Here is a 57,671-nt window from a genome sequence, read left to right on the forward strand (position 1 = left end):
TACTTCTAATCTTTTTCAGACAGAGTTCAGTTTACAGTCTCTCATAAGTCGCAACCTACTTCTTGGATTTCAGTAGCCCATGTCCTCACCTGCACCTCTGGCCTTATCAATGCCCCTTCCAAGGGCTTTGATGATCTTGGCTGCCATTTGCACTTTATTGGTCGGTATACTGGGTGCCTTTAAACCCATCGTTTTTAGCAGTTTGAAGGCCATTTCCTTTTCCTTGGTGGGCAATCCCATGACCTTGGCAAAGAACTTCCCCGGTTCCTTGGCATGAGCCTTTCTCCCAACATAGGATTCCACATAGTTCCTCTTGAACCCCGTCGTCCTGTCAAAGGTCTTTTCTGCTGCTTGGTAAAAGCTGTCCCTATCAAATCCCCTCTTGATGGTTTTTCCATTCAGTTCCACTTCGGATGCCTTGTGCTTGGCCATAGGGGAAAGTGTATAGGTGTTCGTCATGTCCCTTCTACTGACTATGATATGGATATGGGTCTGTGGCCCTTCTTTTTGCATCCCTGCGGCCACTAGCTGTCCGTTCTGTTTGTGCGGGGCCAATCTTTCTTGCTCTTTGATTCTTTTTTCAAGCTCATTGACATTCCCAATGGATTCGCCCCGTTCCACCTTCCGTATCTCGTTCCTGAGCCGTGCTATCCTCCTTCGATAAGGAGCATTCTCCTGCACCTGTTTGTCAAAGCCCCGATAGGTGCGTTCATGTTCTATCTTGGCATAATATTTCAGGTTCTCGGCCTTGACCTCTTGGTTGCGATGGAAACTCTTGGCATAATCCTCCATAAGTTTCCTTGTGTATTCCCTTAACAGGTTTGGGTCCTTTCCGATGGCATTCAATTCCCTTTTATTTGGACTGACCACTATGGAATAGAACTTTGGGTCTTTCTGCCTTAGTTTTGCCGTATTGGCATCTATTTCATCAATGACCGTTTGAGGGCTTACGCTGTCGTTTTCTTGGTCAAAGAATGCCTGCCTGTGTTCAGGCAATCTATCTTGGTTCTCCTTTTCCAGGTAGTCCACATAATTCCCCACACTGGAGTTATAGGTACTGCCCGTTTTCTGTGCTGAGATGGTAAGGTACATGGCTGTTATCTTAAATGGTGCTTTAATTTCTCAAACTCCTCGATGTCCACATTAATCTTGAGATAGGGTTTGCCCATAATAGGCTGCACCTTTTCAACGCTGTTGAGGATTTCATTGCAACGCTTTTTATAGCCTTCAAATTCACGGAGTATTCTCTCGTGCTCCACTTTTGGAACGGTGTTCCTAGGCTCCAAAAAGTCCATTCGCTCTTCCTGAATCTTGACGGGTTCACGTTTAGGCTTCCTCCCATCCTTTACATAGGCCTCATAAAGTATCAACATCATTTCATAGGTGGGCCGGATACTGGTCTTTTCCATATTCTTGATAATGGCGATGAGCCTATCAAATTTTTTCATCATCTGACGCTCCAATTTTTTGATACCATCAAGGATGATCTTTGTTCCCTCCCCAAAAGGGTCAAGGTTGTTCTCCTTAAAGTATTGTATCATTCCATCCAACACCTCACTATGCGATTTGCCGAACCTTTTGGAATAGCTCCGAAAACGAGTGGCCGTTTCCTTCTTTACGGTAATATTGGAATAACCACCGGTTCCTTTTTTTGTTCTACCGTTTGTAGATTGCTTTTCCATAGGTGCGATTTTGTTTTTTAGTGAATTTGCGTCAATTTTTTCGTCAAAAATTTCCAGTGTTTACAGGGCTTCCCAAAGGGTTTACTGTAGATTTTGGAAAAGTCTACTGTAGCCCCTGTTTTTGCACAATGTTCCAAAATCCATTCAATCAACTGGTTTTCAACTTGTTGAAGACCCGAAAACAACCGTGATGGCGCAATCTGCGCATCACCCTCTTGCTATTCCCTACGTCCCGCAAGCGGGACCGAATGAATACAGCCTTATCATCCTTCGGCTGCTTTTTTGGTCTGCATATGTTCTATCAGATTTTGCATGTCCTCCCCTATCTTATGTTCCAGAACCCTGGCATAGATTTGGGTAGTGGACAGTTTGGTATGACCGAGCATTTTTGAAACGGTTTCTATAGGGACTCCATTGGACAAGGTTACCGTTGTTGCAAAAGTGTGCCTGGCCGAATGAAAGGTTATGGTTTTGTAAATACCACAGGCCTTGGCAATTTCCTTTAAATATTTGTTTGTCTTCTGGTTGGAGAGTACAGGGAGCACTTTGGTATCAGTCTCTGGACTGTCCCAATACTTTTCAATGATTTCCTTTGCTTTGGGCAATAGGGGCAGTTTTACACTTTCCGATGTCTTTTCCCTTTTTGTATAAATCCATTGGTTTCCATCAATACCAAGTACCAGTTGGTTCTTTTCAAGTTCCCGGACATCGATATAGGATAGGCCGGTATAACAGGCGAAAAGAAAACTATCCTTGACCTTTTCATAGCCTGCCCCAGTGAAGTCCGTTTCTTCAATGAGCCTAAGTTCCCTTTCCGTAAGGTAACTTCGTTCGGTTTTATGAAACCTGAGCTTATAGTTAATGAAAGGGTCTTTGTCCAACCATTCCAACTTAACGCCCAGCTTGATCATTTTCATCAAACGCTCTAAGTGTTTCATAGCCCCATTATTGGTACATTTCTTTCCCTTTTGGAGTTGTGGGCCGTTCAATAGATAGTGTTCAAAATCGGTAATGAACTTATAGTTCAATTGTTTCAATCGGATGTCGGGGAGTTTGTATTTGGTTTCCAAAAAACGAAGGAGATACTTTTTGGTCCCATAATAGTTCTTCATCGTTCCGGGGCGAAGCACACTCTTTTGTGTCTTGTTATGATACTCGATAAGTTCAAGCAAGGTATTATGTTGCTCGTCCTGTCCCAAATAACGGGCCTTAATGGCCTGTGCCGTGATTACCTTTTCTTCCCGCAACAATACCTTGTGGGTGTCCATAATTGCAGCATAGACCTCATCAAGGTAGCTGTTCAATAAACGGGCCTTGTGGGTCAGACCATGGAGCCTTCCCTTGTTTTCGTCCCATTCATTCACCGAAACATAGCGTTTCAGACTGATTTCTGCCCTCTTCCCATTGACGGTGATACGGGCATAAATGGTCAACTTTTGGGGATTATTTGAAATGTCCCGCGTGAAGAGAAGTACTTTTAAAGTGTTGGAATTGCGCATAATACATAACTTTTGGGTTTGACAAAACAGGTTTGCAAAACACCCATGAACAGCGTCAAACGCTATCTAAATTATGCACAATGAACGTACCGAACCATTCACCGAACTCTACACCTTTTATATGGTTTTAAATGAATTCAATTGAATGCAATAAAAACAAAAAGCACTGTCAATCAGTCAGTTGACAGTGCTTTGATACCACCTATTTAGTGGTTCGTCGGGATGACTGGATTCGAACCAGCGACCACACGCACCCCATGCGTGTACGCTACCAGACTGCGCCACATCCCGAAAAGGGATTGCAAAAATATAAATTTTGGTGATACTATCACCCAGCACAACTAAAACTTTTTTGGTGCTAAGTTAGTCCTTGTTGAAGTCATTTTTCAAGAACAGGACCTCCACTTACTCCCTATATAGTGTAAAGTGGCCTACAAAGCGTTGTTTTTCAGTGTCGTTTGCATTTACCACGTACCAGTAGTCTCCTGTTGGAAGAGGTTTTCCATCATAGTTTCCGTCCCATTTTTTCACCTGGTCCAAATGTGCAACCACTCTACCATAGCGGTCATAGATAATCACATCTATATGTGGGAAGTATTCACGGTTCCCGGGATACCAATAGTCGTTCATGTTATCACCGTCAGGAGTAAAGAAATTGGGCATTTCCGGCATTCCTTCAAAATTAAATGGCATTACAAGAGTGGCCTCACAACCATTTTGGTCACGCACCATAATGGTGATATTAGAATCTTGTATGATATTAAAGACATTCTCTTCACCAAAAGATTCTCCTTGGAAGAAGTACTCATAACCTCCAAAACCCCCAGTTGCAATAGCCGTGACTTCATCAGGACCTGTTTTGGTCGCTTCCAAAGTCAGTGGCTCATAAGCTTCAACTTCAAACTCAACAAAGGTTACACATCCGTTAGCATGATAAATGTAAACGGTGTGCCCTCCCGCTGGTAAATCACCAAAAATCCGCTGATTGGTAGCCATCTGTATGTCATCCACATCCAAAGAGAACAATAGATTTGACAATTGGGAACCATCCGCAATATTTATGGTGACCGTACTATTTGGGAATATACCCTCACAACCATACTCCACAACCGGTTCGGCAACAATATCCACACCTATTCCAATTTCAGCAATCACATTGGTCTGGCAACCATTGGCGTCACGAACAAAAACCACATAGGATTCACCCCCTTGAAGGTTATCGAAGAACAGACTATCATTTTGTACAAAGTCTGCATCGTCCGCAGAATTTACACTTGTATAATAGGGTCCCGTTCCTCCGGTAACTTCAAGAATCATGCTACCGTCTCCATCTCCCATACAGGTTTCCGGGGTAGTTTCCACAACTCCAGCCAAAAGTTCCATAGGCTGTGTAATCTCTACCGTTCTGGTAATGGTACAACCTAAATCATCCTGAATAATGATGTCATAGGTTCTCGGAGCCAAATCATTGAAGGTTTTCCTATTTGGATTGGCTGGGTCATCACCTTCGAAGAATTCACTTAACGTATCGGAGATGGAATATCTTATCTGACCTGTTCCCCCACTTGCTTCAATAATAATCTGTCCGTTCATATCCCCTGCACACAATACAGGCACAGCTTCCAAATAATCCAACACCAATGGGTCTTTTGGTTCAATATCAATCGGGGTCGACATCACTTCACATCCACCACTCTGAGCATATACAAAGTATGTTCCGGGGTTAAGTTCCCTGAATATCCCTGAATCCTGGGTCGGGCGTACAATAGATGAAGCCGTCACAGGCAGCGTGTTGGAGTTGACCAAGGTATAGGTATAATTTCCAATCCCACCAAAAGCTTCGGAACGAATGATTCCCGTGGCTTCACCTGCACAGTTGATGGTTGCATTGGTCAAATCTAGGTTGATGACCAATGGTGCAGCAGGGTCCAAAGAAACTAAGTTGGATGTTTCATAAGGACACCCATTGTCGTTTTGTACTTCGTATTGGAATGGACCTGCATCAGTACTAATATCCGCAGAAATTTGAACACTTGTCACACCTGCTCCGAAATCAACAAATACATCACTTGTTCCCGCTCTTCGGTAAGAATAATTGACTCCCGGTTCTGGATTGGTCACTCTAAGTTCCATTAAACCTAGATTCCCACAACCAGGCGGTTGAAGCTCCCTCAATTCAGCAACCACTATTTCCGGATCTAAAATGGTTATCTCATCTGTTTGGGCGCTACAGTTCCAGCCATCAAAAATGGTAATCCTGTAGACCCCTTCGGACAAATTACCAAAACGAGGGGTAGTCTGTAAACCACTATTGGTACCGTCCGTAATTCTGTTTAATTGATATAGATAGTTTCCGGGTCCTTGACCACCTGCTTCGTTATAAGCCTCAATTATGGCATCGTTATCATTGTTACAGGCCAACGGACTCACAATACGAATATCCGCTGTAATATCTATTGGAGGTGGCAAGAATAAGTTTCCGCTAGATTCACAGCCTTCTATGTCTCTGACATTTACCGTATAGGTGTCGGTTGATAGATTTTCGAATACTGGATTGGTGTTTGGATAATCTACCACAATGGTTCCATCGGAAGCAACCAATTGGTATTCGTAGGTTCCCCATCCTCCATCTCCTGAAGCTGTGATCTCTCCCAAACCAGGCACATTACAGGTAACCGGGGAAGTTTGCAATAAGTCAACGGTGAGCCCCCTATCCGGAGATCGTACCGTGGTAACATTGCTGACGGTATCACAATATGGTGAATCCAAAGCTTCTATACGCACTACCAAGTTGCCTGCAGGAACATTTTCAATACGCTCTGGAGTGTTGATAGGTGAATTGGTATCGAAAGTACCGGTTATGCCCGTAGAAGTCTCTACCCCAGAATTATCTCGGGTGAACACTTCATAATTATATTGACCATTATAATTATTGATATCCAAACTGATGACGCCATCCGAACCATTGAAACACATTACCGGTTCCACTTCGGCGATAACAGCTTCAATAGTATTATACTCTGGCATATTGACGGTAGCCGTCAAATAAGTACATCCGCCACTTCCCACATCGGTAACCGCAAAAATGTAGTTGCCGGGCGTAGCAATATCCCAAGTGACCCTATCACTTCCTCCTGAACTACGGGCAGGTTCGGAGCCCAAGGGCAGTATCTGCACTTCATAATCTCCAGGACCCTCGTTTACTATGATATCAATGGAACCTGCGCTTACGCCACTTCCTGATGCATCACAGGTAATCGGATTCACATTGTAGCTGAAAGTAATATCTGTAGGAGTGTTGATGTTTACCGTATCGGTAATTTCACATCCGTTTTGATCCCTTGCGGCAAGGACAATGGTCTGATTGGTTCCATTATCGATTACTTCAAAAGTGTTGCTTGTTTGAAAATTGGTTCCATCAAATTGTGGGGTTCCATCATTCATACTGTACGTGAACGACCCCGACCCGGTAGCCGCTCCTGTTCCGTCACCATTGGTATCGGTGTATATTGTGATGGTTGCCGTACTAAATTGGTTGCTCGATGGATTACAACTGAACTCGGTATTGACCGCATTAATCTGAACTTGCGTAGGTTCGTCTATTATGATATCCCCTGAACGATCGGTACATCCCCTATCGGAAACTACCTCAACTTGATAGGTTCCTTGTGGTAAATTATCAAAAAGATTGGTTAATTGCGGTCCTGCCACAATTGTTGATGTTGAACCTTGGTACAATACATAGTTTATCGGGGTATCGGTAGCGGTTAACGGGTCCAATTCCACAGAAATGGTTCCATCATCAGCTCCAAAACAGGTGATATCGCTTTTTGGTGTGGCGGTAATAGCAGGTGTATCCACTGTGGAGACAATCACCTCAGCTTCATCGGAACATAAAGGACTTGTATTTGAATCCAAATCCGTCACCAAGATATTGTAATCCCCGGGATCTACATTATTGAACACATTATTGGATTGAGGCAGCCCTATATCCGTTAGTGTAGCGGCATCCCTTAATTGATACCTAAAATTACCACTACCCCCCGTGGTATTCACGGTAATTACACCATCACCCGCATTACAAGTGGGATACGATGTTGCATCTGCTGAAATCGCGAAGAAATCAAATACCTCTGCTGTTACCGTGTTCGTACATCCGTTCCCGTCCCTTACGGTGATCACATAGCTTCCCGGATTAGGAACAACAAATGACGTACTTGATTGGAAACCGCTTCCAAGATCATATTGAAAAGTATTTTCTGGCTCCGGACCCGTTGTAAGTGGAGAAACAATATTGATTTGATACCCACTTGTGGCGGTACATTGATTTACCACGTCGATTACGGGGTCGGGAACGCCTGCTTCTTGGGTCACTGTAAGTGTGGTCATGGCGGTACAGCCATTGGCATCCTGTGCATAAAAATCGTAAGCTGCAGGGTATGGTCCTGGAACTTCAAAAGTAGTTTCCGATGTAAATGTGGATGGTGCTGCACCTCCATTTGGCACATAGGCATAACTGTATGGTTCCGTGCTTCCAAAGCCTCTTACCGTAACCAAAGCTCCTGCATTACAGGTAGCTTCCACAAAATTGTCGATGGCTATGGAGACGGAACTGATATCGATGAAAGCTAAAGTACTTCCACTACATCCGTTGGTGTCGTCGGTAACAATGATTTGATAGTTTCCGGGAGCCAACCCTGTTACCGTTCCATTGTACGGTATGGTTTCACCAGTAAATGTATCTGTTGAAACGGTTGCCCCAGTATCCGTATTCTCGACGGTCACGGTAAAATTGCCCGGTGCCGAAATTCCAGAGACCTCATAGTCAATGGAACCGCTGCCCGCTACGTTACACGAAGCCGCCAATGATGTTGCGGTTACCGCAACAGGGTTAGTTGGACCGATGGGGTCAATTTCTTCAATATAGGTACAGCCGTTAGCATCCCTTACCTCTACAAAATAAGTGACTCCTGGAACCACTTGACCGGTTACATCAAAAATATCGTTGTTAGGGCCCTCTCCAAGTGTCCATGTCGGGTCTCCCACAAGTCTAAATTCATAAGGGTCGGTCCCCCCACTGGCCTGAACACGATATGGGAATGAAGTATCAGAACATATGGTTGGTTCTGCATTAATAGGTGTCAAATCCAATTGATTTTGGTCGATAACCACCTGAACGCGGTCCTCGCACCCAAGAGCATTGGTTACTACCACGGTATAGTTCCCTAGTGGTAGGTTAGGAAAATTCACAGTTGTATTTGTGGTTCCTGTAGATGAACTTACGGTTCCACCAAATTCATCTACCAACACATAATCATAAGGTGCTGCACCACCAGAAGCTATATTCGCTTCAATAGATCCATAAACTTGATTAAATATTGATGAGCAAACGGCATCCGTAGGCGTGGCTGTGACTTCCAATGGGGCACTGGAACCTATGGTTACATCGTATATCGGGCTGATACATCCTCTGCTATCGCGAATTACAAAACCGGTATGTGTTCCCGCTCCATATCCTGAAAATATGTTCTGGCTGCCAAAGGTTGTCCCTCCATCATTACTGTATTCATAGGGAGGGATTCCTTGGGTGGTATCCGGAATCAATTCCACAATACCACTTGTATCATCCCCACATTGTGTGTCTGTTCCCACCACACTACCTGCAATGGTCTCAGGTGGCGAAATTGTCACGGTATTGGTTTCCGTGGTACAGCCTCGTGCATCGGTAATAGTAAATTGAAAGGTAGTATCAGAAATAATAGAACCATCATTCGGAATACTGTACACAAAGGAATTTCCTGTAATGTTGTTATTATCCGTAGTATATGGAGCACCGTTGATGCTCACTTCATAAGTACCATAATCGCCTGATGAGGTGTATCCATTGCTAATGTTTACCTGTATTTGACCAGGAGGTCCTGCACAATCCAGCTCTTGAATAGTTGTGGCACTCGCCATTAATTGAGGTTCGATAGTGGCGGTTATAGTATCCCTACAATCGTTGGCGTCCACCACCTCAATGGTATAGGTTCCTGGTGTAAGGCCCGCAAAACTATTGCTTGCCCCCAATACACCATTGTTGATTCGATATTGGTAAGGTGCCAATCCGCCCGAAGCATTTACCACAAGGGTAGCTGCTGTAAAGTTGTCATAACAAAAATCAGAAGCTCCCATATCCAATGTAAGGGTCGGAGCATCCAAACGAGTCAATGTAAAACTATCGGTAACGGTACATCCGTTGGCATCGGTCACACTAACTTGATAGGTTCCTTCTTGTGAAAGATTGGAGAAGGTACTCCCGTTCTTTGGTCCTCTTGTGGAACCATCGGGCTGGGTCAACGTATATCGATTACCTCCCCATCCCCCAACGGTATTAACCCGTACAGCACCTGTATTTGCATTTTGGCAGCTCATTGCAGTAACATCCAAACCGGAGATACTGAAAGCTGTGGATGGTTCTTCTATCACCAATGTGGCCGTATCGGTACAATTGGTTTCTTCATCGGTCACCGAAATCACGTAGCTTCCGGCAGCCAACCCTGTCAATGCTATAATGCTATTGGTTTGACTTGTGGAAACCGGTCCGCCATCAATACTATAACTATAAGTAGAGTTGAATCCATCTACCAGAAACCTTCCCTCTCCGTCGGAATCGCCAACGCAGGTAACCACTCGGGTCTGTTGGCCCTGCACTCCTATAGAACTGATATCGGTAATGGCATAGTTTTCTTCATAAGAACACCCCTCATCATCGGTCACCCTAAAAGTATAAGTTCCTAATCCCAAACCTGCAAACGTATTATTGTTCCCATTGTTTACGGCACTGGCTGATGGAGATATAATTTCATAGGTATAAGTGCCCGAACCACCCGTTACGCTCAAATCCAAAGAGGCCGTAGTGGTGATACAATCCAAGCTGGAGATACTGAAATCAATATCCGTTGGCTTGTTCAAGGTGTTAAAAGGAATATCCGGTAAGGTTTGCACACATCCGTTTGCATCTCGAACCATGGGGGTATACGTTCCCACACCCAAATTTGGAAACACATTGTTGCTTCCAAAACCGGCTCCAATACTATATTCATATGGTGCCGTTCCCCCGGAAACTCCAGAAATGGTTATTTGTCCTCCATTTTCATCGGTACAATCCGGGAAACTATCTGGTACAGCCGATGCCAATATGGTAGATGGCGTTCCTATAGTTACTGTTTGGGGCGTGGTTGTACAGGTAAAAGAATCTTGCTCATACCTCAGCACCAAATCGTAAGTACCCGGTGCCAAGTTTGAAAACACATTGCTTATCTGAAAACTACTTCCATTATTAATGCTGTACGTAATTTCATAACCGAATCCGCTGGTTACGTTTACGGTTACCCTACCGTCGTTGGCGCCACCACAATTGGCATCTTCTTCCGTAAAATTGAATACTGGTGGCGGAATATTTTCAACATCTACAGCAGCAGTCCGTTGACATCCGTTCGCATCTTCAACCAAAATATTGTAGGTTCCAGCAGTTGAAACGGAAAAGCTTGATGTACTGGAATAAGTTGCACCAAAGGGCCCTCCATCCACACTAAATCGATAAGGTGCGGTACCTCCGGCGGTAGACACATTAACATTTACAGATGTTGCGCCGCATCCAAAACTGTCGGATGCAGTAGCTGAAACCGCCAATGGGCTTATTCCTCCTCCTATTACGATTGGGTCGCCATCAATATCGGTAGTAACCATTTCAGAACAGTTATTGGTTTCTACACGAATGTTGTAAGTGCCGGGACTTACATTGGCAAAAGTATAAGTATCTGAACCGTTGGGACCAAAAGTGTCCACGGTAACACCGTTTTTCACCAATCTATAAGTATAAAAACCAGGAACTCCCGACACGGCCACGTCTATGCTCCCCAATTCTCCGCTACATAAAATATCATGCGTAGTAACATCTACATTGATATCCAAATCTTCAACCCTCAACATATTTGATGGAAAAACGCAGGCGGTTTCGGAAACATTTTTCAATCGAACATAAACACGATAATCCCCAGGGGCCGTAATATCAAAAAACGGGTCATCTTGGTAAGGCCCTGCTTGACTGTTCAAACTGTATTCGTAACCTGCGGGAACATTCGTAACCTCCACTCTTCCCGGGCTCCCACAAACGATATCTTCCTTGATAAGTTGAGGATTCAACGGGTTAAGTGTTGATTTGAAGTAATAATATTGACCAGAATTTACTCGTACTCGAAATTCCCCTGCAGTGGCCAGGTTAAAGGTAGCTCCAGTACCAACTGTATTCCATGTACAGGCATTATTAATAGTAGGACAATCTTCCACCACAGTAGGTGCACAACTATTTGGATCTAATTGCTGCCATTGGTAAGAACTCCCCGACTGACTTAGCGTAAGTGTTCTAGTATCGCTAGTACCGCACAAAAAGAACTTGGCCACCGTGCTCCCATCATTGGGGCAGGTAACCTCTTGATTGGCACCATTGATTATGGTAGCAAACATTACGGTCGTTGCGAACAGCTCTCTTTCTTCGTTGGACGCATTTTTTGAGGTTGCATCTAGATTCTTTTCTTGGGTATCGGCCTCTGTTGTTTTGGAAACCATATTTACTATAGCCCGAGCAACATGAGTTTTTGCTAATACTGTAGAACCGAAGATTGAAATGAACACCAACAACACGGCATATAATAAATGCCTTGTTTTTTGTGGGAGCATAGGTTAAGTCTTGTTAAGAAGAATATTCAGATTTGGGATCTCAACACTCTTTAATAGTAATTTTCTGTTCTTATAAAATTTCTCTTTATCTTTTCTGGAACGACATAAAAAATGCCGTTTATCCATAAAATCTGTTATTTCAACGTAAAATTATGCAAAATAGTCTCTTATTTCCCATTTTTTTCGTTGTACTGCTAGGTACATCGTGCGCACAAACCCGTGACAAAGACATCAATACGCCAAAAACCCTTGATTTTACTAAGGAATTGGTAGTTGATGGTATTCAGAACGGATGGGGTATGGTTTTCTTGCCCGATGGTGCTATTTTAACATCCGACAAATCCGGACGGCTACTTTTATATAAATCTGACATAACCGTGGAAATTGAAAATCCTCCAAAAGTTTACAATAGAGGACAAGGCGGTTTAATGGATATTGAACTACATCCAAACTACGGTAAAAATGGATGGATATATTTCTCCTATGCCTCAACCGAAGGTGATGATAAGGGAGGCCATACAGCCATAATGAGGGCGAAATTAGCCAATACCAAGCTGGTAGACATTCAGCAACTTTACAAAGCAAGCCCCAACTCAACCAGAGGACAACACTTTGGATCAAGAATTGAATTTGACCAAAAGGGATACCTGTACTTTTCCATTGGAGAAAGAGGCAACAGAGATGTGAATCCACAAGATATTACCCGGGATGGCGGTAAAATTTATCGGTTACATGATGATGGCAGCATTCCCAAAGACAATCCGTTTGTTAATGAAAAAGGTGCAAAACAGGCCATATGGAGCTATGGACACCGAAATCCTCAGGGCCTGGCATTGCATCCGGAAACAGGGGTCTTGTGGGAACACGAGCATGGTCCAAGGGGCGGGTATGAAATTAATATTATTCAAAAAGGAAAAAATTACGGGTGGCCCGTTGTTACTTACGGTATCAACTATAGTGGTACAAAAATCACCGATGAAACCTCCAAACCGGGCATGGAACAACCATTATATCAATGGACGCCTTCCATTGCCCCATCTGGAATGACATTCGTTACATCGGATAAGTATCCAAAATGGAAAGGCAGCTTACTGGTCGGCTCTTTGGCATTTCAATATTTGGAACGATTAGAACTAAAGAACGACAAAATAATATACCGGGAAAAGCTACTGGATGGCATAGGAAGGGTCCGCAATGTGCGCCAAGCCCCAGACGGTTTTATCTACGTTAGCGTAGAGGGCCAAGGCATTTATCGTTTGGTTCCTAAATAAATGGGTTACTTTTTGAGTGCGTCTACCGCTAACTTCACCGAGCCATATTTCATTAACGCTTTTTCAGCATCTTTATAATCAAGACCAAGCTCCTCCATAATATAGCGGGTTCCTCTATCCACTAATTTGGTGTTGCTAAGTTGCATATTCACCATTTTATTTCCTTTTACCCTACCTACTCGAATCATAAGGGCTGTGGAAATCATGTTGAGCACCAATTTTTGGCTGGTACCACTTTTCATGCGGGTGCTACCGGTCAAGAACTCGGGCCCCACGTTCACTTCAATGGGAATATCGGTGGATTGAGCCAATGGTGAACCCGGATTGTTGGTAATTCCCACTGTTAAAATTCCATGGGCTTTGGCGTCAGCAACCCCGCCAAGAACATAAGGAGTGGTGCCAGAAGCAGCGATACCCACCAGAACATCATTTTCATTGATACTGTATTCCTGGAGGTCTTTCCAAGCTTGTGCCGTGTCATCTTCTGCATTTTCCACTGCTTTGCGAATAGCTTGGTCCCCTCCTGCAATAAGTCCAACCACCTTATCGTAGGGCATTCCGAAGGTTGGCGGAATCTCAGAGGCATCAAGTATCCCAAGTCTTCCACTTGTACCTGCACCAATATAAAATAGCCTGCCCCCTTTTTCAAAACGTTTGGCCATTTCATCAACCACTTTTGCCACTTGAGGGAGCACCAACTCAACAGCATCCGCTATTTTCTTGTCTTCATTGTTGATATTGGTCACGATATCCAAAGTATCCATTTCATCCAATCGATCATAATTGGATGGTTCCTCAGTAATCTTGATATGTTTCTCTACCACTACTTTATAGTATTTGTATGTTCAAATTTTTGAATGCCTCTAATTTTGCGTCCCAAGGATCCAGTTCTGTAATCATTACATCAACCTCCTCTACCCCACATATTTTATAACGCTGCAGGGAGCCTATTTTTTCTGAAATACATGGAGAAACCACTTTTCTGGAACTATGGATCATCGCCTTTTTCATTTGGACAATCTCCCAATCAAATTCTGTTAAACCTTCCGTAGGATGAATGGAGTTGGTCCCCAAAAAACAAATATCAACCTTTATTTCAGACAGCATATTAATGGCACTACCTCCAATTGTTATCTGGGAATCCTTAGATAAACGACCTCCAATAAAAATAACCTCTATGTTGCTTTTTCCCAATAACTGCACCGCAATGGGCAGGCTTGGAGTAAAACAGGTCAGCTTCATTTTTGGCGGCAATTTTCTGGCCAATTCCAAATTGGTCGTACCCCCGCTCAACAAAATAACCTGTCCATCTTTAATCAAACTCAAGGCTTTCTCCGCAATCTGGGACTTTTTATCCAAAGAATAAATCTTCTTGCCGGTCGGATTATAATTATTAAACCCTAAGGAAACCGCCCCACCGTGAACCTTTTTCAACTGCTTGGCACTATGTAATTCTTTGATATCCCTACGTATGGTATCGACCGAGACATTAAGCTGATCAGCTACGTCGGTCAAAAGAATCCTATTATGGATTCCCACCTCGTTGAGTATAAACTGTTGCCTTTCTTCCTTTAACATATAGTGGGTTAAAGTTAAATAAATATTAAAGCTCCGAACAAGAACAGCAAAATACAGCAAAAAATTGCAGAATTCAATGACTTATTATCAAAAATAGCAGTTAGTTGCATTATTTGCAGTTTTTTGCATATATTTGGAATTAACTTTTCAGCATTTTGCTAGAACATTATAAATTTTCTTATGTACCAGCCTTATCAGGAAGAATTAAGATTTGAAAAAATCCACACTATTATTCATGGGGATTCAGATGAAGCTTCGTTGTCAGTTGCCAACGAAATTGCAAGCTTAATCAAGCAAAAACAAGAACAGGGAACCAAAGCTGTTTTAGGTTTGGCAACAGGCTCCACGCCTGTAAAGGTTTATGATTACTTGGTCCAATTCCATAAAGAAGGAAGACTGAGCTTCAAAAATGTGATCACTTTTAACTTGGACGAGTACTTTCCAATGGAACCCGACTCCATCCACAGTTATGTACGATTTATGAACGAACACTTGTTCGATCATATTGACATAGAGCCACACAACATCCATATTCCCGATGGAAACCTTTCCATGGAGGAAGTGAGAAAGTACTGTGAGGACTACGAAGAAAAAATCAAGAATGTTGGTGGCATCGATATTCAGGTGTTGGGTATCGGTAGAACCGGACACATTGGTTTTAACGAACCGGGTTCTACCTTGAGCAGCAAAACTCGTTTGATTCGTTTGGACAGGGTAACACGATTGGATGCCGCAAGCGACTTTTTTGGCGAAGAGAACGTTCCCAAGAGAGCCATCACCATGGGGGTAGGAACTATTATGAATGCCCGCAAAATCATTTTGATGGCCTGGGGCGAAGGTAAGTCCAATATTATCCAGCAAGCAGTTGAAGGAGAAATCAAAGAATCCGTACCTGCAACATTCCTTCAGCATCATGAAAATTGTGATTTTGTTTTGGATGAAGCCGCCGCTTCTTCATTAACAAGAATCAAAACACCTTGGTTGGCAACGGAATGTGATTGGAATGAAAAGCTCATCAAGACCGCCACTATTTGGTTATCAGAAAAACTGAACAAAGCAATCCTTAAATTGACCAACGAGGATTACAATGAATACGGCATGGGTAATTTAATTGCTGAAATAGGCTCGGCCGAACAAATCAACCTTCAGGTTTTCAATCAATTACAACACACAATAACAGGTTGGCCAGGAGGTAAACCCAATGCAGACGATAGTCAAAGACCCGAAAGAGCTCAGCCTCACCCGAAAACCTCGTTGATTTTTAGTCCTCACCCCGATGATGACGTCATTTCCATGGGAGGAACTTTACTAAGGTTGGTAGACCAAGGACACGATGTACACGTGGCTTATCAAACCTCGGGGAACATTGCCGTGTTTGATGACGAAGTAATCCGCTTCTTGGATTTTGCCACGGACATCCAAAAAGAAAACAAAGAACTTAGAAAGAAATTTAAAGAAGTTCGCGAATTTTTGGCCAATAAAAAGCCTGGGGAGCTTGACAGTCCAGAAGTACAGCAATTCAAGGGACTCATTAGAAAAGGAGAAGCATTGGCCGCTTGTAGGTACTGTGGCGTACCAGAAGATAACGCGCACTTTCAAAATCTTCCTTTCTACGAAACGGGTGCGGTTAGAAAAAAACCTCTTTCGGATGAAGATGTTCAAATAACCTATGACCTCTTGAACAAGCTTAAACCGCATCAAATTTTTGCCGCAGGAGATTTATCCGACCCGCATGGAACGCACAGAGTATGTCTTCAAATCATATTCAAAGCGCTGGAAAGATTAAAAGAAGATAGAGTGGAGTGGATCAGGAACTGCTACGTATGGTTGTACCGCGGAGCTTGGCAGGAATGGGACATCGCCGATATGGAAATGGCCGTGCCGATAGGGCCAAAGGATATGTCCAGAAAAATCAACGCTATTTTTAAGCACCAGTCACAAAAAGACAGTGCCATGTTCCCTGGAAACGATGAAAGGGAGTTCTGGCAACGTGCAGAACAAAGAAATAAAGAAACAGCCAACCGATATAACTCGCTCGGTATGGCAGAGTATGAAGCCATGGAAGGCTTTGTGCGCTATCATTTTTAAACTCGCAAAATCTACTCTTTTCAAACTAAACTCAATTAAATTAAACTACTCATTTTATGCGAAAACTTCATGATTATCTTGGATTGAGGTTCCGATTGGTTTTGTTCGCGCTTATGGTTTCTACGCTTTCCGCGTTTGGCCAGAGCCAATATACCTTTACGGGAACCATTACTGAAACCGGCACAAATCTGCCACTGGCAGGCGCATCGGTTTTTGTTGAAAACACATCTTTCGGTACAGTAACCGATTTTGATGGTAACTACAGCTTTACAGCTACTTTGGACTCCGGTTCGTACAACTTAGTATTCAGTTCGCTAGGTTTTACCACTCAGAAGGTATCCGTTAATGCTGGCGGAAGCACCACAATAACCAATGACATAGCACTTGCAGAAGACCTTTTGAGTCTTGATGAAGTAGTCGTTACAGGTACGGGATCCGGAGCCAACAAAAGGGCATTGGGTAACGCTATTTCCTCGGTCAAGGCCGAAGAGCTTACCGACAATGGTGCCACGCAAATTGACCAAGCCATTGCCGGTAAAATCACGGGTGCCTTGGTTCAACAGAACTCGGGTGACCCTGCCGGTGGTATCAGTATCCGTTTAAGGGGTCCGAGTACCATAGCAGGTAACTCCGACCCACTTTATATTGTGGATGGAATCATTATCAGTAATAGCAGTAACGAACTTGTAGACCTTGGGGGTAATGCCCAAAACCGTTTGGCGGACATCAACCCCAACGACATCGAGAAAATTGAGGTGATAAAAGGTGCTGCTGCTGCTGCAATATATGGTTCCCGGGCAAGTAATGGTGTGGTACAGATCTTTACAAAACAAGGTAGAAGCGGCGAACCAAAATTCTCCTTTATGACCAATGTTAGGGTAAACGAACTAAGAAAAGAGATTGATTACAATACCGTACCATTGGCGTGGGAGGTTCCCGGTGACAGAACCAACTTAGCTACTTACGAAGTAGAACGCTACAACCTTCAAGATTCTTTCTTTGATACAGGTTTCGGAATAGAAAACTACTTATCTATGACAGGTGGTTCAGAAAAAACATCTTATTACCTGTCCGCTTCTCACTTGGACAATGAAGGTATTGTCGAAAACACCAACTTTAAGAGATATGGTTTCAAAGCCAACTTGACTCAAAAAGCATTTGATTGGCTAGATATTACAGGTGGTTTCAACTTTATAAGAAGTGTAAGCAAAGATGTGCCAAATGGTGGTATCAACAATGCATATGGCGCGATTACAGGCTTTGTTTTCAGCGATAACTCAATAAATCCCTCACCAGATGAATCCGGAGTTTATCCTATAACTTCTCCTGCAGTTCCAAGAACAAATCCTGCCGAGGCCGTGGCCCGATTTGATTTTGGCCAAAAAACCAATCGTTTTATCACAAGTATTGCTTTGGATGCCAACTTTAATGAGCATTTGAGTGCGAAATATACTTTGGGTATGGATTACTACAATCAGTCTGCGACAGCTTATATCCCAATTGGAAACACATCCCCAAACCCTGATGGATATGCAAGAAGGGCTGATTTGAACAATTTTCAATACAACTCTGACCTTAATGTGACATACGACACGGATTTAACGGATGCCATTACATCAACTTCTACGTTAGGCGGGTCATGGCAGTATGAAGAGCGTGATCGTGTAGGAATTAATGCCACTGGTCTTCCACCCGTTGTTCAGACTGCCACAGGAGGTAGTATATTGGAACAAGGCGAAACAAGGTCTCAAATTTCTTACTGGGGTGCTTTTTTACAGCAATCCTTCTCTTTTAACGATAAAATCTACGTGAATGGCGCCGTACGTATGGACGGAGCATCAACCTTTGGTGAGGACGAGCGCAACCAGCTGTATTTTAAAGCCAGTGGATCCTATGTAATTTCCGATGAAGATTTTTGGCAGGAATCACTAGGTGGTACGTTCAACCTATTAAAACTTAGGGCATCTTGGGGTCAAGCTGGTAACTTGACCGCATTGGGAGCCTTTGACAGGTTCTCTATCTACAATCCATCTGCTTTAACAGGTTCGGTAAGTTTGATTCCTTCCACGGCCCAGGGTAACGAAGATTTGAAACCAGAAAGACAAGATGAAATTGAACTAGGTTTTGATGCAGGATTGTTCGACAATAGATTAGGTATCGAATTCTCTTATTATAAACAAAAAGTAACCGATCTTCTTTTGCCAAGGGTATTGGCGCCATCCAGTGGATTTGGCTCCAGATTTGAAAATGTTGGCAACTTGGAAAATACAGGTGTTGAGGTTCTTTTAAGAGGTGCCCCGATAAGAACACCCGATTTTAGTTGGAATGTTACAGCAACATTTTCTACCAACAAAAACGAGGTGACCAGTGTAGCTGGAGGGGGTCGATTAACCTTGGCCGGAAGTTTTTCCACCAACTATGTTATAGAAGGTGAACCACTTGGTGTATTCTATCGTCAATTCTACGCAAGAAACGAGGATGGATCTATTGCATTGGACGAAGATGGCTATCCTTACAGAGGTACAACGGAAGATGGAGAGTCCTCTAAGGTAATCGGAGACCCAAACCCAGATTGGTTCGGCTCCTTGATCAATGAGTTCACCTACAAGGATTTTGGACTTAGAGTACAGTTCGATGCCGTACAAGGTTACGATGTTTTCAACTGGAACAGAAGATTATTGGACAACGTAGTGTTCGGAGGTGGATACAATGTTGGACAAGAGTTATTGGGCAACCGTCCTAAAGGTTACGGAAGTGCACAAGCAAACATTTTTGAAGAATTCGTGGAAGATGGATCCTTTGTAAAACTACGAGAGGTAGCATTGAGCTACAATCTTAAACCGAGCTGGGAATATATCGACAACATCAAGTTTAGTTTGGTCGGTAGAAACCTATTCTCTTGGGACGATTACTCAGGATGGGATCCAGAAGTTAGTGCTGCGGGACAAAGCAACGGTGTACGTGGATTCGATTTCGCAACCGTTCCAATTCCAAGAACATATCAGTTAGGCGTTAACGTAAGCTTCTAATCTTAAAAAAATTGACAATGAAATTTTACAGATATAACACATATAAGCTGATGTTTCTGCTAACAACCGTATTAGCATTTACATCTTGCGAAACCGATTTTGATAATCCAAATGCCGCAACCAGCGATCAGGTTTTCTCTTCGAGAGAAGGTATCTTGGCTGCAACCACTGGAATGCAGGAACTGTATTCCACAACAGGTTTGCGATACATTATAGAAACACCTGCGATAACAACAAGAGAAGCCGGTATTACCACCACTTTTCAAAACATGATCGATCTAGAGGATGGAGGGGATATTCCAAATACAAACTCAAATGTAATTGGACTCTGGACCACCATGCTCAGAGTAATAGGTATTGCCGAGGATATTTCAGCAAATGCCGCAACCATAGACATTGATCCAGGAACTCAAAGTGGATTGATTGCCTATGCAAACCTATACCATGCAATGAGTATTGGCGCCATGGCTCAAAGTTATGAGCAAGTTATTGTGGCAACATCAGAAGACAACCCTCCTTTTGTTTCACGTATCGAAGGTTTTAACACTGCCATTACTTTGTTGAACGAGGCTAAAAATACGTTGGCCGCCAATCCAGTTTCTTCAGAATTTGAAGAAGAGATATTGAGAGGACAAATCGACTTGGAAAACACTTTGGATGCTATGTTGGCAAGGTTTAACCTGTACGCTGGCAATTATGATGCTGCCATTGCTGCGGCAGCAGAAGTAGACCAATCATCAACTTCTGTGTTCAGCTACGATTCACAAAATCTAAATCCTATTTGGGCAAGGGTATATCAAAATGGAACTCCAAACTTTAAACCAAGAGATAATTTTGGATTACCAGATTCATTTGATATCGACGAAAATGATGGTAGGACCGAGTTCTACTTAATTCCATTGGACACATTAAATCTTAACCAACTTCCTATCGAGGATCTAGCCGGTTTTTTTGATGAAGAGAATGGATCAGAGTCAATTCCATTATATCTACCAGATGAAATGAACTTGATCATTGCCGAGGCCAACCTCAGGAAAGCTTCCCCAGATACTGGCGCGGCCATTACAGCCTTAAACTTAGTGTTGACCGACACAGATGATGTGTTCGGAGTAAACGCCAATTTACCTGAATATGTAGGAGACACTTCAGTAAACGCATTGTTGAACGAAGTTTATAAAAATAGGAGAATAGAATTGTTCTTGACAGGTGCAAGCTTGGAGGATAGTAGAAGATTTGGAAGGCCGGAACCAACTCCATCTGTCCAAAATTTTGAGGAAGAACGAAACAGAAACTTCTATCCTTATCCTAACACTGAAAGAGATAACAATACAAACACACCGGCTGACCCAGCCATCTAAAAGGTTAATGTTTTTAAGTTGTTAGTTGTTTAATTAATCTTTAAAAGGCCTACATTTAGTGCATACGTAGGCCTTTTTTTATCATATATATGCGTCGATTTGTTTACATTCTCCCCCTTATTTTTTTGTTTTCCTGCGCTACCGTAAAAGCGCCAAAAAAAGAGTTTAGGGGCGTGTGGATAGCTACAGTGGCCAATATTGACTGGCCCAAACATCCCAATGACGATGTTTCCAAGAAAAAAAGGGATTTCATCGAAATCCTTGACTTCTATCAAAATATGAATTTTAACGCGGCCATCGTACAGGTACGCACCGCGGGAGACGCCCTCTACCCTACCGATTTGGCACCTTGGTCAAGATACTTGTCAGGAGAGGAAGGAACTGCTCCACAGGGATTCGACGAACCATTGAAATGGATGATAGAAGAAACGCACAAGCGCGGCATGGAGTTCCACGCTTGGCTCAATCCGTACAGGGCCACGGTTAGCCCGGACACTTCTTTACTTTCCCAAAAGCACGATTATTACCAACACCCCGATTGGATCATACAATACGGGAAAAAGAATTATTACAATCCTGGGATACCAGCAGTCAGGGAAAAATTCAATAAAATTATTGAGGAACTGGTAACGCTTTACGAAGTGGACGCCATCCATTTTGATGATTATTTCTATCCCTACAAAGTAGAAGGTGAAATTTTTGATGATGCAGCAACCTATTCCAAATACGGTTTGCCCGATCAAACATTGGAAGATTGGCGCCGTAGCAATGTGGATTCCCTGGTACAGGATGTCCATAAAACCATAAAAAAGCACAAGCCGTGGGTTCAATTTGGAATCAGTCCTTTTGGAGTCTGGAAAAACAAAAGCACCGACGCTATGGGTTCCGATACCAAAGCGGGACAAACCACCTACGAAGATCTATTTGCCGACCCTGTACTTTGGGTCCAAGAAGGCTGGCTGGATTATTTGGCCCCACAAGTTTATTGGAGCATGGACTATCCGGTGGCATCCCATAAGATCATAACATCTTGGTGGGACCAGCACACACCCAACACCAATCTATACATCGGAAATGGCACCTACAAAATAAAGAACAACGCCGACAAGGCTTGGGACAAAAATAATGAGATTCCAAAACAGTTGAACTTTGCCCGGGAATTGGACCACATTGATGGAAATATTTTCTTTAGTGCCAAATCATTGATAGGTCAGCATGAAAAAGTAAATGAGAAGCTTCAAAAGAAGTATTATCGTTTGCCTGCCGAAAACCCAGGACCACTCAACAAAGTTGTTCGAGAAGTTCAATTACCGGCCATCAAATCCGTTCAGTTGAACGAACAAATTTTGACTATCTGCATCAACCATACAGATGAAATCCCGCGATTTCTAAATCTTTATACATCTAAAAAAGAAAAACACCAACTCGTTGGAAAACAATATCTTTCGGAGAGTGATATGGAAGGATGCTATCAATTTCAACTGACCAAAAAGCAGTTACGAAACGATATACAAATCAATGTTAGCGATGTTTATGGCAACAAAAGTGCTATGCTACCATTAAACGTAAATTAGACCCTTATGCAGGATATGCTTGTGCGACTTTTGGACCTACCGGATATTTCAGAAGAGGAAAAAAATCTTTTCGAGATGGAAGGCATTGTCTTTAAAAGACCTATTACACCAGAAAGGAGTATTGTGGTGGACTGGGTCGGTAAGCATTTCAGCAAAAATTGGGCAGATGAGGCTGAAGCTGCATTTTCATCACTCCCCGTAAACTGCTATATCGCCCAGCGAGAACATGAGATTCTTGGTTTTGCCTGTTTTGAAAGTACCGCAAAAAACTTTTTTGGCCCCACGGGGGTTCTCAACAAGGAAAGAGGAAAAAATATAGGTAAAGTCCTTTTGGTAAAATCATTGATGGCACTAAAAGAAATGGGATATACCTATGCCATTATCGGAGGTGTTGGACCCGTTTCCTACTACGAACAAACAGTAGATGCAAAAATCATCGATAAATCGGAAAAAAGCATTTATCAAAACCTTTTAAAACAACCCAAATGAATGTAGCTCCGAAAGACAAAAATGCTTGGCTGTGGATTCCATTTCTATATTTCACACAAGGAATACCATACATTCTAGTGGTCACAGTTTCCGTGATTATGTACAAACGGTTGGGAATTGGCAATGCCGAAATAGGATTGTACACCAGTTGGTTATACCTCCCATGGGTGATAAAACCTCTTTGGAGCCCGATTGTTGATTTGAACGGCACCAAGCGCAAATGGTTTTTGGCCATGCAATTGGTAATTTCAATGGCATTTTTAGGAATTGGACTGTTTCTTCCCTCCAATTCATTTTTTATAATAACGTTAGCGTTCTTTTGGATGGCTGCTTTCGCCTCCGCCACCAATGATATTGCTTCCGATGGGTATTACATGATTGGACTTACTCAGAAAAAGCAATCCTTTTTTATTGGACTCAGAAGTACATTTTATCGGTTGGCCATGGTTACCGGACAAGGGCTTTTAGTGATTTTCGCAGGTTTTTTGGAGAATAAGTATGGTGATAATACCAAAGCATGGTCCGTTACTATGATAAGTGCTGCCGTTTTAATGATCATATTGACCGTTTCCAACTTTTTTACGGCACCAAAATTTGAAGAAACCACAACCGAACCCACTGAAAAACCAGCGGGTTTTTTTGAAGTATTCGCTACATTTTTTAAAAAACATCAAATCGGAGCGGCCCTTTTATTTGTTTTGACGTACAGATTGGGTGAGTCACAATTAGTAAAAATGGCATCACCTTTTTTACTGGATGATTTAGAAGTGGGCGGATTGGCCTACTCCACCGAAGCCGTCGGAACTATTTATGGAACAGTCGGTATCATCATGCTATCACTAGGAGGAATCCTAGGAGGAATTTTAATTTCCCGTGACGGTCTTAAAAAATGGATGCTTCCTATGTTATTGTCACTTAATTTACCCAATGCCCTTTATGCACTTCTTGCCATAACACAGACCACAAGTCTGTATGCAGTGGTAGGCACTGTTGTTCTAGAACAATTTGGATATGGATTCGGCTTTGCCGCATTTATGATGTATTTGATTTATGTGGCAGAAGGTGCTTCCAAAACTTCACATTATGCCATTGCCACCGGTTTTATGGCTCTGGGCATGATGTTGCCCGGTATGCTGAGCGGTTATATTCAAGAATGGCTAGGGTACGATGGCTTTTTTATCTGGGTGGTCATTGCCGCCCTGCCCGCATTTTTTGTGTTACGCTATTTAAAATATCCTGCCGATTATGGTAAAAAAACGGCTGAATCCAATGACTAACATATCGAAAACTTATACACTTCCCGCTGAACCATTGACCTTAAAACAAAAAGTTGGTCAATTGTTTATGCCCGCTGTTTTCATAAACGATACCGAAGAAGAGGTACAACAAATGGAAAAACTTATCAAGGAACAGTATGTAGGTTCCATTTGCTTTTTCCACAGTAGGGCCAGTGCGGCCACCAATTTTGAAGGGAAGAAAAAGATTGTTCACAACGAAAAAAGCTACGACCGGTTATTGGAACTTATCGATCGTTATCAAAATGCGGCAAGCGTTCCCTTATTGATTGCCATTGATGCCGAATGGGGCCTTGCCATGCGTATTGAAAACACACAACAATATCCGTATGCCATTACGTTAGGAGCCTTACAAGATAACCATGAGCTTGTTTTTAAGGTCGGTGAAGCTATCGGCCAGGATTGTAGAGCAGCAGGCGTACAATGGAATCTCGCCCCGGTTGTGGACATCAACAATAATCCAGAAAATCCTGTAATCGGCTACCGTTCTTTTGGGGACGACAAAGAAAAAGTTCTTGGAAAAGCTGATGCATTCATCAAAGGAATGACCCATAGCGGAACCTTGAACTCCATAAAACACTTTCCCGGACATGGCGACACGGCCACAGATTCCCATTTGGGACTGCCCGCTATAGACAAATCCATGGATGAGCTTATGGAGAATGAGCTGTATCCTTTTAAAAAATTGATAGCATCCGGTGTAGACTCCGTGATGGTTGGCCATTTGCTCCTGCCGCAACTGGATTCCGATAATCCATCTACCACATCGTCCAAAATTATTTCAGGTTTGCTGAGAAAACAATTGAGGTTCGACGGGGTCATTATTTCCGATGCTTTGAATATGCATGCCGTTTCCAAAAGATACCCTGAAAAAGGAAAACTGGAATACGCCGCTTTTGCAGCGGGCATGGATGTGCTCTGTTTTAGCGAAAATGTGAAAGAGGGTATCGATGAAATCCTCACGCAGGCTAGCGAGCATCGAATCCAAGAAAGTTTTGATAGGGTCTGGGAGTTGAAGAATACGGTTTTCAATAAAGAAAATCATTCGGAAATCCATCCTACTGAACAGGAAAAAAGCTCCAATTTGAACCAAGAAATCGCCATCAACAGTATCACGGAATTGTTTGGCAATTCAGCTCTGTTCAATGAGTTGAAAAACAACGATTTTTTGAATGTTTCGGTCAGTTTTGATAAAAAAAATCGATTTTCCGAGCAAATTTCATCCATTTTTGGTTCAAAAACCATGAATTTGGATGAAGCACTTCTATCAAAAAAAGAATGGGTCCTTCTCAGTATATTTCCTCCAGCCGTAAAGCCTAAAGACCAGTTTGGCTTTAATGAAAAAACATTAGCTGAAATTCATAGATTATTGGCAGAAAAAAACACCATGATCTATTTGTTCGGCAATCCTTACGTGCTGGATATTTTACAATTGAAACCATCATCCAATGTGGTAGTGATCTATCAAGACTTTCCAGAATTTCAAGAAGTCGCATTTGAACACTTTTCTGGGAATATTGAAGCTCGGGGCCAACTTCCCATTCAATTAAAAACCTTCCGACCATGAGCAATGAGATAAAGGCGTCGTGGAACAAGAATGCACAAGAATGGATAAAAACCATTCAAAACAATGCCATTCCATCCAGAAAGTTTACGAATCCGGCCATTCTGGAGGCTATTAAAGAGGTACGGGGGAATACCATTGTGGACATAGGTTGTGGCGAAGGTTGGCTAACTCGTGAAATGAAAAGTTTGGGATGGACGGCAACTGGATTGGATGCTACTGAAGATTTAATTATAGCCGCTCGAGAACAAAGCAACCAGACCTTTGAGGTGTTCACTTTTGAAGATATCATCAAAGGGGAAAAGATGCCCAATCCACCTTTTGATGCTGCCATCTTCAATTTCTGTCTTTATGGAAAAGAGGATGTTATCCCATTGATCACAAAAACCCTAAATCAACTGACCACAGAGGGAACTGTTTTAATCCAGACACTACATCCCTTTTTTCTTATTCAAAATGGCTTGGCCTACAAGGGGCAATGGGTGTCAGATTCTTGGAATGGGCTGCCGGGCAATTTTACGGACGGACACTCGTGGTACGCCCGGACCATGGAAGATTGGGTCCAAGAACTCAATCAAATTGAACATATTGAATTCAATATCAAGGAAATCTTGAACGATGATGATAAACCGATTTCCCTGATTATAAAAATCAATAAGATATGAGGATATATAAAGTTATGGGACTGATGTCGGGAACCTCTTTGGACGGATTGGACATTGCCTATTGCCATATTTGGGAGGAAGATGGAAAATGGAGCTTTTCCATTAAAAAAACTGCGGAAATCGATTATTCCGATGAGATGCGGGAATACCTCAAAAATGCGATTCATCTTTCTAAAAAAGACCATAATCAATTACATAAAGATTACGGTATTTGGTTAGGGCAACAAACCAAAGCATTTATAACCGAATTGGATGAAGAGGTAGATTTTATTGCCAGTCACGGGCATACCTCCCACCACCGGCCAGACGACGGCGTTACCTTTCAATTGGGTGATGGGCAACTTTTGGCAAACACTTCTGGAAAACAAGTAGTCTGTGATTTTAGATCTAAGGATGTGTCCCTAAAAGGCCAAGGGGCCCCACTGGTTCCCATTGGTGATAAATTACTCTTTCATGAATATGATTTTTGCCTAAACCTAGGAGGTATAAGCAATATTTCTTTCGATAAAAATGGTGAACGGATTGCCTACGATATCGGTTTAGCGAACATGCCCCTTAATTACATCACCCATAAAATGGGATTGGCCTATGATGAAAATGGAAAGATTGCAAGATCTGGGAAATTGAACCATGCTCTGCTTCAAAAATTGAACAATCTAACTTATTATGCTCTCCCCTATCCAAAATCCACTGGATACGAATGGTTTTCTTCTGAAATAACGCCCTTAATTGAGGGGTCCAAGCTTTCAAATGAAGACTTACTGCACACGTTCATTCATCATAATTGTGAACAGATTGCTTTTGCAGCACTGAAGCACAAGAACAATGGAAAATCCAAAAGTAAACTTCTAGCGACCGGTGGTGGGGCGCTAAACCAATTCTTTATGGATACGCTTCAAAATAAACTCGGGAGCAGTATTGAGGTCGTGGTACCCACCAAAACGCTTATTGCATACAAAGAAGCGTTGGTTTTTGCCTTAATGGGCGTACTTCGGTTGGAAGGGGAAACCAATGTACTCAAATCAGTTACCGGCGCGACTTCAGATTCCTGTAGCGGGGAAGTATTTTTTCCGAGCAACTAATTTAGGATGCGGCTATACGTTTGCGTTTGGGCAAATGGGTCAAAAGAAACAGTGCCAGAGCAACCATACCGCAGATGGCCAAACCTGCAAAAAGGGGCCATACACTATCCTTTACAAAATCACCGATAAACGTAGCGATAGGAATAGAAAGTACGGTTGATACAAACCCATTTATGGCAGCTCCAATTCCAGCAATATGGCCAATGGGCTCCATGGCAATGGAACGGAAATTACCCCACATAAATCCAAGGCAGAAAAATTGTACTGACAAAAATCCGACCAACACATATATACTTGGATTTGGTGAATTCAAAAACAAAAAAGAATAGGTCAAGGCCACCATACAGAATACGATTGTGGCCATCAACGACAACCTTCTCATTCCAAAGCGCATCACCAAAGTACCATTCATAAAGGTTGATAATCCAATAGATACGGCCAAACCTGCAAAGATGTATGGAAACACTTCCTTAAGCGCATATTGATCTTCAAAAATGTGCTGTGCTGAGCTTAAATACACCAAAAATGCACCAGTGACCAATCCAGAAATCAAGGTAAAGGCTACGGTCTCCCTATATTTTACAAATTCTTTTACACCATCAATAAATACATGCCGGGTAAATGGAATCTTATATTCAGGATGCAGCGTTTCCTGCTGGCGTTTCCAGAACCAGAAAGCAACAACTAATACAAAGAACATCTGCACATAAAAAATGCCCTGCCATCCAGTTGCGTCCAAAATCAATTTTCCGATTGCAGGAGCCACCACGGGCACCAAAATAAAAAACGCAGTTACAAAAGACATGATCTTGGCCATGTAATCACCTTCATAAGTATCTCGGATAATGGAAATTGAAATGGTTCTTGGCGCGGACAGTCCAATTCCCTGTAAAATCCTTCCCACCACCATAACCTCCAATGAGGGCGCCATCAAACATATAACACTGGCCACCAAAAAGATGGAAAAACCCATGTAAACTACTGGTTTTCTCCCAAAACTATCGGAAATGGGTCCAAAGAAAAGCTGCCCAACGCCCAATCCCAAGAAAATCATGGTCACCAATAACTGATGGTCTGTAGAATCTGTACTGTTGATTGCATCGCCTATGTTGGAAATTGCGGGCAGTATCGCATCAATTGCCAAGGCTACAATCGACATCAATGCGGCCATCATGGCCACAAATTCAAAGTTGGGTTTTTGATTTAACTTTTCCATCAGGCAAAATTAGTCATACCCAATGGATCGGTAAAGCATTTAAGAAAGGTTTAATGATAAAGAAACATATCCAACGTTGTAGTTGAAAATTGTTGCGGGACAAAGGAGCATTTGTCTTTATCTAAACTTGATCGGAGCAGGTAAATCGCTTGGAGTACCTTATATTTAAATCAAATTTTTATCGTCATGGCAAGTTTAAAAGTATTGGTGGTCGGATGCGGGAATATGGGTACGTCGCATGCTCGTGCATACCACAAATTAGATGGGTTTGAAATCGTTGGATTGGTCAGTAGAGGGTCAAAAAGCAGGGAACGGCTTTCCCACGAATTGGGTGGCACCCCTGTGTTTTCAGATTATGCTGAAGCACTTGCAACCTCGAAACCAGATGTAGTCTCCATCAACACTTACCCGGACACACACTACGATTATGTAAAAATGGCCTTGGAAGCAGGAGTCCATGTTTTTGTTGAAAAACCATTGGCCTTAACGGTAGAGGAAGCCCAAACATTGGTAGATCTAGCTCAAAAACTACAACTCAAAATGGTGGTGGGCTATATACTGAGAGTTCACCCTACTTGGGCCAAATTCACGGAAATGGCCCAAGAACTGGGCAAACCTTTGGTGATGCGTATGAACCTTAACCAGCAAAGCTCCGGAGATCATTGGCACACCCATAAACAATTGATGAATTCCATGTCGCCTATTGTGGATTGTGGCGTCCATTATGTGGATGTGATGTGTTCGATGACTCGTTCCAAACCCATCAGTGTTTCGGCTATCGGGGCAAATTTATCTGACGAAATCGCTTCCGACATGTACAACTACGGTCAATTACAGGTTCGTTTTGAAGATGGCTCTGTAGGTTGGTATGAGGCCGGTTGGGGGCCCATGATGAGCGAAACCGCTTTTTTTATCAAAGATGTAATCGGTCCAAAAGGATGTGTATCCATAAGCGACCAAGACAAAGGTGCCTCGGACGATGTCGATGGGCATTCCAAAACAGGAAGCTTAAAGTTGCACCTCAGCAAACTTGATGCAAAAGGACACTTCTCCAAAAAAGATGAGATCATTGACACGGCCGATGAACCTGACCACGATGGACTTTGCTTGTTGGAACAAGAATATCTGTTGGATGCCATTCGTAACGACCGTGACCTGACCAATCACTTAAACGACGCAGTCAACAGCTTAAAGATTGTACTCGCAGCGGATGAATCGGTTAAAACGGGAAAAACTGTAATGTTGTAGGCAGAGTGACAATTCATTGACCGTTTACCCTTTAACCATCAACCTTACAACGGAATATTCCCATGCTTCTTCCAAGGGGTCTGAACCTCTTTGTTCTCCAGCATGGCAAACGTCTTCAATAATTTACGTCTTGTATCCTTTGGCATGATCACCTCATCTATAAAACCACGTTTGGCGGCACGGTATGGATTGGCAAATTTATCGGCATACTCAGTTTCCTTCTCCTTTAATTTGGCTTCAGGGTCATCGGCTGCGGCAATTTCACGTCTAAAAATGATTTCGCTGGCACCCTTGGCTCCCATTACTGCAATCTCGGCACTCGGCCATGCAAAATTGAAATCGGCACCAATGTGCTTGGAGTTCATTACATCGTAGGCGCCACCGTAGGCTTTACGGGTAATTACTGTAATCCTAGGCACAGTAGCTTCGCTCAAGGCATAGAGCAGTTTTGCCCCGTGCATAATAATTCCGCTCCATTCTTGGTCCGTTCCGGGCAGAAATCCGGGAACATCCACCAATACCAGCAAGGGGATATTGAAGGAGTCACAAAAACGGGTGAATCGGGCCGCCTTTGTGGAACTGTTCACATCCAACACCCCGGCCAAAAACATAGGTTGATTGGCGATGATTCCAATGCTCCTCCCTCCCAAACGGGCAAATCCAGTGATGATGTTCTCCGCATAATCCTTATGAATCTCATAAAACGAATCGCTATCTATAATGCCCGAAATCACATCATGCATATCGTATGGTTTGTTAGCGTTGTCCGGAACAATACCGGACAGTTCGTCCCTAATTTCATCGCCTAACTCGTATGGAATCTTGGGTGTAACTTCTTTATTGTTCTGGGGCAGATAGTCCAACAACTTTCGGATATCGTTCAAACAAGTTGCATCGTTCGCGGATGTTTTGTGCGCGACCCCAGACTTAACAGCATGTGTACTTGCCCCTCCCAATTCCTCGGCGGTCACATTTTCGTTGGTCACTGTTTTTACAACATTGGGACCCGTTACGAACATATAGCTGGTCTCTTCGACCATTACTATAAAATCGGTCATAGCGGGCGAATACACAGCACCCCCCGCACAAGGGCCCATTATGGCAGAAATCTGGGGAATTACACCAGATGCCTGTACATTGCGATAGAAAATATCGGCATAGCCTCCAAGCGATTTCACCCCTTCTTGTATACGTGCTCCACCGGAATCATTAAGTCCAATTATTGGGGCACCCACCTTCATCGCCAAGTCCATCACTTTACATATCTTTTCCGCATGGGTTTCTGAAAGGGCGCCTCCGAACACTGTAAAATCCTGTGCATATACATACACCAATCTACCGTTTACGGTTCCATAACCGGTTACTACCCCATCACCATAGTACATTTCTTTGTCCATACCAAAATCGGTGGTACGATGGGTCACCAAAATGCCCATTTCCTCAAAAGAACCATCATCCAAAAAGTACAGTACCCTTTCACGGGCGGTCAGCTTTTTTTTCTGATGCTGCTTTTCGATTCGTTTTACACCTCCGCCCAAATGGGCTTCGGCAATTTTTTCCTGCAGTGCTTTTATCTTGGGGTCCATAGGATTCAATTTGATGGTAATCTTACTATTTTTTTGTCCTCCAGATATTGGTAGAGAGCTATCATGGCCACAACTTCAGCTTCGGCCGCTGTTTGCTCCTTGATTTTTTCCGGGGAATAATATGTTTTTACAAAATGTGTGTCAAAGTTTCCTGACCGGAATGCTTCGTGGGCAAATACAAAACTTCCGAATGGTAAAGTGGTCTGTACTCCCTTTATCTTGTAATTCTGAATGGCCTCTAGCATGAGTTCAATGGCCTCTTCACGCGTTTTTCCATAAGTAATCAACTTGGACAGCATGGGATCATAATAGATTGGAATATCCATTCCTTCCCGAAATCCATTGTCTACCCGAACTCCTTCACCCGTTGGCAATTGATAGCTCTCCAGATTGCCCACGCTCGGCAAAAAGTCGTTCAATGGATCTTCAGCATATACCCGAAGTTCCACAGCATGCCCATTAATAGTCAAGTCTTCCTGTTTCATGGGGAGTGCTTCTCCCCTTGCCACTTTTATCTGTAGCTCTACCAAGTCAACCCCAGTAATCAATTCGGTCACAGGGTGCTCCACCTGTAAACGGGTATTCATCTCCAAAAAGTAGAAATTGTGGTCGGCATCCATCAAAAATTCAACCGTACCAGCTCCAACATAATCACAGGATTTGGCCACTTTACAGGCGGCCTCGCCCATTTTTTTTCGCAATTCGGGGCTTAAAATGGACGATGGTGCTTCTTCCACTACTTTTTGGTGGCGTCGCTGAACACTACACTCTCGTTCAAAAAAGTGCAGCACATTGCCGTGCGTATCGGCCATCACCTGCACTTCAATATGTCGTGGTGACTTTACGTATTTTTCCACAAAAACAGAACCATCGCCAAAGGCTGATGTAGCCTCACTTATGGCCCGTTTCATACCGGATTCCAAATCTTCTTCTTTCTCAACTATGCGCATTCCCTTTCCGCCTCCACCGGCAGAAGCCTTGATCAAAATAGGATACCCTACCTCGCTTGCAATCTCTTTGGCCTTGTCCACATCGGTTATGGCCTCATCAATACCGGGAACCATTGGAATGTCGTATTCCTTCACAGTTTCCTTGGCAGCTAACTTGCTGCCCATAATCTTGATGGCCTTGGATTTTGGGCCTATAAAGGTAATCCCACTATTTTCAACAGCTTCGGCAAAATCAGCATTCTCGCTCAAGAATCCATAGCCCGGATGAATGCCATCAACCTGCAATGATTTAGCTACTTCAATGATTTTATCACCTCTCAGATATGATTTATTGGACTGCGCCTCTCCGATGCAAACGGCTTCATCCGCCAGCAAAACATGGGGAGCATTCCTGTCGGCCTCCGAGAATACGGCAACGGTTTGAATGCCCATTTTTTTGACGGTCTTCATCACCCTGACCGCAATTTCGCCCCTATTGGCGATCAATATTTTTTTCATGATGTTTTTATTGAAATTCAATCAACAATTGCTTCTTGTCCACAGCCTCACCTTTTGATACACTTACTGTTTTGATCACTCCGCTTCTGGGAGAGGTGATGATGTTTTCCATTTTCATGGCTTCCAAAATCAATAATTGGTCTTCTTCGTTCACCTCTTGGCCTTCTTCCACCAAAATATCCAGAATCAGACCTGGCATAGGGGCCGAAATGGAGTCTATGTTTTTTCCCGCATTGACGGCAAATCCCATTTTTTGGATAAGCTCATCCAAAGGCGTTTGTATCGAGGTCTCAAATTCAGTCCCGTTCACACTAAGGGTATATCTGCCCCTATTAAAGTCAGAGTGCAGAATTTTCAGGTGGTAGGAAGTACCATTTTGAAGCAAATGGTACGCATTCTCACCAGTTTTGATCAAATCCAACGAAGAAATAGTGTCCTTGGAAAGTTTAAAGTCAAAGTCATCGCCAACCTTGACCGTATAAGAATCATTCATATAGAAATTTTCCATTGGTTAGCTTGATAAATATAAGGTTAATGGATTGAAATTACACAAAGCTAACTCCTTAAACTGGTAAGATTTATGACATAGATCATTCATTTTTTTGCAAATGATCAGTAATTATGTTGTATCATAGAGAAGCAGTAGATACAATCATTTGTTTATTTTTGATGACAAATTTTGAACTATGTTGATTCTAGGGATTGCCGGTGGCACAGGATGCGGAAAAACAACGGTGGTCAACCAAATTGTAGAGCAATTGCCCAAAGACGAGGTTGGTGTGATTTCGCAGGATTCCTACTATAACGATCTTTCCCATATGAGCAGGGAAGAAAGGGCGAAGATCAATTTTGATCACCCCAATTCCATCGATTTTGATCTATTGATCGAGCATATTCATCAGCTGAGGGAAGGAAAGACCGTGGAAACCCCAATTTATTCCTTTGTGGAAGAAACACGCATGAAGGAAACCGTTTCCACAAGCCCTAGAAAAGTAATGATCGTGGAAGGCATTTTGGTGTTGAGCAATCCCAAATTGAGAGATTTGTTCGATATAAAAATATTCGTCCACGCCGATTCGGACGAACGCTTGATACGAAGACTGCAGCGGGACACCCAAGAACGGGGACATGACCTAAAAAAAGTGCTTACCCGATACCAAACGGCAGTAAAGCCGATGCACCTTCAATTTATAGAACCGTCGAAAGAGTTTGCGGACATCATTATCCCAAACAATCATTACAATACAGTTGCGGTAGATATCGTAAGGACCATCATCAACAACAAACTTGCGTAACATGGGGCTAAAGGAGTTGCGAAAAAAGAAATGGTTCAAGATTATGACCAACACCTATATACTGGTGTTGAGCATTTTTGTGATATGGATGGCTTTTTTCGACACCAATTCCCTCATGATTCATTTGGAGCTTGAAAATGAAATCGATAAGTTGGAAAAAGAGAAGGAGTTTCTTAAGGGCGAGATTGCCAAGGACAAAGAGATCTTGAAAAAGATGTCCGATGAAAAAGAACTTGAGAAGCTTGCCCGCGAGAAATACTATATGAAAAAGGACAACGAAGAAATATTCCTTATTGAATATGAAGACAGTCTAAAGAACAAGCAAGATGAGTGACACTGGCCTATTTAGTGAATTCCCAGAAGTATCCACCAAACAATGGAAGCAACAAATCCAGGTGGACCTTAAAGGTGCGGATTATAACGAAGCCTTGGTGTGGGAATCTTTGGAGGGAATCAACGTAAAGCCTTTTTATCATCAAGAAGACCTGGAGCGAATCCCCACCTTTTCATTGCCAAAAGACCATAAGTGGTCAGTAGCCCAATCCATTTATGCGGGAGATGCAGCAAAAGCAAATACCAAGGCAAAAGAAGTCCTAAACAAGGGGACGGAAAGTTTAATCTTTAAAGTTCCCACTGAAGAAATTGATTTTGAAGCGTTGTTCGCAGGCATCAATCTAGAAGGAATTGAAAGTTACTTCAATTTTGAGTTTTTGGCCTTGGAACCGCTCAAAAAGTTGGTCAACCTACTCAAAAACAAAAAAGCAAAGGCCCATTTAAATATCGACATCATCGGTCATTTGGCCAAAGATGGCAATTGGTTCCACAATTTGGAAAAAGACCATGACCTATTGACCGAATTGGCGTCGCTGGGCACTTCGGACATATCAATTGTTGGGGTTGACCTGTCACTTTATCAAAATTCGGGTGCGAACATGGTCCAGCAGTTGGCCTACGGTCTGGCACACGCCAATGAATATTTAAACCATGCTGTCACTTCGAGCGCAGTCGAGAAGTCTTTCCCCGTTACTTTTAAAGTGGCGGTGGGCAGCAATTATTTCTTCGAAATAGCCAAAATAAAGGCCTTGCGATGGCTTTGGAACAGCTTGGCAGCCGAATACGGAATCAACAAAAGCGAATGCAACATTTTGGCCGTACCATCAAAGCGAAACAAAACTTTGTACGACTATAATGTGAACATGCTGCGCACCACTTCTGAATGCATGTCGGCAGTTTTGGGAGGAGCGGACACCGTTTGCAATATGGCCTACGATGCCTTGTTCCATAAAGACAACGAATTTGGCGAGCGCATTGCACGCAACCAATTATTGTTGTTAAAAGAAGAAGCCTATTTCACCGGGGCGTCACAAATGGCGGAAGGGTCCTATTATATTGAATCGCTCACCAATCAATTGGCTGAAAAAGCCTTGGTTCTTTTTAAGCAGATTGAAAAAGCAGGTGGTTTTCTGGACAGTTTGAAAAAGGGAATGGTTCAGCAAAAAATAAAAGAAAGTGCCGAAAAAGAGCAGCAGCTTTTTGATGAAGGCAAAATAGTTTCCCTGGGGACCAACAAATATCAGAATCCCGAAAATCGGATGAAGGACAACTTGGAACTCTACCCCTTTGTAAAAACCAAAGCGCGGAAAACAATCATTGAGCCGATCATTGAAAAAAGGTTGGCCGAGGCATCTGAACAAAAAAGATTGAACGATGAGTAGAAAAGACCTTCAACATCTGGAGTTGGCTGTCGGGTCGAAACCTGCCGGACCCCAAAACTACGGCCACGAAAACTTCGCTGCGGGCATCTCGCCATTTTTACGTGGTCCCTACTCCACCATGTATGTACGTAGACCTTGGACCATCCGTCAATATGCGGGATTTTCCACTGCAGAAGAGAGCAATGCATTTTACCGAAGAAACTTGGAGGCGGGCCAAAAAGGACTTTCTGTTGCCTTTGACCTCCCCACGCATAGAGGCTACGACTCAGACAACGACCGCGTGGTCGGCGACGTAGGAAAAGCCGGAGTCGCCATAGATTCCATTGAGGATATGAAAATTTTGTTCAACGGCATTCCTCTGGACAAAATGTCGGTTTCCATGACCATGAATGGCGCTGTGATTCCCATAATGGCCTTTTACATCGTTGCAGGTCTGGAGCAAGGTGTTTCCATGGAGCAACTTTCGGGAACCATTCAAAACGATATTTTGAAGGAATTCATGGTACGGAACACCTATATCTACCCACCTACTCCCTCCATGCAACTCGTTGCGGATATTTTTGAATTTACCAGTAAACATATGCCCCGGTTCAACAGCATCAGTATTTCTGGCTACCACATGCACGAAGCCGGAGCTCCTGCATCCATGGAACTGGCCTATACTTTGGCCGATGGTGTTGAATACATCCGAACCGGAATAAAAGCAGGTCTTAAAATTGATGAATTTGCTCCACGCCTATCCTTTTTCTGGGGTATTGGAATGAATCATTTCGCAGAAATCGCGAAAATGCGCGCAGGAAGAATGCTCTGGGCAAAATTGGTGGATCAATTCAATCCTACGAACCCAAAATCCTCCATGCTCCGTACCCACAGTCAAACCAGCGGATGGAGCTTAACGGAGCAGGACCCCTTCAACAATGTGGCCAGAACAACCATTGAGGCGATGGCAGCGGCATTTGGTGGCACGCAAAGCCTTCACACCAACGCTTTGGACGAAGCCATTGCATTGCCCACCGATTTTTCAGCGCGAATAGCACGGAACACGCAAATCTATTTGCAACAAGAAACCCATATCACCAAAACGGTAGACCCTTGGGCCGGAAGCCGAAAAGTAGAGCAATTGACCCGAGAAATTGCCGAAAAAGCTTGGGAATTAATCCAAGAAGTGGAAAAATTGGGCGGGATGACGAAAGCCATTGAAAAAGGCATCCCAAAAATGCGGATTGAAGAGGCCGCAGCAAAGAAACAGGCCCGAATTGATAGTGGACAAGATGTTATCGTCGGGGTGAACAAATACCGATTGGAAAATGAGGATGACCTTCAAATTTTAGAAGTGGACAATGCCAAGGTTCGAAAACAACAAATGGCAAGGCTTGACCAAATCCGAAGTAGTAGGGATTCCAAAAAAGTGGAAAAAGCACTCGAAGCTATCCGCATGGCAGCCAAAAAAGCCAATGAAAACAATTCCGACCGTGAAAATTTATTAGCTTTAGCCGTAGAAGCGGCCAAAGAGCGGGCTACCTTGGAGGAGATCAGTGGTGCCATGGAAAGTGCATTTGGACGCTACAGCGCAAAAATTCAATCCTTTACCGGCGTGTATTCCAAAGAAATTAAAAACGACGAAAGTTTTGAAAACGCCCGCAAATTGGCAGACAAGTTTGCCGAGCAAGAAGGGCGTAGACCTCGTATTATGGTCGCCAAAATGGGTCAGGATGGACACGACCGTGGTGCCAAAGTGGTAGCCACAGGATATGCAGACCTTGGTTTTGATGTGGATATTGGACCCTTGTTCCAGACCCCTGCCGAAGTAGCCAAGCAAGCGATTGAAAACGATGTGCATGTGTTGGGGATATCTTCGTTAGCGGGAGGCCACAAAACCTTGGTTCCAGAGGTAGTCCAAGAACTCAAAAAATACGGTCGCGAAGACATTATGGTCATTGTAGGAGGTGTGATACCAAAACAAGATTACAAGCATTTGTTGGACAATGGGGCCGTGGCCGTATTCGGTCCTGGCACTAAAATAGCCGATGCCGCAACTCAAATCCTCAACATTCTTTTAGATTGAATCCTATAACGGTCTAATAAATATTAGTTTAACTTTATTTAACGCTAAATAGCAGGTTTATTCACCCCCTGTTAACAAATTACATTTTATCGCATCTTAAATAATCGTATTTTTAGCACCTAACTTACTATGAAATGGGCAAGATTATTGCTATAGCAAACCAAAAGGGCGGAGTAGGAAAAACTACCACCACGGTAAACCTTGCAGCCTCCTTAGGTGTATTGGAAAAAAAGGTGTTATTGATTGATGCCGACCCCCAGGCCAATGCAACATCCGGTTTGGGAATTGATGTTGATTCCGTGGAAAACGGAACCTATCAGCTTTTGGAACACACCATGAGCGTTGAGCAGGTCACCGTCTCCACCGATTCCCCGAACGTAGATTTGGTACCGGCCCATATTGACCTGGTCGCCATCGAGATTGAATTGGTGGACAAGGACAATAGGGAGTACATGCTCAAAGAAGCTTTAAAAAATCTTGGGGACAAATACGATTTTGTATTGATAGATTGCGCTCCATCATTGGGATTACTGACATTGAACGCCCTAACCGCGGCAGACTCCGTTATGATCCCGATACAATGTGAGTATTTTGCTTTGGAAGGCCTTGGCAAATTATTGAACACGGTAAAAAGTGTACAAAAAATACATAATAACGATTTGGACATCGAAGGAATGTTGTTGACCATGTACGATTCCAGGTTACGACTTTCCAACCAAGTTGTTGAAGAAGTGAAAAAACACTTCGCGGATATGGTCTTTGATACCATCATCCAGAGAAACGTTAGGCTGAGCGAAGCACCAAGTTATGGCGAGAGCATTATAAAATATGATGCAAGCAGCAAAGGTGCCTCCAATTATCTTAACTTAGCCAACGAAATTTTGAAGAAAAACAAGGAGAAAGTTTAGATGGCGAAAGCAACAAAAAAACAGGCGTTGGGAAGAGGCCTGTCCGCTCTTTTAAATGATCCCGAAAATGATATTAAGTCAGTTTCGGACAAAAATGCGGACAAGGTTATAGGTAATGTTGTAGAATTGGATATCGATTCCATTGAAGTAAACCCATTTCAGCCACGTTCCAATTTTAACGACGAAACCCTTGAAGAACTGGCCAGTTCCATTCGCGAACTGGGCATCATACAGCCCATTACGGTAAGGAAACTGGACTTCAACAAATTTCAGTTGGTCTCAGGTGAACGGAGGTTCCGTGCATCAAAATTGGTGGGATTGGAAACCATTCCTGCCTATATCCGCATTGCCAACGACCAAGAATCCTTGGAAATGGCCCTGGTGGAAAATATCCAAAGGCAAGATCTTGACCCCATTGAAATTGCACTCTCTTACCAAAGACTTATAGACGAAATTGAAATCACCCAAGAAAAATTGAGTGATCGTGTGGGAAAAAAACGTTCCACCATCACCAATTACCTTCGTTTGTTGAAATTGGACCCGATTATCCAAACCGGAATGCGGGATGGATTCATCAGTATGGGTCATGGTAGGGCACTTATCAACATTGACAAGAAAAAAGACCAAATCGCCATTTATGAAAAGGTGGTTTCCGATGGCCTATCCGTAAGGGCCACCGAACAATTGGTGAAAGACCATAAAGAACCCAAAAGTTCAGGTTCCGAAAAGAAAAAGAGCACTTTGGATGTTCCTGAATTTGTTTCCAGCAGTTTAGACTCCATCAAAGAGCGACTAGCGACCAAAGTGGACATTACCACTTCAAAAAACGGAAAAGGAAAAATTGTGATACCCTTCCATTCAGAGGAAGATTTTAAACGTATCAAAAAATTGTTGACTGGTGAATAAAAACCTCCTTTTATTGCTCTTTGCCTTTTTGTTGTTTCATTCAGGTTTTTCCCAAGAAGAAGAGGAAAACAAAGAAAAGGAACAGCCTCAGCAAACCAAAGAGGTAGACTCTATTACCCAAACCATGGAAGGAGAAGGTGTTACTTTTGAGGAAGTAACAAAGCAAAAGAGCATCAATCCCCTTGCTCCCAGTAAAGCTGCGTTTTATTCAGCTGTTCTTCCGGGTCTTGGGCAAATCTATAACAAACGCTATTGGAAAGCACCCATAGTTTGGGGCGCCATAGGAACAGGAATTTATGTCTATTCCTTCAACAACACCGAATATCGGAGAGCAAGGAATGCTTTTAAACGGCGACTTGCAGGTTTTGAGGATGATGAGTTCTGGGATTTGAACGGAGATGGCAATGGTCCGGACCTAACATCCGAAGCACTGCAAGAAGCTCAAGAAAACACCCAACGGGATAGGGATTTGGCCTTGGTGATCACTATTGCCCTTTATGCCCTGAACATTATTGACGCCAACGTGGACTCACACTTAAAACAGTATAATGTAAGCGACGACCTTGCCATTGACTTTAACCCTTATTTAGATATAAATCCGTTTACCAACAAGCCAAACTACGGTATGGCGATGGTGATAAAATTTTAATGTATGAAGATTGGTCTGTTTGGATATGGCAAAATGGGAAAGATGATCGAGCAGATTGCTCAGGATAGAGGCCATTCCATAGTAGCAAAGATTGACGACCCTTCGCAGGATGTGGATTATTCTTCAATGGATGTTGCCATTGACTTTAGTACTCCAGAAGCCGCTTTTGACAATATCACCAATTGTTTTAAGAACAAGGTTCCCGTAATCAGTGGCACTACGGGATGGTTGGACAAGTATTCTGAAGCCATCAAAATTTGTGAAGACAACAAGAGTGCATTTATATATGCCTCCAACTTTAGTTTGGGAGTAAATATCTTTTTTGAGCTGAACAAACAACTAGCCAAGATGATGGCCGGATTGGATCAGTACAAGGTTGGCATGGAGGAGATACATCACACACAAAAGTTGGATGCCCCAAGCGGAACTGCCATTACTTTGGCCGAAGGAATTATTGAAAACACCACATACGAAAACTGGAAATTGGATGGATCGAGCGATAAAACAGTTTCGATAAAATCCATAAGGGAAGGCATGGTGCCCGGTACGCACAGTATTACTTATGAGAGTCCCGTGGACACTATCGAGATAAAACACGAAGCGCACAACAGGGAAGGGTTTGCTCTTGGAGCCGTAATAGCTTCGGAGTGGATACAGGGAAAAACAGGTGTTTTCTCTATGAAAGACGTGTTAAACCTAAGCTAAAAAACGTAACAGGAACATAGACCCAGAGTCTAACAAAGAAACTTATTTATATGGACGGTATACAATGGATCATTTTTATTCTGATCATTCAGGTCATCCATTTCTTGGGAACTTGGAAACTCTACGTTAAGGCCGGCAGAAAATCATGGGAAGCCGCCATCCCTGTCTATAACGGGATTGTTTTGATGAAAATCATAAATAGACCTGCTTGGTGGGTACTTTTATTGTTTATTCCCATCATCAATTTATTGATGTTCCCCGTAGTTTGGGTGGAAACCATCCGCAGTTTTGGAAAAAAATCGCTTGTAGATACATGGTTGGTCATCCTTACCCTTGGTTTTTATATCTATTACATCAACTACGCAGAGGACGTAAAATATATCGAAGACCGCAGCCTAAAACCGACCACAGGTTTGGGAGAATGGGTAAGTTCCATTGTATTTGCCATTGTTGCCGCGACTTTTGTACACACGTATTTTATACAGCCTTATGTAATCCCAACGGGGTCACTGGAACGCACGCTACGTGTTGGTGACTTTTTGTTTGTGAGCAAATTTCATTATGGCGCTAGGGTCCCCATGACAACTTTGGCCGCCCCTATGGTCCATGATACGCTACCTGTGCTAAAAACAAGGTCTTACTTGGCCGATGTAAATCCGGAGACCCATAAAACCTCATGGATCAACAAATTGCAGTTGCCCTATATGCGTTTGCCCGGGTTTGAGAAAGTTGAAAAAAATGACATTGTCGTTTTCAGTCTACCTTCGGATACGCTCTATCAATTTTTTAAGGCACAAAAAGCGGTCATAAAGCCTATCGATAAAAAATCCAACTACGTAAAACGCTGCGTGGGAACCCCCGGGGATTCCCTGGCAGTTATCGATGGTTTTGTGTATATCAACGGCGAACAGCTCAAGCTATCCGACCGCGCCAAGCCCATGTATATATATGACATCTATTCCAACAATGGAGTGTCGAGCAAGTATTTAGAAGATGTTGACGCTTCGGATTATGTTAGAAAGTACATTGCCAGCAATATCAGCGAAGCCCAATATAATGCCTTAGCTCCATTTATTTCAGGTGGACGCCCTACAGAAGATGGGAAAATTGAGCTCTATACCAGGGAAGGTGGAATACCCACTGATGTAATCCGCCAATTAAGACTCTCATTATCCGAAGAAAAACCACGTTCGAGATCGGCCAACCTTACCGACGAAATGGTTGCCGCATTGGAACAAAATCCTGCCATTGATTCCGTGGTGAAAACAATTGACCCCAAAGGGATGTACGGTGGTAATATATTTCCACAAAAACCTAACCTGTACCCTTGGAACAACGACAATTTTGGACCTATTTATATTCCTAAGGCTGGAGCTACGGTAGACATCAATTCCAGGACCATCCCCTTTTACAAAAAAATTATCCGGGACTACGAACACAATGACGTGAAAGTAACAGGTGGGAAAGTCCTCATCAACGGCAACGAAGCCAATTCTTACACATTTAAACAGGACTATTATTGGATGATGGGAGATAACCGCGACCACTCCGAAGATAGTAGGACTTGGGGGTATGTACCTGCCGATCATATTGTGGGAAAACCAGTTTTCCTTTGGATGAGCTTTGACAACTTTAGACAGGGAATCGCCAATTGGAGGGTTCGTTGGGACCGAGTTTTCACAACCGTTGGTGGTAGCGGGGAACCAGTATCCTACTTCTGGTATTTCATAGCCCTATTGGCTGCTTGGTTTATTTTTGATTTCTTCCGCAAGCGAAAGAAAAAGAATGTATAGGTAATTTAAACTCATCTGTTCTTTGAAAATTCTTATCCATCCTTCCTATTTTCCCAGCATTGCAACCTTTGCTACTATAGTTCAGCATGAGGTAATTTGGGAGGCGCACGATAATTTTCAGAAACAGACCTACCGGAACCGTTGTTATATTTCTACGGACAAGGGCAAACATATGCTCAATATCCCTATAAAACACGTTGGTGGCACTGAGGGACGTCAAAAGTATATTGATGTAAACACCGAAAATAGTTACAATTGGAAAAAAGAGCATTGGCGCACTTTGGAAACGGCATACAGAACCTCGCCCTTCTTCGAATTTTATGAAGACGATATTCGACCTATCTACGAAGGAAACGAAGACTCGCTCTATAATCTGAACCTAAAAACCATTGAAGCCATTGCTGATTGTATTGGAATAAAAATTCCAACAGCTAAGACCGAAACGTACCAGATTGAACCAACCACCTATTTTGATGCCCGATTTTTGGTAGAGGCCAAAAAAGAAAAAGATTGGAACATAGAACCTTATACACAGGTTTTTGAGGAGCGTCATGGTTTTATACCCAATTTGAGCATCTTGGACCTCTTGTTCAATGAGGGCACCAATACACTAAGCTACTTAAAAAATCTATCTTTAGGTTTTACAAATGACTAGGCATCTCATCCACTACGGTATACATTTTTTGGTTCCCGTTTTAATTGGACTTTGGTTCTTCAAAGGAGATAGTTTTAGGGTTATTTTGATACTTCTGGCCGGAATCCTAATAGATATAGATCACCTCTGGGCAATTCCTTTGTATGATCCCAACCGTTGCAGTTTGGGGTTTCATATCTTTCATACCTATTGGGCCATTATACTCTATATTTTGTTGCTGTTCTTTAAACCTACCCGACTAATCGGTTTAGCTTTGGTCATACACATTATAGCAGATTCCGTGGATTGTTTATTGATGTGAATTTAAACGTACAGTCGCCATTACCGGATAATGATCGGAAAGGCGTTTATCGAAATTCTGATGGGAAATCACTTCAAAATCTTTATCTGTCAAAATGTAATCTATTCGAAGTGGTAGCTTCCACAAATCGTATGTACGCCCAAAACCACTTCCCTCTTCTAAAAAAGTATCTTGTAAACCACCTTTTGCAATTTTATAAACATTGGAAAATTGAGTATTATTAAAATCTCCGCAAACAATATTTGCATAAGGACTCTCCTCTAAATGACTTCTGAGAATTTCAGCTTGCTCCAATTGTTTTGAAAAGGTATCGACCAATATCTTATAAGTTCTTTCCGATTTTTCTCCATCAGAAAAGTTATCCGTACTTGGTATAATCTTAAAAGATTGCAGATGTACATTGTAAACCCGCAGAGTATCCTTTCCAACGGTAATATCAGCATAAATAATATTATTGATAGTACCCGGTAAATCCAACGAACCTTCCCCAACAATAGGGTGTTTAGAAAATATGGCCTGAGTTGTCCTTGGTACGGCGTTAGGTGTTTCACTCCTATATTTATATTGATTTAGCTGCCTGTAACGATCCCTACTATGTTCTTGGACGCAGAGAATGGTCGGGTCCTGATCTTTCACAAATTTCACTATACTATCCCCCACCCCTGGTTGTTTCATCCAACCATTCTTATTAAATCCCCATGCATTGAAGGACATGATTTTTATATCCGATGACACTCCTTCTTGAGGATCATTATTGCCTCCAAAACCATAAAAAGGTCCGAACATAAGATAACCGAGAACGATAGCCGTGAACGAAAGCAAAAACTTTCGTTTCTTTTTTGCCGCCCAGTACAATAGAAACAGTACGTTAAGTGCAAATAAAAAAGGTACTACCAAACTCAGTACCGAGATGGCAGAGAAAAACCGTAATGGCACATAAGAGATGAATCCAGTAAACAGCAATAGAAATGCAATCAAAATATTAATTGCAAACACCACCCTATCCCATATTGAGGTAGATTTTTTCACTGTTTAGTTTTCCTTACCTGCCTTAAACAAAAAGTCCTTTTCCTCTTTGGACAAGCTTTCATAGCCAGATTTACTGATTTTATCCAAAATCGAATCAATCCTTTTTTGCTTGGCCTGTTTGTTGTAATCTTCTTTGTTGTTAGCGGCTGCCTTTTTCCTGTAAACCGTCTTTAAGGGTGCCTTTTTCTCCTTTGGCTTAAATATGTTTACGATTGCTTCTCTAAATTTAGTGAAACCGGAACCTATATCATTTCCCTTGAACAATTGCCGAGCGTACATATATCCTAAAAAGGCTCCCCCCAAATGGGCCATACCACCACCAATGTTATCCCCCATACCGATCAAGACCAAATCCTTTATTACCAAAGCAAGGCCGATATACCATAATTTTATATTGAAGAAAATTACACGCACCTCTTGATTTGGAATATAGGCACAGACAAAAATAAGCACTGCATTTACTCCTGCAGATGCGCCTATCAATGCGGTATTGGAGTTGACGAGGGTCGGAAATACATTATAACTTAGTAGAAACACCAAGCCGCCCAACATCAATCCCAAAAAATACACATTGATAAACCGCTGTGAATCAAATAGGTTAAGGAAAATCCGACCTGCAAAATAAAGCACGATCATGTTCCAAAAAATATGTCCAAAACCTGCATGGAAAAAGGAATAGGTCACCAAGGACCAAGGTTGGGTCAAAAATTCAAAAAAATCTTTTGGTAAATGAAACCAACGTGAAAACGAATGGCCCAACAAGGCGCCCGATAGTCCGTCCAATAAAAATATAAGCACATTGATGGCAATGAGCTTTTCGGCTATACTAAGCCTTGCAAATTGATATCGTAATCCACCGGTCATCATAAATTAATTCCACCTATTTTTGTTGAACTGATTTCTTTTCCAGTACCACATTATTATAAATCCGGTAAGCGCTCCTCCAACGTGTGCCATATAGGCAGTATTGCTAGGGCTGAAAAAGGACTGCCCGGTAATCGCCGAAATCACATCCAACAAGATTATTCCGGGAATAAAATATTTGGCCTTTATGGGTATGGGCAAAAATATCAACATAAGCCGAGCTTCTGGGTTCATCATTCCAAACGCGGCCAAAATCCCCATAATACAGCCAGAGGCACCTACCATACTGGCATTGTATATTTGAGCATACTCTGGCATTACCGCTCTTAGGGTAGAGATCTGAATTTCGGACAGCCCTTCTTGGAGTCGGTTTGAAGCCAACATATCCAATATTTGCTGATTGGAGAGCCCCGTGCTCAACAATTCCGACTGGGCAGGTAAAAAATTAAAGTAGTAAAACCCTAACTGAAACAACACCGCGCCCAATCCCGCAGAAAAGTAAACAAATAGAAACCTATTCTTTCCCAGTACTCGCTCAACAGGGGTTCCAAACATCCAAAGAGCGAACATATTGAAAGCTATGTGCATAAAACCACCATGCATGAACATGTGGGTGATTATTTGCCAAATTTGGAAGTTTTCATTTTTGGGAAACCAAAGTGCCAACCATTGATACATTTGATCTCCATATAATTGAGTGGCAAAAAACAAGATCACGTTAATGATCAAAATGTGCTTTACTGCCTCGGTCATTCTACCCATCTAGTTGAATTTTTTATCGATATCCCCTTCGGAGATAATGGTATATGTTATTTTTTGAAAAGGGCTCAAATTAGGCTCCTTGCATGCAAAAAGATTGTTCACCAACATTAATTGCGATTCAGAATCCAACACATCCCCAGTGCGTACCGCTAGGTTCCTACTAAGCGCTTTGGCCAACATTTCGGCCTGCGAAATGAAACCATCGGAGTAACCCTCCATATAATCAGCAATCAAGCGATCCAATACCGTGCCAATCCCACTTTCAGGAACCATCATGGGTACACCTGTCACTTTTACAGTCTCGTGTTCCAAACTATCAAATACAAAACCTATGTTTGTCAGGCTTTCATGGATTTCTTTGACTACGGCCAATTCCTGCTTGTTAAAACTCAGTTCCAAAGGAAACAATAATTGTTGGCTTACCCCTTCTTTCACCGTAATCTCACCCAAAAACTTTTCGAAAAGAATCCGTTCGTGGGCCCTATTCTGATGGATGACCAGCATTCCCGACTTTACGGTGCTGACAACATATTTTCTCCGCAGTTGAAAGGTACTGGCCAAATGCTCCTCGACACCTTTACCCGAATACAAAGTACCCTGTTCCTCACTTTCAGACTCAATGACCACACTACTGAATTCATTGTGGTCGTTCTGATGACCGAGTCCTTCGTACAAGTCCTCCCAGCCTTTAGTGCTCTGTTTACGAAAACTGCCTCCGGACCCGCCTTTCTTTACAGGCTCTTCCTGAAACGGATTAAAACTGGCATCTACAGTAACTTTTGGAATCACTGCTCCTTTTTCTTTGTATGAATAAGGTGTGTCCAGATTAGGGTCATGGTCAAAATCCAAAACAGGGGCCACGTTGAATTGTCCTAAACTATGTTTGATCGTTGATCGTAAAATCGCGTACAGCGTATTTTCATCATCGAACTTTACCTCGGTCTTTGTTGGATGTATATTGATATCGATAGAGGATGGGTCTACCTCCAAAAACAAGAAATAGCCCGGGTGGGTATCGGATTTAATCAAACCCTCAAAAGCTGCAACCACGGCATGATGTAAATAAGGGCTTTTGATATAACGGTTGTTGGCAAAAAAGAACTGCTCCCCCCTACTCTTTTTAGCGAATTCTGGTTTACAAATAAATCCGGACACCTTTACCACTTCGGTCTCCTCGGAAACGGGAACCAAACGGTTATCCATTTTACTGCCGAAGATGTGCACGATGCGTTGACGATGCTTTCCGATAGGAAGATTAAAAATCTCCGACCCATTGTTATAGAAGTGAAATTCGATATTGGGATGGACCAAAGCCACCCTATGGAACTCATCGGTAATATGCCGAAGCTCCACTTGTGTCGATTTCAAAAAATTTCGTCTTGCCGGGATATTGAAAAATAGGTTCTTTACGGATATGGAAGTTCCCTCTGGGGTTGCGATTACCACCTGGGACACAATTTTGCTCCCCTCAATTTTAAGGTGCGTACCAACCTCATTGGCTGCGGTACGCGTTTGCATATCCACATGTGCTATAGCCGCAATGGATGCCAGTGCTTCGCCTCTAAAGCCTTTGGTGGCCAAATTAAAAAGATCTTGTGCGGACGATATCTTGGAAGTAGCGTGGCGTTCAAAGGACAAACGGGCATCGGTCTCGCTCATACCCGATCCGTCGTCCACTACCTGGATAAGCGTTTTGCCCCCGTCCTTAACAATCAACTTTATACACGTGGCCCCCGCATCAATGGCGTTCTCCATAAGTTCCTTTACTACGGAAGCGGGTCGTTGTACCACCTCCCCTGCTGCTATTTGGTTAGCGACATGGTCCGGTAAAAGTTTAATGATGTCCGCCATTATGGATTCAGGAATATTGATAAGTCAAAATCGATGATAAACAGAAACAGCAAGACCAGAACGGCAACAATGATCCAAAAACGAAGTTTTAAATTTTTATCCCCTTCGGTCTGTAAATCGTCCATTGCAGAGGTGACTTTGTTTTTAAGTCCCCTGGTGGAATGTGCCGTGGTTCTGAATTTATCAAGTTTGTGCTCAATTTTATAAGGATTCCCCTCTCCCTTATAATATCTGGGGGAGTAATCGAAGCTCTTATTTTTCCTAAGTTTTAAAGGGTTTCGCATAGTATCCTTATCGCTGCAACCTCAAAGGTACTTAAAATAGAAAAAAGGGGTTGGACGATCGTCCCAAAAAATGTTAACAGTCCCTAGATGTTTAAATCATTGGATGTTAGAAGCAATAGAACTTACGTGCCCAACATAGCCATTTGAATGGCGGCAATAGCGGCTTCAGTTCCCTTGTTGCCGTGCTTACCTCCGCTTCTTGCCCTGGACTGTTCAATAGTATCGTCCGTCAACACACAAAAAATCACAGGAACATCGTAAGCTACGTTCAAGTCCTTGATGCCTTGGGCCGTTGCGCTACATACAAAATCAAAGTGGCTGGTCTCCCCTCGAATAACGCTGCCGATAGCTATAATGGCATCCAATTTTTGGGTCTGAATCATCTTCTTGCAACCAAAAGTAAGTTCAAAACTACCAGGTACATCCCAGCGTAGAATATTTTCCGATAAAGTCCCACAATCCAATAACGCTTCTTGAGCTCCCTCGTACAAGGCCTCGGTAATCTCATCGTTCCATTCAGAAACAACAATCCCAAACCGAAGATTCTTCGCATTTGGGATTTTATTTTTATCGTAAACGGATAGGTTTTTGTTCTCTGTGGCCATCTTTTAATTTTGCGCCAGTCCGATTAAAGCGTCAACAGCATTGGCTTCTTGAGAGTTCGGATATTCTTCCTTGATTCTTTCAAAATATCCCAAAGCTTTGCTTTTTTCACCAAGTTCCAATGCTACAACACCGGCCTTATGTAAAAAACGAGGAGCTGTAAATTCGTTATTGCTATGGGAAATTGCCTTTTCATAATAATCCAAGGCATCATCATTCTGGTTTAATTGAGAAAAAGCATCACCGATTCCTCCTTTTGCCATAGCCCCCATAATGTCGTCATCGGAAGAAAAACCTTCCAAATACTCAATGGCCTGGTCATATTGCTTAAGGTTCAAGTACGTCATACCAGCGGAGTATTTTGCCAAATTGGCCGCTTTGGTACCACTGTATTCCTCGATAATGTCCAAGAAACCATACTTACCTTGAGCGCCGTTCAAAGCCAAGGTAAACAAAGAATCCTTTTCGGTTTCACTTGCCAACGCTTGGTCAAAGTATTGTTGCGGGTAGAAAAGTTCGTTTGCGGCTGTTGCCTCTTTTGGATTCTGGATGAATTGGTGATAGCCCAAGTAAGCTAAAACACCAACGGCAATCACACCGATTACACCCAAAATATAATTTTGGTTCTTCTGAACCCATGCTTCGGTCTTGGATGCACCTTCGTCCAAAGTATTGAAAACTTCAGCCGTTGTGCTGTCGTGTTCCTCTATCTGAGCTTCTTCCTCTTTATTTTTTGGCTTAAAGCCTCTCTTCTTGTATGTTGCCATCCGTCATTTAATTGGTCGCGCAAAAATAAAGTTTTTATCCAAAACCAAAAGGTAATTTATTCGTTATTTTTGGATTCCCTTTTTTAAAGGGCTGCCTTTTTATTCCAAACCGTTTCTCTGATTTTTATGTTTTTAAGACATTTATCTTTAGTCAATTACAAAAACTTTGATTCCAAAACCTTGGAATTCGACCCTGTCATCAACTGTTTGGTGGGCGATAACGGGGTGGGAAAGACCAATGTTTTGGATTCCATTTACCACTTGTGCTTTGGCAAAAGCTACTTTAATCCCGTGTCCACGCAAAATATAAAACATGGCACCGATTTTTTTGTTGTTGAAGGTGAATTTGAGAAAAACGAAAGAACCGAAAAAATACTCTGCTCTTTTAAAAAAGGCACCAAAAAGGTGATAAAACGCAATGGAAAACCTTACGAAAAGTTTTCCGAGCACATTGGTTTTTTGCCATTAGTGATTATTTCCCCATCTGATCGCGACCTGATTTTGGAAGGCAGCGACACCCGCAGAAAGTTCATGGACGGGGTAATTTCCCAATCGGACAAGGTATATCTTCAAAACCTCATCAAATACAACAAGGTGGTGACACAGCGCAATTCGTTGCTCAAGTATTTTGCCGCAAACCGCACGTTCGACAAAGATACCTTGAGCATTTACAACGAACAGATGAACACCTTGGGCACAGCGATTCATCAAAAAAGAGTAGAATTTATTGAGTCTTTTCTACCCATTTTCATAGAACAGTACCATAACATCTCCGAAAAAGATGAGCAAATCGACCTCTCCTACGAAAGTCAGTTGAGCGATGAAAGTCTCTTAGAACTTTTAAAACAAAATATTGATAAGGACCGGGCCTTGCAATATACCTCGGTAGGTGTCCACAAGGACGACCTTAGTTTTACCATTGCAGGCCACCCAATTAAAAAATTCGGGAGCCAAGGCCAACAAAAGTCATTTTTGATTGCATTGAAGCTGGCACAGTTTCACTTTATTAAACAATTAGCAGACACTACACCCATTCTTTTATTGGATGATATTTTTGACAAGTTGGACGAAAACAGGGTGTCACACATCGTTGGACTGGTCAAGGATGAAAATTTTGGTCAGATTTTTATCAGTGACACACATGCGGACCGCACCGAAAATGTGGTAAAGAACATTCATCAGAGTTATAAAATATTTACCTTGTAGCATCATGAAACGCATACTTCCCTTTTTATTGATTTTACTGTTCTGGAGCTGTAATGATTCATCCATAAATAAAGAAGATTTACATTACCTGAACGGTTATTGGGAAATTTCAGAAGTTGAGTTTCCTGACGGTTCCATCAAAGAATACGGAATGAACACAAATATCGATTTCATTCAATTGAAAGAAGACAAGGGGTATCGAAAAAAGATGAAACCCCAGTTTGATGGCACCTACGACACCTCAAAAGATGTGGAAAGTTTTGAAGTATCGGACATCAACGAAACCTTCACCCTTCGTTATAAAAATGAGTTCAGTGAATGGGAAGAAAAACTGGTGGAGTTGGATTCGGTTTCATTTTCGGTCACCAACCAAGAAGGTATAACTTATAAGTACAAACGTTTTGAACCCATAAAAATCCCCCAGTAATGGCCAAAAGACATAGTTCCCATATTCCATTGAGCGAAGCGCTTAGCGAGTTCATCCAAGAAAACAAACTCCAAAAGGGCATGGACAAAGTGGATGCCAGGGAGGCCTGGGCAACATTAATGGGCAATGGGGTAAACAACTACACAACAGCTGTTGAACTGAAAAACGATACACTCTACATATCGCTCACCTCTTCTGTATTACGCGAGGAATTGAGTTTGGGAAAAACCAAGATCATTAAAATGCTCAATGAGGAATTGGGCAAGGAACTGGTGAAAAAATTGGTGTTGCGATAATCCAAAAGGCCATAAAAAAAGCCACCCGAAAAGGTGGCTTCAATAAAATTATCTTGTAAATCGATTAGTAGGTTTCCCTTCCTGAAAAGTGGAAAGCACCTTCGATAGCAGCATTTTCATCGCTATCGGAACCGTGAACCGCATTTTCACCAATACTGGCAGCATACAATTTTCTAATGGTTCCTTCAGCAGCTTCTTCTGGATTGGTTGCACCGATCAAAGCACGGAAATCATCCACGGCATTGTCTTTTTCCAAAATGGCAGCAACAATCGGTCCTCTTGTCATAAACTCCACCAATTCGCCAAAAAACGGACGCTCTTTGTGGATGGCATAGAATATTTCGGCATCCCTAGTGCTCAATTGTGTGTACTTCATGGCCACAATCCTAAATCCAGCAGCCGTAATTTTATCCAAAATTGCCCCGATGTACCCGTTTTCAACGGCATCAGGCTTAATCATGGTAAACGTTCTATTTCCAGTCATTTTTTAAATTTTGCGCAAACTTAAGCTTTTTCGACCAAGGTACAAGGCTCAATAGCTTTGTTTTAACTCTTGAAGAACAGTACCATTGTCCCCCATAATTTTGAATTCGGCCCTTTTCTCTTCAATATTCAGGTTGATGATTCCATAACTTTTATCGGAAACCACCTCCCCTACGCGGTGTTGATTAGGCTCTCCGCTAAAGCTGAAATACGAATGGGTCAGCCCACTACTGGTAAAGTCCACCAATGGATAGGATAGGCCGTCAACATCAGCTCTGGAGAACTCGGAAATATGTCGGTCGCCCGATAAAATAATCACTCCCTTTGCTCCTGATTGCTTGATAATGTTTTCCAATTTCTCCACCTCCAATGGAAAATTGCCCCAAGTTTCAAAACCATGTTCGCCCGAAAGCACTTGAATGCTGGACATAATCAGGTTGAAATCTGCATCCGATTCTTTAAGTTCTTTCCCCAACCATTCCCATTGAGCATTCCCAAGTATTGTAGCCGTGGAATCCATTGTTGGTTTGTATCTCCTATTTGAATCTTCATCTTTAATCAGCTCACTTCTAAAATAGCGCGTATCCAGTACAATCACTTTTACCTTGCCCGCTGGCACTTCGTAATCATGGGAGGTATAAACACCTTCTTGGTTTCTTCGCTCACTATCCTCTGGCACTCCCATAAAATCCAAAAACACCTGCTGGCTTTCTGCCTTTATCGCAAAATCGGACCCTCCGTCATTCACACCAAAATCGTGATCGTCCCAAGTACCGATAATCGGAACTTCTTTTCTCAACTTCGCATATCCTGCCACGGTATCCTGCATCGCATAGATAGTGCGTAATCGCTCAACATCGTCCGTGTCCGCGTAAACGATGTCCCCACCCCAAATCCAAACATCCGGATACTCGGACAAAATATCATCCCAAAATGGATTAGGTTCTTGTGACATATTGCAGGAGCCAAAGGCAACCACAAAATCAGGTGCAGGCTGCTTTTGGGACTCAGTTGTTTGCTCCGCCTTCTTTTTACAGGAAATAAACAAAACCAATGCCGCTAAAATTAGGTATGATTGCTTCATGATATGATTTTACAGAATCAAAAATACGGATAAACCAAGTTACCTCTATATTATATTATTGTATATTTGGCCGCATGAATTCAGCGGATATCACGACAGTAAAGTCGATTCTTTCCCAACCTCAAAAGATAGCGATCATACCCCACAGAAATCCTGACGGAGATGCCATCGGGTCCTGCTTGGCACTATATGGATTTTTAAAGAAAAAGGGGCATACCGTACATGTGGTCGCTCCAAATGACTATCCAAAATTCCTTAAATGGATGCCGGAGAACGATACCGTTATCAATTTTGAGAGGGAAAATCCAAAGGCAAAAGAAGTTATCAATGAAGCTTCTGTAATTTTTACCTTGGATTTTAACGACCTTTCCCGTGTTGGGCAAATGGAACAGGTCTTGAAAGAGGCGAGCGCCGATTTTATAATGATAGACCACCACCAACAACCGAGCGATTATGCAATGGTGACCTATTCCGATGTGACCATGAGCTCTACCTGCGAGATGGTATACAACTTTATTGATTTTTTAGGTGAAACCGACCAAATTGATGCCGATATGGCCACAAACCTGTACACGGGCATTATGACGGACACAGGTTCCTTTAAGTACCGTTCCACATCCAGCAAAACGCACCGCGTAGTGGCCGAACTTATTGACAAAGGAGCTGACAATATGGCGATTCACCAAGAGGTTTTTGACACCAATTCTCCCTCTCGTCTACATTTGCTAGGCGTGGCACTAAGCAACATGGTGATTCTGCCCGAATATAGAACCGCTTACATTACCCTAACCCAAGACGAGCTGGACCAGTACGACTTTAAAAAAGGTGATACAGAAGGTTTTGTAAATTACGGCCTAACTTTGGAAGGGATTATTTTCGCTCTTATTTTTATCGAAAACCGGGAAGAGGGCATTATTAAAATTTCCTTGCGTTCCATAGGGGATTTTTCTGTTAACGAATTTGCAAGAGCTCATTTTAATGGAGGCGGACATACCAATGCGGCAGGAGGAAGAAGCGAAACCAGTATGGACGAGACCATTTCCAGATTCAACGATATTTTAAAAACGTATAAAGACAAATTGAATCCATGAGATTTTTTCTAGCCGTTCTGTTGGTTATATCTGTTGCAAGTTGTGGGGGTCCGGAACCGAGAAGACCTGTAGAGGTTAAATCCGGTAGTTTCTTCAAGGAATCCATTGAGCGCACCAAAAAATTATTGGCCGAGGAAGAAAAAGCAATTCAGGAAATCATTTCCAAGGATACAGTCCACGAGTATATGTCGAACCCAAATGGGTTTTGGTATTATTACGAGACCAAGAACGACACTGCCACCTATCAATTAAAGTCGGGCGACCAGATTTTGTTTTCTTATAATTTGATGAACTTGGAAGGTGACACCATTTATACAGTAGAAGAAATCGGGCCTAAATCTCATGTTATCGACAAACAGCAGCTGTTTCCAGGTCTTCAAAACGCCGTGAAGCTGTTAAAAATAAATGAGAAGGCCACATTTTTGTTCCCTTCCCCCCTAGCTTTTGGCTATCAAGGCGACAATAAGGCCATTGGACCAAAAACACCACTTAAATCATCTGTAGAATTACATACAATCATTATAGACAACGACAGTTTAAACTAAATTCATTAACCATGAAGAAATTATTTTACATTATACCATTATTCCTCCTCGTTATCATGGGGTGCAAATCGAGCAAATATGCCGATTTGGGCGATGGTATCTTTGCTGATATCCAAACCACTAAAGGTGATATCATCATTCAGCTTGAATACAAAAAAACACCTGTTACAGTGGCCAACTTTGTATCCTTGGCAGAAGGAAAAAATCCATTTGTAAACGATGAGTATAAGGATAAAAAATTCTATGATGGAATTGTTTTTCATAGGGTCATTAAAGATTTTATGATTCAAGGAGGAGACCCAACCGGAAGTGGAAGCGGAAATATTGGATACACGTTCAAAGATGAATTCAATGATTCCTTGAGACACTCCAAAAAAGGTATCCTTTCCATGGCCAACAGGGGTCCTAAAACCAATAGCAGTCAATTTTTCATCACCCACAAGGCCACGCCTTGGTTGGACGACAAGCACACCGTTTTTGGTGAAGTAGTTGCGGGAATGGACGTTGTGGACACAATTGCTAGCGTTGAAACCGGCGCTCAGGACAGACCAAAAACAGACGTTGTGATGAATCACGTAGAAATTGTGCGTAACGGCAAGGATGCCAAACAATTTGACGCTGTTAAAATAATGAGCGACTACTTTGAAGAAGCAAAACTAGAGGAAGCCGCATTCAAAAAAATGAAGGAAGATTTGGCCGCCCAATTTGCTGAGCAAATCGACCAGGCCGAGGAAACTCCAAGTGGATTACGAATTTTAACCTTGAAGGAAGGTGATGGCGAGCAGCCTAAAGTAGGTCAAAAAGTATTGGTAAACTATGCAGGTTGGTTATTCAACGCAGATTTGTTCGACAGCAATATTCAAGAAATTGCTGAACAATTCAACCAACTGAACCCTGGTAGGAGAGATCAGGGCGGATATCGTCCATTTCCTATGGACTACAGCCCAGATGCCCAATTGGCTGCAGGCTTCCGTGAAGGATTGTTGACCATGAAAGTTGGGGATAAAGTTCGTTTGTTCATCCCTCCACATTTAGGGTATGGCGACAACGATTACGGTCCTATCCCTGGTGGTTCGACCTTAGTTTTTGATATAGAAATAGTTGGAATCCAATAATAAAATTCCAAAAGCATAACTTAAAAAAAGCCGTACTTTTCCGTGCGGCTTTTTTATTTGCCGTAAAAACAAACTGCTCAATTTTGATGAGACAAAAAACCAAGACAATTATTGCGATTGCACTCCCAGTTCAAATCATTTTGGTCAAATGGATAGGTAGTTATCCCAACATTGTTGAAGCGTATTACAGTAATGGAATATATCCCTACATCTCAAGTTTTCTAAGAATACTTTTTGGCTGGATTCCATTTTCATTTGGGGACATACTCTATACCTTAATTGTACTGGTGGCCATCCGGTATATCTATAAAAACTGGAGAAGCATCAAGCAAAGACCTCTTTTTTTCCTAAAGGATATTGTCGTCTCACTTTCCGTAGTATTCTTTCTTTTTCATCTGCTTTGGGGCATGAACTACCACCGCCAACCCATCACTTGGAAGCTCAACCTTGAACATGAATATACGGTCGACGAACTGGTTGAACTGACACGGTTCATTGTAAAACAAACGAATCAATATCAAATGGAACTTACCGGAGATACCATCTCTCCTGTCCATATCCCCTACTCAAAAAAGGAAATCTTTGCCAAAACCGAAGAAGCCTATGTCAACTTTGCAGAGCAATATCCCGATTTCGGATATCAACATCTCAGTCTAAAATCATCCATTTATAGCATACCCTTAACTTTTATGGGATATGGCGGCTACCTGAACCCTTTTACCAATGAGGCACAAGTGAATGGCGCTACCCCAAAATTTAGACTGCCCACCGTAAGCTGTCACGAAGTAGGCCATCAACTAGGGTACTCAGCTGAGGGAGCCACTAATTTTATTGGCTATTTGGTCACATCACAGAGCAATGACACCTACTTTAAATACT

At 42.5% G+C, this 57,671-nt stretch carries 48 protein-coding genes and 1 tRNA gene (1 of these 49 running past the window's edge); 29 read left to right on the plus strand and 20 right to left on the minus strand.

Annotated elements, in window-relative coordinates:
- Window positions 1-69: 69 nt before the first annotated feature.
- From mobB to K1F36_RS16305, 5 genes are all read right to left on the minus strand, one after another.
- The gene (gene mobB / locus K1F36_RS16285) at window positions 70-1,092 is read right to left on the minus strand and encodes a MobB family relaxase (protein WP_220114780.1); all 1,023 of its coding nucleotides are present in this window, start codon (window positions 1,090-1,092) and stop codon (window positions 70-72) included.
- Between the two features lie 5 nt (window positions 1,093-1,097).
- Window positions 1,098-1,682 carry a BfmA/BtgA family mobilization protein gene (locus K1F36_RS16290; RefSeq protein ID WP_220114781.1) on the minus strand — a complete coding sequence of 195 codons (585 nt, stop codon included), beginning with the start codon at window positions 1,680-1,682 and terminating at the stop codon, window positions 1,098-1,100.
- 263 nt (window positions 1,683-1,945) lie between these two features.
- Window positions 1,946-3,181: a site-specific integrase gene (locus K1F36_RS16295; RefSeq protein ID WP_220114782.1), complete on the minus strand. Its 1,236-nt coding sequence runs from the start codon at window positions 3,179-3,181 to the stop codon at window positions 1,946-1,948.
- A 217-nt stretch (window positions 3,182-3,398) separates the two neighbouring features.
- A tRNA-Pro gene (locus K1F36_RS16300) sits at window positions 3,399-3,472 on the minus strand.
- A gap of 114 nt (window positions 3,473-3,586) precedes the next feature.
- Window positions 3,587-11,791 (minus strand): T9SS type B sorting domain-containing protein, encoded by an 8,205-nt coding sequence (locus K1F36_RS16305; RefSeq protein WP_258539120.1) that lies wholly within the window; start codon window positions 11,789-11,791, stop codon window positions 3,587-3,589.
- A gap of 263 nt (window positions 11,792-12,054) precedes the next feature.
- Here K1F36_RS16305 and K1F36_RS16310 point away from each other — a divergent pair, with 263 nt between their 5' ends.
- Entirely contained in the window at window positions 12,055-13,173 is a 1,119-nt protein-coding gene (locus K1F36_RS16310; protein WP_220114784.1) for a PQQ-dependent sugar dehydrogenase, read from the plus strand.
- Window positions 13,174-13,178: 5 nt separating this feature from the next.
- Here K1F36_RS16310 and murQ read toward each other — a convergent pair whose 3' ends face one another.
- The gene (murQ, locus tag K1F36_RS16315; protein WP_220114785.1) at window positions 13,179-13,997 is read right to left on the minus strand and encodes an N-acetylmuramic acid 6-phosphate etherase; all 819 of its coding nucleotides are present in this window, start codon (window positions 13,995-13,997) and stop codon (window positions 13,179-13,181) included.
- Window positions 13,998-14,001: 4 nt separating this feature from the next.
- Window positions 14,002-14,751, minus strand: a complete 750-nt coding sequence (locus K1F36_RS16320; RefSeq protein ID WP_220114786.1) for a DeoR/GlpR family DNA-binding transcription regulator — start codon at window positions 14,749-14,751, stop codon at window positions 14,002-14,004.
- Between the two features lie 180 nt (window positions 14,752-14,931).
- Here K1F36_RS16320 and nagB point away from each other — a divergent pair, with 180 nt between their 5' ends.
- The 9 genes from nagB (at window position 14,932) to K1F36_RS16365 (ending at window position 27,895) form a co-directional block, all read left to right on the plus strand.
- Complete coding sequence (gene nagB / locus K1F36_RS16325) at window positions 14,932-16,839, plus strand: glucosamine-6-phosphate deaminase (protein WP_220114787.1); 1,908 nt, start codon at window positions 14,932-14,934, stop codon at window positions 16,837-16,839.
- Between the two features lie 56 nt (window positions 16,840-16,895).
- Window positions 16,896-19,868: a SusC/RagA family TonB-linked outer membrane protein gene (locus K1F36_RS16330; RefSeq protein WP_220114788.1), complete on the plus strand. Its 2,973-nt coding sequence runs from the start codon at window positions 16,896-16,898 to the stop codon at window positions 19,866-19,868.
- A 17-nt stretch (window positions 19,869-19,885) separates the two neighbouring features.
- Window positions 19,886-21,226 (plus strand): RagB/SusD family nutrient uptake outer membrane protein, encoded by a 1,341-nt coding sequence (locus K1F36_RS16335; RefSeq protein WP_220114789.1) that lies wholly within the window; start codon window positions 19,886-19,888, stop codon window positions 21,224-21,226.
- 89 nt (window positions 21,227-21,315) lie between these two features.
- Window positions 21,316-22,800, plus strand: coding sequence for a glycoside hydrolase family 10-like protein (locus K1F36_RS16340; RefSeq protein ID WP_220114790.1), 1,485 nt, complete (start codon window positions 21,316-21,318; stop codon window positions 22,798-22,800).
- Window positions 22,801-22,806: 6 nt separating this feature from the next.
- On the plus strand, window positions 22,807-23,289 hold the full coding sequence (locus K1F36_RS16345) for a hypothetical protein (RefSeq protein ID WP_220114791.1): 483 nt from the start codon (window positions 22,807-22,809) through the stop codon (window positions 23,287-23,289).
- The gene (locus tag K1F36_RS16350) at window positions 23,286-24,566 is read left to right on the plus strand and encodes an MFS transporter (RefSeq protein WP_220114792.1); all 1,281 of its coding nucleotides are present in this window, start codon (window positions 23,286-23,288) and stop codon (window positions 24,564-24,566) included. Before K1F36_RS16345 ends, K1F36_RS16350 begins: the two co-directional genes overlap by 4 nt.
- Window positions 24,559-26,151 carry a glycoside hydrolase family 3 protein gene (locus K1F36_RS16355; RefSeq protein ID WP_220114793.1) on the plus strand — a complete coding sequence of 531 codons (1,593 nt, stop codon included), beginning with the start codon at window positions 24,559-24,561 and terminating at the stop codon, window positions 26,149-26,151. Before K1F36_RS16350 ends, K1F36_RS16355 begins: the two co-directional genes overlap by 8 nt.
- Window positions 26,148-26,813, plus strand: a complete 666-nt coding sequence (locus tag K1F36_RS16360) for a class I SAM-dependent methyltransferase (protein WP_220114794.1) — start codon at window positions 26,148-26,150, stop codon at window positions 26,811-26,813. Before K1F36_RS16355 ends, K1F36_RS16360 begins: the two co-directional genes overlap by 4 nt.
- A complete protein-coding gene (locus K1F36_RS16365) occupies window positions 26,810-27,895 on the plus strand; it encodes an anhydro-N-acetylmuramic acid kinase (protein ID WP_220114795.1) in 1,086 nt (361 codons plus the stop codon). The genes K1F36_RS16360 and K1F36_RS16365 overlap by 4 nt, the downstream gene beginning before the upstream one ends.
- 1 nt (window position 27,896) lies before the next feature.
- Here the strand turns inward: K1F36_RS16365 and K1F36_RS16370 are convergent, their stop codons facing one another.
- On the minus strand, window positions 27,897-29,111 hold the full coding sequence (locus K1F36_RS16370; protein ID WP_220114796.1) for a multidrug effflux MFS transporter: 1,215 nt from the start codon (window positions 29,109-29,111) through the stop codon (window positions 27,897-27,899).
- A gap of 186 nt (window positions 29,112-29,297) precedes the next feature.
- Here K1F36_RS16370 and K1F36_RS16375 point away from each other — a divergent pair, with 186 nt between their 5' ends.
- A complete protein-coding gene (locus K1F36_RS16375; RefSeq protein ID WP_220114797.1) occupies window positions 29,298-30,359 on the plus strand; it encodes a Gfo/Idh/MocA family protein in 1,062 nt (353 codons plus the stop codon).
- A gap of 44 nt (window positions 30,360-30,403) precedes the next feature.
- Here the strand turns inward: K1F36_RS16375 and K1F36_RS16380 are convergent, their stop codons facing one another.
- From K1F36_RS16380 to K1F36_RS16390, 3 genes are read right to left on the minus strand one after another with little or no spacing between them, the layout of a single operon-like run.
- Window positions 30,404-31,945 carry an acyl-CoA carboxylase subunit beta gene (locus tag K1F36_RS16380; RefSeq protein ID WP_220114798.1) on the minus strand — a complete coding sequence of 514 codons (1,542 nt, stop codon included), beginning with the start codon at window positions 31,943-31,945 and terminating at the stop codon, window positions 30,404-30,406.
- 5 nt (window positions 31,946-31,950) lie between these two features.
- Window positions 31,951-33,393, minus strand: coding sequence for an acetyl-CoA carboxylase biotin carboxylase subunit (accC, locus tag K1F36_RS16385; RefSeq protein WP_220114799.1), 1,443 nt, complete (start codon window positions 33,391-33,393; stop codon window positions 31,951-31,953).
- A 7-nt stretch (window positions 33,394-33,400) separates the two neighbouring features.
- Entirely contained in the window at window positions 33,401-33,901 is a 501-nt protein-coding gene (locus K1F36_RS16390) for an acyl-CoA carboxylase biotin carboxyl carrier protein subunit (RefSeq protein ID WP_258539121.1), read from the minus strand.
- 178 nt (window positions 33,902-34,079) lie between these two features.
- On the opposite strand from K1F36_RS16390, the gene udk reads away from it, so the two are divergent.
- The 11 genes from udk (at window position 34,080) to K1F36_RS16445 (ending at window position 44,385) form a co-directional block, all read left to right on the plus strand.
- Window positions 34,080-34,688, plus strand: coding sequence for a uridine kinase (gene udk / locus K1F36_RS16395; protein ID WP_220114800.1), 609 nt, complete (start codon window positions 34,080-34,082; stop codon window positions 34,686-34,688).
- Between the two features lies 1 nt (window position 34,689).
- Window positions 34,690-35,022, plus strand: coding sequence for an FtsB family cell division protein (locus K1F36_RS16400; protein WP_220114801.1), 333 nt, complete (start codon window positions 34,690-34,692; stop codon window positions 35,020-35,022).
- Window positions 35,015-36,403, plus strand: coding sequence for a methylmalonyl-CoA mutase subunit beta (locus tag K1F36_RS16405; protein WP_220114802.1), 1,389 nt, complete (start codon window positions 35,015-35,017; stop codon window positions 36,401-36,403). The genes K1F36_RS16400 and K1F36_RS16405 overlap by 8 nt, the downstream gene beginning before the upstream one ends.
- Complete coding sequence (gene scpA, locus K1F36_RS16410) at window positions 36,396-38,468, plus strand: methylmalonyl-CoA mutase (protein ID WP_220114803.1); 2,073 nt, start codon at window positions 36,396-36,398, stop codon at window positions 38,466-38,468. The genes K1F36_RS16405 and scpA overlap by 8 nt, the downstream gene beginning before the upstream one ends.
- Window positions 38,469-38,602: 134 nt before the next feature.
- Entirely contained in the window at window positions 38,603-39,376 is a 774-nt protein-coding gene (locus K1F36_RS16415) for a ParA family protein (RefSeq protein WP_220114804.1), read from the plus strand.
- The gene (locus K1F36_RS16420) at window positions 39,377-40,282 is read left to right on the plus strand and encodes a ParB/RepB/Spo0J family partition protein (protein WP_220114805.1); all 906 of its coding nucleotides are present in this window, start codon (window positions 39,377-39,379) and stop codon (window positions 40,280-40,282) included.
- Window positions 40,275-40,931: a DUF5683 domain-containing protein gene (locus K1F36_RS16425; protein ID WP_313790084.1), complete on the plus strand. Its 657-nt coding sequence runs from the start codon at window positions 40,275-40,277 to the stop codon at window positions 40,929-40,931. Before K1F36_RS16420 ends, K1F36_RS16425 begins: the two co-directional genes overlap by 8 nt.
- 3 nt (window positions 40,932-40,934) lie before the next feature.
- Window positions 40,935-41,636 carry a 4-hydroxy-tetrahydrodipicolinate reductase gene (dapB, locus tag K1F36_RS16430; protein ID WP_220114806.1) on the plus strand — a complete coding sequence of 234 codons (702 nt, stop codon included), beginning with the start codon at window positions 40,935-40,937 and terminating at the stop codon, window positions 41,634-41,636.
- A 50-nt stretch (window positions 41,637-41,686) separates the two neighbouring features.
- On the plus strand, window positions 41,687-43,429 hold the full coding sequence (gene lepB / locus K1F36_RS16435; protein ID WP_220114807.1) for a signal peptidase I: 1,743 nt from the start codon (window positions 41,687-41,689) through the stop codon (window positions 43,427-43,429).
- Window positions 43,430-43,451: 22 nt separating this feature from the next.
- A complete protein-coding gene (locus K1F36_RS16440; RefSeq protein ID WP_220114808.1) occupies window positions 43,452-44,084 on the plus strand; it encodes a WbqC family protein in 633 nt (210 codons plus the stop codon).
- The gene (locus K1F36_RS16445) at window positions 44,077-44,385 is read left to right on the plus strand and encodes a DUF6122 family protein (RefSeq protein WP_220114809.1); all 309 of its coding nucleotides are present in this window, start codon (window positions 44,077-44,079) and stop codon (window positions 44,383-44,385) included. Before K1F36_RS16440 ends, K1F36_RS16445 begins: the two co-directional genes overlap by 8 nt.
- Here the strand turns inward: K1F36_RS16445 and K1F36_RS16450 are convergent.
- The 7 genes from K1F36_RS16450 to K1F36_RS16480 form a co-directional block, all read right to left on the minus strand.
- On the minus strand, window positions 44,374-45,414 hold the full coding sequence (locus tag K1F36_RS16450; RefSeq protein ID WP_220114810.1) for an endonuclease/exonuclease/phosphatase family protein: 1,041 nt from the start codon (window positions 45,412-45,414) through the stop codon (window positions 44,374-44,376). The genes K1F36_RS16445 and K1F36_RS16450 overlap by 12 nt on opposite strands.
- A gap of 3 nt (window positions 45,415-45,417) precedes the next feature.
- Window positions 45,418-46,281: a rhomboid family intramembrane serine protease gene (locus K1F36_RS16455; protein WP_220114811.1), complete on the minus strand. Its 864-nt coding sequence runs from the start codon at window positions 46,279-46,281 to the stop codon at window positions 45,418-45,420.
- 3 nt (window positions 46,282-46,284) lie between these two features.
- Complete coding sequence (locus K1F36_RS16460; protein WP_220114812.1) at window positions 46,285-47,040, minus strand: rhomboid family intramembrane serine protease; 756 nt, start codon at window positions 47,038-47,040, stop codon at window positions 46,285-46,287.
- Window positions 47,041-48,891, minus strand: a complete 1,851-nt coding sequence (mutL, locus tag K1F36_RS16465; protein WP_220114813.1) for a DNA mismatch repair endonuclease MutL — start codon at window positions 48,889-48,891, stop codon at window positions 47,041-47,043.
- Window positions 48,891-49,175 carry a riboflavin synthase subunit beta gene (locus tag K1F36_RS16470; protein ID WP_108246641.1) on the minus strand — a complete coding sequence of 95 codons (285 nt, stop codon included), beginning with the start codon at window positions 49,173-49,175 and terminating at the stop codon, window positions 48,891-48,893. Before K1F36_RS16470 ends, mutL begins: the two co-directional genes overlap by 1 nt.
- Window positions 49,176-49,297: 122 nt before the next feature.
- On the minus strand, window positions 49,298-49,780 hold the full coding sequence (gene ribH, locus K1F36_RS16475) for a 6,7-dimethyl-8-ribityllumazine synthase (protein ID WP_220114814.1): 483 nt from the start codon (window positions 49,778-49,780) through the stop codon (window positions 49,298-49,300).
- Between the two features lie 3 nt (window positions 49,781-49,783).
- On the minus strand, window positions 49,784-50,545 hold the full coding sequence (locus tag K1F36_RS16480; RefSeq protein ID WP_220114815.1) for a tetratricopeptide repeat protein: 762 nt from the start codon (window positions 50,543-50,545) through the stop codon (window positions 49,784-49,786).
- Between the two features lie 126 nt (window positions 50,546-50,671).
- Here K1F36_RS16480 and recF point away from each other — a divergent pair, with 126 nt between their 5' ends.
- Genes recF through K1F36_RS16495 form a run of 3 tightly spaced genes read left to right on the plus strand, consistent with a single transcriptional unit; the run spans window position 50,672 to window position 52,474 of the window.
- Window positions 50,672-51,751 (plus strand): DNA replication/repair protein RecF, encoded by a 1,080-nt coding sequence (gene recF, locus K1F36_RS16485; RefSeq protein ID WP_220114816.1) that lies wholly within the window; start codon window positions 50,672-50,674, stop codon window positions 51,749-51,751.
- Window positions 51,752-51,755: 4 nt separating this feature from the next.
- Window positions 51,756-52,178 carry a hypothetical protein gene (locus tag K1F36_RS16490; protein ID WP_220114817.1) on the plus strand — a complete coding sequence of 141 codons (423 nt, stop codon included), beginning with the start codon at window positions 51,756-51,758 and terminating at the stop codon, window positions 52,176-52,178.
- Complete coding sequence (locus K1F36_RS16495) at window positions 52,178-52,474, plus strand: DciA family protein (protein WP_207032350.1); 297 nt, start codon at window positions 52,178-52,180, stop codon at window positions 52,472-52,474. The genes K1F36_RS16490 and K1F36_RS16495 overlap by 1 nt, the downstream gene beginning before the upstream one ends.
- Before the next feature lie 64 nt (window positions 52,475-52,538).
- Here K1F36_RS16495 and K1F36_RS16500 read toward each other — a convergent pair whose 3' ends face one another.
- Together K1F36_RS16500 and K1F36_RS16505 are read right to left on the minus strand one after the other, a co-directional pair.
- Window positions 52,539-52,958, minus strand: coding sequence for a nucleoside-diphosphate kinase (locus tag K1F36_RS16500; RefSeq protein WP_220114818.1), 420 nt, complete (start codon window positions 52,956-52,958; stop codon window positions 52,539-52,541).
- A gap of 48 nt (window positions 52,959-53,006) precedes the next feature.
- On the minus strand, window positions 53,007-54,041 hold the full coding sequence (locus K1F36_RS16505; RefSeq protein WP_220114819.1) for an alkaline phosphatase D family protein: 1,035 nt from the start codon (window positions 54,039-54,041) through the stop codon (window positions 53,007-53,009).
- Window positions 54,042-54,115: 74 nt separating this feature from the next.
- Between K1F36_RS16505 and K1F36_RS16510 the strand changes: the two genes are divergently transcribed.
- The 4 genes from K1F36_RS16510 to K1F36_RS16525 form a co-directional block, all read left to right on the plus strand.
- Window positions 54,116-55,132, plus strand: a complete 1,017-nt coding sequence (locus K1F36_RS16510) for a DHH family phosphoesterase (RefSeq protein ID WP_220114820.1) — start codon at window positions 54,116-54,118, stop codon at window positions 55,130-55,132.
- A complete protein-coding gene (gene gldI / locus K1F36_RS16515) occupies window positions 55,129-55,677 on the plus strand; it encodes a gliding motility-associated peptidyl-prolyl isomerase GldI (RefSeq protein WP_220114821.1) in 549 nt (182 codons plus the stop codon). The genes K1F36_RS16510 and gldI overlap by 4 nt, the downstream gene beginning before the upstream one ends.
- 11 nt (window positions 55,678-55,688) lie before the next feature.
- Window positions 55,689-56,792 carry a peptidylprolyl isomerase gene (locus tag K1F36_RS16520; RefSeq protein WP_220114822.1) on the plus strand — a complete coding sequence of 368 codons (1,104 nt, stop codon included), beginning with the start codon at window positions 55,689-55,691 and terminating at the stop codon, window positions 56,790-56,792.
- A gap of 86 nt (window positions 56,793-56,878) precedes the next feature.
- Window positions 56,879-57,671 carry the 5' portion of a DUF3810 domain-containing protein gene (locus K1F36_RS16525; RefSeq protein WP_220114823.1) on the plus strand. It continues 281 nt past the right edge of the window, so 793 of the gene's 1,074 nt are visible here — the first part of the coding sequence; the start codon lies at window positions 56,879-56,881; its stop codon lies off the right edge, out of view.

It is taken from the genome of Flagellimonas abyssi (assembly GCF_019457905.1).
GTDB classification, from domain to species: domain Bacteria; phylum Bacteroidota; class Bacteroidia; order Flavobacteriales; family Flavobacteriaceae; genus Flagellimonas; species Flagellimonas abyssi.

What these genes read in the sequence shown, in the direction of transcription:
- K1F36_RS16335 (WP_220114789.1), top strand. Translation starts at nt 19,886, where the DNA reads ATGAAATTTTACAGATATAACACATATAAGCTGATGTTTCTGCTAACA.
- lepB (WP_220114807.1), top strand. Translation starts at nt 41,687, where the DNA reads ATGGACGGTATACAATGGATCATTTTTATTCTGATCATTCAGGTCATC.
- gldI (WP_220114821.1), top strand. Translation starts at nt 55,129, where the DNA reads ATGAGATTTTTTCTAGCCGTTCTGTTGGTTATATCTGTTGCAAGTTGT.
- K1F36_RS16330 (WP_220114788.1), top strand. Translation starts at nt 16,896, where the DNA reads ATGCGAAAACTTCATGATTATCTTGGATTGAGGTTCCGATTGGTTTTG.
- mobB (WP_220114780.1), bottom strand. Translation starts at nt 1,092, where the DNA reads ATGTACCTTACCATCTCAGCACAGAAAACGGGCAGTACCTATAACTCC.
- dapB (WP_220114806.1), top strand. Translation starts at nt 40,935, where the DNA reads ATGAAGATTGGTCTGTTTGGATATGGCAAAATGGGAAAGATGATCGAG.
- K1F36_RS16500 (WP_220114818.1), bottom strand. Translation starts at nt 52,958, where the DNA reads ATGACTGGAAATAGAACGTTTACCATGATTAAGCCTGATGCCGTTGAA.
- K1F36_RS16490 (WP_220114817.1), top strand. Translation starts at nt 51,756, where the DNA reads ATGAAACGCATACTTCCCTTTTTATTGATTTTACTGTTCTGGAGCTGT.
- accC (WP_220114799.1), bottom strand. Translation starts at nt 33,393, where the DNA reads ATGAAAAAAATATTGATCGCCAATAGGGGCGAAATTGCGGTCAGGGTG.
- scpA (WP_220114803.1), top strand. Translation starts at nt 36,396, where the DNA reads ATGAGTAGAAAAGACCTTCAACATCTGGAGTTGGCTGTCGGGTCGAAA.
- nagB (WP_220114787.1), top strand. Translation starts at nt 14,932, where the DNA reads ATGTACCAGCCTTATCAGGAAGAATTAAGATTTGAAAAAATCCACACT.
- K1F36_RS16420 (WP_220114805.1), top strand. Translation starts at nt 39,377, where the DNA reads ATGGCGAAAGCAACAAAAAAACAGGCGTTGGGAAGAGGCCTGTCCGCT.
- K1F36_RS16345 (WP_220114791.1), top strand. Translation starts at nt 22,807, where the DNA reads ATGCAGGATATGCTTGTGCGACTTTTGGACCTACCGGATATTTCAGAA.
- K1F36_RS16390 (WP_258539121.1), bottom strand. Translation starts at nt 33,901, where the DNA reads ATGGAAAATTTCTATATGAATGATTCTTATACGGTCAAGGTTGGCGAT.
- K1F36_RS16350 (WP_220114792.1), top strand. Translation starts at nt 23,286, where the DNA reads ATGAATGTAGCTCCGAAAGACAAAAATGCTTGGCTGTGGATTCCATTT.
- K1F36_RS16295 (WP_220114782.1), bottom strand. Translation starts at nt 3,181, where the DNA reads ATGCGCAATTCCAACACTTTAAAAGTACTTCTCTTCACGCGGGACATT.
- K1F36_RS16505 (WP_220114819.1), bottom strand. Translation starts at nt 54,041, where the DNA reads ATGAAGCAATCATACCTAATTTTAGCGGCATTGGTTTTGTTTATTTCC.
- K1F36_RS16320 (WP_220114786.1), bottom strand. Translation starts at nt 14,751, where the DNA reads ATGTTAAAGGAAGAAAGGCAACAGTTTATACTCAACGAGGTGGGAATC.
- K1F36_RS16365 (WP_220114795.1), top strand. Translation starts at nt 26,810, where the DNA reads ATGAGGATATATAAAGTTATGGGACTGATGTCGGGAACCTCTTTGGAC.
- mutL (WP_220114813.1), bottom strand. Translation starts at nt 48,891, where the DNA reads ATGGCGGACATCATTAAACTTTTACCGGACCATGTCGCTAACCAAATA.
- K1F36_RS16415 (WP_220114804.1), top strand. Translation starts at nt 38,603, where the DNA reads ATGGGCAAGATTATTGCTATAGCAAACCAAAAGGGCGGAGTAGGAAAA.
- K1F36_RS16380 (WP_220114798.1), bottom strand. Translation starts at nt 31,945, where the DNA reads ATGGACCCCAAGATAAAAGCACTGCAGGAAAAAATTGCCGAAGCCCAT.
- K1F36_RS16510 (WP_220114820.1), top strand. Translation starts at nt 54,116, where the DNA reads ATGAATTCAGCGGATATCACGACAGTAAAGTCGATTCTTTCCCAACCT.
- K1F36_RS16470 (WP_108246641.1), bottom strand. Translation starts at nt 49,175, where the DNA reads ATGCGAAACCCTTTAAAACTTAGGAAAAATAAGAGCTTCGATTACTCC.
- ribH (WP_220114814.1), bottom strand. Translation starts at nt 49,780, where the DNA reads ATGGCCACAGAGAACAAAAACCTATCCGTTTACGATAAAAATAAAATC.
- recF (WP_220114816.1), top strand. Translation starts at nt 50,672, where the DNA reads ATGTTTTTAAGACATTTATCTTTAGTCAATTACAAAAACTTTGATTCC.
- K1F36_RS16370 (WP_220114796.1), bottom strand. Translation starts at nt 29,111, where the DNA reads ATGGAAAAGTTAAATCAAAAACCCAACTTTGAATTTGTGGCCATGATG.
- udk (WP_220114800.1), top strand. Translation starts at nt 34,080, where the DNA reads ATGTTGATTCTAGGGATTGCCGGTGGCACAGGATGCGGAAAAACAACG.
- K1F36_RS16520 (WP_220114822.1), top strand. Translation starts at nt 55,689, where the DNA reads ATGAAGAAATTATTTTACATTATACCATTATTCCTCCTCGTTATCATG.
- K1F36_RS16480 (WP_220114815.1), bottom strand. Translation starts at nt 50,545, where the DNA reads ATGGCAACATACAAGAAGAGAGGCTTTAAGCCAAAAAATAAAGAGGAA.
- K1F36_RS16445 (WP_220114809.1), top strand. Translation starts at nt 44,077, where the DNA reads ATGACTAGGCATCTCATCCACTACGGTATACATTTTTTGGTTCCCGTT.
- K1F36_RS16405 (WP_220114802.1), top strand. Translation starts at nt 35,015, where the DNA reads ATGAGTGACACTGGCCTATTTAGTGAATTCCCAGAAGTATCCACCAAA.
- K1F36_RS16305 (WP_258539120.1), bottom strand. Translation starts at nt 11,791, where the DNA reads ATGGTTTCCAAAACAACAGAGGCCGATACCCAAGAAAAGAATCTAGAT.
- K1F36_RS16360 (WP_220114794.1), top strand. Translation starts at nt 26,148, where the DNA reads ATGAGCAATGAGATAAAGGCGTCGTGGAACAAGAATGCACAAGAATGG.
- K1F36_RS16375 (WP_220114797.1), top strand. Translation starts at nt 29,298, where the DNA reads ATGGCAAGTTTAAAAGTATTGGTGGTCGGATGCGGGAATATGGGTACG.
- K1F36_RS16340 (WP_220114790.1), top strand. Translation starts at nt 21,316, where the DNA reads ATGCGTCGATTTGTTTACATTCTCCCCCTTATTTTTTTGTTTTCCTGC.
- K1F36_RS16455 (WP_220114811.1), bottom strand. Translation starts at nt 46,281, where the DNA reads ATGATGACCGGTGGATTACGATATCAATTTGCAAGGCTTAGTATAGCC.
- K1F36_RS16400 (WP_220114801.1), top strand. Translation starts at nt 34,690, where the DNA reads ATGGGGCTAAAGGAGTTGCGAAAAAAGAAATGGTTCAAGATTATGACC.
- K1F36_RS16310 (WP_220114784.1), top strand. Translation starts at nt 12,055, where the DNA reads ATGCAAAATAGTCTCTTATTTCCCATTTTTTTCGTTGTACTGCTAGGT.
- K1F36_RS16290 (WP_220114781.1), bottom strand. Translation starts at nt 1,682, where the DNA reads ATGGAAAAGCAATCTACAAACGGTAGAACAAAAAAAGGAACCGGTGGT.
- K1F36_RS16495 (WP_207032350.1), top strand. Translation starts at nt 52,178, where the DNA reads ATGGCCAAAAGACATAGTTCCCATATTCCATTGAGCGAAGCGCTTAGC.
- K1F36_RS16460 (WP_220114812.1), bottom strand. Translation starts at nt 47,040, where the DNA reads ATGGGTAGAATGACCGAGGCAGTAAAGCACATTTTGATCATTAACGTG.
- K1F36_RS16355 (WP_220114793.1), top strand. Translation starts at nt 24,559, where the DNA reads ATGACTAACATATCGAAAACTTATACACTTCCCGCTGAACCATTGACC.